The 53,712-nt window shown below is 73.2% G+C and carries 61 protein-coding genes and 2 pseudogenes (1 of these 63 running past the window's edge); 31 read left to right on the top strand and 32 right to left on the bottom strand.

The genetic code is table 11. From position 1 onward, the window contains the following. Both PV364_RS13840 and PV364_RS13835 read right to left on the bottom strand, forming a co-directional pair. Positions 1–327, bottom strand: the 5' portion of a protein-coding gene (locus tag PV364_RS13840) for a SigE family RNA polymerase sigma factor (RefSeq protein ID WP_319660394.1). It extends 189 nt beyond the left edge of the window; the window shows 327 of its 516 coding nt (coding positions 1–327); the start codon lies at positions 325–327; its stop codon lies beyond the left edge, outside the window. Between the two features lie 102 nt (positions 328–429). Further along, a complete protein-coding gene (locus tag PV364_RS13835) occupies positions 430–807 on the bottom strand; it encodes a helix-turn-helix domain-containing protein (RefSeq protein WP_319660212.1) in 378 nt (125 codons plus the stop codon). A 105-nt stretch (positions 808–912) separates the two neighbouring features. Here PV364_RS13835 and PV364_RS13830 point away from each other — a divergent pair, with 105 nt between their 5' ends. The 6 genes from PV364_RS13830 to PV364_RS13805 all read left to right on the top strand — a co-directional run bounded on the left by PV364_RS13830 (position 913) and on the right by PV364_RS13805 (position 3,385). Then, on the top strand, positions 913–1,278 hold the full coding sequence (locus tag PV364_RS13830) for a DoxX family protein (protein ID WP_319660211.1): 366 nt from the start codon (positions 913–915) through the stop codon (positions 1,276–1,278). Positions 1,279–1,349: 71 nt separating this feature from the next. Continuing rightward, positions 1,350–1,595: a hypothetical protein gene (locus PV364_RS13825; RefSeq protein WP_319660210.1), complete on the top strand. Its 246-nt coding sequence runs from the start codon at positions 1,350–1,352 to the stop codon at positions 1,593–1,595. Positions 1,596–1,798: 203 nt separating this feature from the next. Continuing rightward, entirely contained in the window at positions 1,799–2,356 is a 558-nt protein-coding gene (locus tag PV364_RS13820) for a DUF5994 family protein (RefSeq protein WP_319660209.1), read from the top strand. A 4-nt stretch (positions 2,357–2,360) separates the two neighbouring features. Then, positions 2,361–2,582, top strand: a complete 222-nt coding sequence (locus tag PV364_RS13815) for a hypothetical protein (RefSeq protein ID WP_319660208.1) — start codon at positions 2,361–2,363, stop codon at positions 2,580–2,582. A 241-nt stretch (positions 2,583–2,823) separates the two neighbouring features. Next, a complete protein-coding gene (locus PV364_RS13810; RefSeq protein ID WP_319660207.1) occupies positions 2,824–3,180 on the top strand; it encodes a PRC-barrel domain-containing protein in 357 nt (118 codons plus the stop codon). Between the two features lie 34 nt (positions 3,181–3,214). Continuing rightward, entirely contained in the window at positions 3,215–3,385 is a 171-nt protein-coding gene (locus PV364_RS13805; protein ID WP_319660206.1) for a hypothetical protein, read from the top strand. Between the two features lie 222 nt (positions 3,386–3,607). On the opposite strand, the gene PV364_RS13800 is transcribed toward PV364_RS13805, so the two are convergent. Next, entirely contained in the window at positions 3,608–3,832 is a 225-nt protein-coding gene (locus tag PV364_RS13800; RefSeq protein ID WP_319660205.1) for a hypothetical protein, read from the bottom strand. 542 nt (positions 3,833–4,374) lie between these two features. Between PV364_RS13800 and PV364_RS13795 the strand changes: the two genes are divergently transcribed. The 4 genes from PV364_RS13795 (at position 4,375) to PV364_RS13780 (ending at position 7,388) form a co-directional block, all read left to right on the top strand. Then, a complete protein-coding gene (locus tag PV364_RS13795) occupies positions 4,375–4,578 on the top strand; it encodes a cold-shock protein (RefSeq protein ID WP_272118185.1) in 204 nt (67 codons plus the stop codon). Between the two features lie 376 nt (positions 4,579–4,954). After that, on the top strand, positions 4,955–6,493 hold the full coding sequence (locus PV364_RS13790) for a DEAD/DEAH box helicase (RefSeq protein WP_319660204.1): 1,539 nt from the start codon (positions 4,955–4,957) through the stop codon (positions 6,491–6,493). Positions 6,494–6,548: 55 nt separating this feature from the next. Further along, the gene (locus PV364_RS13785) at positions 6,549–6,860 is read left to right on the top strand and encodes an SCO5918 family protein (RefSeq protein ID WP_319660203.1); all 312 of its coding nucleotides are present in this window, start codon (positions 6,549–6,551) and stop codon (positions 6,858–6,860) included. Between the two features lie 180 nt (positions 6,861–7,040). Next, positions 7,041–7,388, top strand: coding sequence for a MerR family transcriptional regulator (locus PV364_RS13780; protein ID WP_319660202.1), 348 nt, complete (start codon positions 7,041–7,043; stop codon positions 7,386–7,388). A 25-nt stretch (positions 7,389–7,413) separates the two neighbouring features. Here PV364_RS13780 and PV364_RS13775 read toward each other — a convergent pair whose 3' ends face one another. Genes PV364_RS13775 through PV364_RS13760 form a run of 4 tightly spaced genes read right to left on the bottom strand, consistent with a single transcriptional unit; the run spans position 7,414 to position 11,856 of the window. Further along, entirely contained in the window at positions 7,414–8,676 is a 1,263-nt protein-coding gene (locus tag PV364_RS13775) for an ABC transporter permease (protein ID WP_319660201.1), read from the bottom strand. Next, a complete protein-coding gene (locus tag PV364_RS13770; RefSeq protein ID WP_415924548.1) occupies positions 8,673–9,428 on the bottom strand; it encodes an ABC transporter ATP-binding protein in 756 nt (251 codons plus the stop codon). Before PV364_RS13770 ends, PV364_RS13775 begins: the two co-directional genes overlap by 4 nt. Then, on the bottom strand, positions 9,425–10,906 hold the full coding sequence (locus PV364_RS13765) for a peptidoglycan-binding domain-containing protein (protein WP_319660199.1): 1,482 nt from the start codon (positions 10,904–10,906) through the stop codon (positions 9,425–9,427). Before PV364_RS13765 ends, PV364_RS13770 begins: the two co-directional genes overlap by 4 nt. Next, positions 10,903–11,856, bottom strand: coding sequence for a hypothetical protein (locus PV364_RS13760; RefSeq protein WP_319660198.1), 954 nt, complete (start codon positions 11,854–11,856; stop codon positions 10,903–10,905). Before PV364_RS13760 ends, PV364_RS13765 begins: the two co-directional genes overlap by 4 nt. A 269-nt stretch (positions 11,857–12,125) precedes the next feature. Here PV364_RS13760 and PV364_RS13755 point away from each other — a divergent pair, with 269 nt between their 5' ends. Continuing rightward, positions 12,126–12,920: a hypothetical protein gene (locus PV364_RS13755; protein WP_319660197.1), complete on the top strand. Its 795-nt coding sequence runs from the start codon at positions 12,126–12,128 to the stop codon at positions 12,918–12,920. An 11-nt stretch (positions 12,921–12,931) separates the two neighbouring features. On the opposite strand, the gene PV364_RS13750 is transcribed toward PV364_RS13755, so the two are convergent. The 5 genes from PV364_RS13750 to PV364_RS13730 form a co-directional block, all read right to left on the bottom strand. Beyond that, positions 12,932–13,345 carry a VOC family protein gene (locus PV364_RS13750; RefSeq protein ID WP_319660196.1) on the bottom strand — a complete coding sequence of 138 codons (414 nt, stop codon included), beginning with the start codon at positions 13,343–13,345 and terminating at the stop codon, positions 12,932–12,934. A 50-nt stretch (positions 13,346–13,395) separates the two neighbouring features. Then, positions 13,396–14,133: a carbonic anhydrase gene (locus PV364_RS13745; protein WP_319660195.1), complete on the bottom strand. Its 738-nt coding sequence runs from the start codon at positions 14,131–14,133 to the stop codon at positions 13,396–13,398. 155 nt (positions 14,134–14,288) lie between these two features. Next, positions 14,289–15,539, bottom strand: a complete 1,251-nt coding sequence (fmdA, locus tag PV364_RS13740; protein WP_319660194.1) for a formamidase — start codon at positions 15,537–15,539, stop codon at positions 14,289–14,291. Between the two features lie 68 nt (positions 15,540–15,607). Continuing rightward, positions 15,608–16,228, bottom strand: coding sequence for an AmiS/UreI family transporter (locus tag PV364_RS13735; protein WP_319660193.1), 621 nt, complete (start codon positions 16,226–16,228; stop codon positions 15,608–15,610). 45 nt (positions 16,229–16,273) lie between these two features. Continuing rightward, the gene (locus PV364_RS13730; protein ID WP_319660192.1) at positions 16,274–16,558 is read right to left on the bottom strand and encodes a zinc ribbon domain-containing protein; all 285 of its coding nucleotides are present in this window, start codon (positions 16,556–16,558) and stop codon (positions 16,274–16,276) included. A gap of 421 nt (positions 16,559–16,979) precedes the next feature. Here PV364_RS13730 and PV364_RS13725 point away from each other — a divergent pair, with 421 nt between their 5' ends. The 4 genes from PV364_RS13725 (at position 16,980) to PV364_RS13710 (ending at position 19,430) form a co-directional block, all read left to right on the top strand. Beyond that, the gene (locus tag PV364_RS13725; protein WP_319660392.1) at positions 16,980–17,411 is read left to right on the top strand and encodes a hypothetical protein; all 432 of its coding nucleotides are present in this window, start codon (positions 16,980–16,982) and stop codon (positions 17,409–17,411) included. 186 nt (positions 17,412–17,597) lie between these two features. Beyond that, complete coding sequence (locus PV364_RS13720; RefSeq protein ID WP_319660191.1) at positions 17,598–18,149, top strand: SigE family RNA polymerase sigma factor; 552 nt, start codon at positions 17,598–17,600, stop codon at positions 18,147–18,149. After that, entirely contained in the window at positions 18,142–18,717 is a 576-nt protein-coding gene (locus tag PV364_RS13715) for a hypothetical protein (protein ID WP_319660189.1), read from the top strand. Before PV364_RS13720 ends, PV364_RS13715 begins: the two co-directional genes overlap by 8 nt. Before the next feature lie 101 nt (positions 18,718–18,818). Then, positions 18,819–19,430 (top strand): hypothetical protein, encoded by a 612-nt coding sequence (locus PV364_RS13710; protein WP_319660188.1) that lies wholly within the window; start codon positions 18,819–18,821, stop codon positions 19,428–19,430. Between the two features lie 16 nt (positions 19,431–19,446). On the opposite strand, the gene PV364_RS13705 is transcribed toward PV364_RS13710, so the two are convergent. Together PV364_RS13705 and PV364_RS13700 are read right to left on the bottom strand one after the other, a co-directional pair. Then, positions 19,447–20,361 (bottom strand): DUF4232 domain-containing protein, encoded by a 915-nt coding sequence (locus tag PV364_RS13705; protein ID WP_319660187.1) that lies wholly within the window; start codon positions 20,359–20,361, stop codon positions 19,447–19,449. A 106-nt stretch (positions 20,362–20,467) separates the two neighbouring features. Next, positions 20,468–20,683, bottom strand: a complete 216-nt coding sequence (locus tag PV364_RS13700) for a hypothetical protein (RefSeq protein WP_319660186.1) — start codon at positions 20,681–20,683, stop codon at positions 20,468–20,470. A 587-nt stretch (positions 20,684–21,270) separates the two neighbouring features. On the opposite strand from PV364_RS13700, the gene PV364_RS13695 reads away from it, so the two are divergent. The 5 genes from PV364_RS13695 (at position 21,271) to PV364_RS13675 (ending at position 26,191) form a co-directional block, all read left to right on the top strand. After that, on the top strand, positions 21,271–21,627 hold the full coding sequence (locus PV364_RS13695; RefSeq protein ID WP_319660185.1) for a hypothetical protein: 357 nt from the start codon (positions 21,271–21,273) through the stop codon (positions 21,625–21,627). Between the two features lie 64 nt (positions 21,628–21,691). Beyond that, a complete protein-coding gene (locus PV364_RS13690) occupies positions 21,692–23,296 on the top strand; it encodes a peptidoglycan-binding protein (RefSeq protein WP_319660184.1) in 1,605 nt (534 codons plus the stop codon). Between the two features lie 19 nt (positions 23,297–23,315). Then, positions 23,316–23,741, top strand: coding sequence for a hypothetical protein (locus PV364_RS13685; protein WP_319660183.1), 426 nt, complete (start codon positions 23,316–23,318; stop codon positions 23,739–23,741). Between the two features lie 3 nt (positions 23,742–23,744). After that, positions 23,745–24,164: a hypothetical protein gene (locus tag PV364_RS13680; RefSeq protein ID WP_319660182.1), complete on the top strand. Its 420-nt coding sequence runs from the start codon at positions 23,745–23,747 to the stop codon at positions 24,162–24,164. Positions 24,165–24,265: 101 nt separating this feature from the next. Beyond that, a complete protein-coding gene (locus PV364_RS13675; protein ID WP_319660181.1) occupies positions 24,266–26,191 on the top strand; it encodes a sulfatase in 1,926 nt (641 codons plus the stop codon). Positions 26,192–26,226: 35 nt separating this feature from the next. Here the strand turns inward: PV364_RS13675 and PV364_RS13670 are convergent, their stop codons facing one another. Next, entirely contained in the window at positions 26,227–26,544 is a 318-nt protein-coding gene (locus tag PV364_RS13670) for a hypothetical protein (RefSeq protein WP_319660180.1), read from the bottom strand. A 98-nt stretch (positions 26,545–26,642) separates the two neighbouring features. Then, positions 26,643–27,029, bottom strand: a complete 387-nt coding sequence (locus PV364_RS13665; RefSeq protein WP_319660179.1) for a hypothetical protein — start codon at positions 27,027–27,029, stop codon at positions 26,643–26,645. 227 nt (positions 27,030–27,256) lie between these two features. Here PV364_RS13665 and PV364_RS13660 point away from each other — a divergent pair, with 227 nt between their 5' ends. Continuing rightward, complete coding sequence (locus tag PV364_RS13660; protein ID WP_319660178.1) at positions 27,257–28,222, top strand: DUF1152 domain-containing protein; 966 nt, start codon at positions 27,257–27,259, stop codon at positions 28,220–28,222. Here PV364_RS13660 and PV364_RS13655 read toward each other — a convergent pair. After that, a complete protein-coding gene (locus PV364_RS13655; RefSeq protein WP_319660177.1) occupies positions 28,152–30,014 on the bottom strand; it encodes a HAMP domain-containing sensor histidine kinase in 1,863 nt (620 codons plus the stop codon). The two genes, PV364_RS13660 and PV364_RS13655, sit on opposite strands and share 71 nt — an antisense overlap. Next, positions 30,011–30,709, bottom strand: a complete 699-nt coding sequence (locus PV364_RS13650; RefSeq protein ID WP_319660176.1) for a response regulator transcription factor — start codon at positions 30,707–30,709, stop codon at positions 30,011–30,013. Before PV364_RS13650 ends, PV364_RS13655 begins: the two co-directional genes overlap by 4 nt. A gap of 123 nt (positions 30,710–30,832) precedes the next feature. Between PV364_RS13650 and PV364_RS13645 the strand changes: the two genes are divergently transcribed. From PV364_RS13645 to PV364_RS13625, 5 genes are all read left to right on the top strand, one after another. Then, positions 30,833–31,471, top strand: coding sequence for a hypothetical protein (locus PV364_RS13645; protein ID WP_319660175.1), 639 nt, complete (start codon positions 30,833–30,835; stop codon positions 31,469–31,471). Then, a complete protein-coding gene (locus PV364_RS13640) occupies positions 31,464–32,591 on the top strand; it encodes a hypothetical protein (protein WP_319660174.1) in 1,128 nt (375 codons plus the stop codon). The genes PV364_RS13645 and PV364_RS13640 overlap by 8 nt, the downstream gene beginning before the upstream one ends. After that, a complete protein-coding gene (locus PV364_RS13635) occupies positions 32,588–33,298 on the top strand; it encodes an ABC transporter ATP-binding protein (RefSeq protein WP_319660173.1) in 711 nt (236 codons plus the stop codon). The genes PV364_RS13640 and PV364_RS13635 overlap by 4 nt, the downstream gene beginning before the upstream one ends. Continuing rightward, positions 33,295–34,491 carry an ABC transporter permease gene (locus PV364_RS13630; protein ID WP_319660172.1) on the top strand — a complete coding sequence of 399 codons (1,197 nt, stop codon included), beginning with the start codon at positions 33,295–33,297 and terminating at the stop codon, positions 34,489–34,491. Before PV364_RS13635 ends, PV364_RS13630 begins: the two co-directional genes overlap by 4 nt. Before the next feature lie 84 nt (positions 34,492–34,575). Then, entirely contained in the window at positions 34,576–34,974 is a 399-nt protein-coding gene (locus tag PV364_RS13625) for a helix-turn-helix transcriptional regulator (RefSeq protein ID WP_319660171.1), read from the top strand. 27 nt (positions 34,975–35,001) lie between these two features. Here PV364_RS13625 and PV364_RS13620 read toward each other — a convergent pair whose 3' ends face one another. Continuing rightward, a complete protein-coding gene (locus PV364_RS13620) occupies positions 35,002–36,180 on the bottom strand; it encodes an NAD-dependent formate dehydrogenase (protein WP_319660170.1) in 1,179 nt (392 codons plus the stop codon). 115 nt (positions 36,181–36,295) lie between these two features. After that, entirely contained in the window at positions 36,296–37,243 is a 948-nt protein-coding gene (locus PV364_RS13615) for a LysR family transcriptional regulator (protein WP_319660169.1), read from the bottom strand. Positions 37,244–37,813: 570 nt separating this feature from the next. Here PV364_RS13615 and PV364_RS13610 point away from each other — a divergent pair. Then, positions 37,814–38,671, top strand: coding sequence for a class II glutamine amidotransferase (locus PV364_RS13610; protein WP_319660168.1), 858 nt, complete (start codon positions 37,814–37,816; stop codon positions 38,669–38,671). A gap of 69 nt (positions 38,672–38,740) precedes the next feature. Here PV364_RS13610 and tsaA read toward each other — a convergent pair whose 3' ends face one another. Beyond that, complete coding sequence (tsaA, locus tag PV364_RS13605) at positions 38,741–39,157, bottom strand: tRNA (N6-threonylcarbamoyladenosine(37)-N6)-methyltransferase TrmO (protein ID WP_319660167.1); 417 nt, start codon at positions 39,155–39,157, stop codon at positions 38,741–38,743. 9 nt (positions 39,158–39,166) lie between these two features. Then, positions 39,167–39,877 (bottom strand): Clp protease N-terminal domain-containing protein, encoded by a 711-nt coding sequence (locus PV364_RS13600; RefSeq protein ID WP_319660166.1) that lies wholly within the window; start codon positions 39,875–39,877, stop codon positions 39,167–39,169. Between the two features lie 111 nt (positions 39,878–39,988). Here PV364_RS13600 and PV364_RS13595 point away from each other — a divergent pair, with 111 nt between their 5' ends. Further along, the gene (locus PV364_RS13595) at positions 39,989–40,891 is read left to right on the top strand and encodes an aminoglycoside phosphotransferase family protein (RefSeq protein ID WP_319660165.1); all 903 of its coding nucleotides are present in this window, start codon (positions 39,989–39,991) and stop codon (positions 40,889–40,891) included. A gap of 37 nt (positions 40,892–40,928) precedes the next feature. On the opposite strand, the gene PV364_RS13590 is transcribed toward PV364_RS13595, so the two are convergent. From PV364_RS13590 to PV364_RS13545, 10 genes and pseudogenes are all read right to left on the bottom strand, one after another. Further along, complete coding sequence (locus tag PV364_RS13590) at positions 40,929–41,867, bottom strand: aldo/keto reductase (RefSeq protein WP_319660164.1); 939 nt, start codon at positions 41,865–41,867, stop codon at positions 40,929–40,931. Beyond that, positions 41,864–42,379, bottom strand: coding sequence for a GNAT family N-acetyltransferase (locus tag PV364_RS13585; protein WP_319660163.1), 516 nt, complete (start codon positions 42,377–42,379; stop codon positions 41,864–41,866). The genes PV364_RS13590 and PV364_RS13585 overlap by 4 nt, the downstream gene beginning before the upstream one ends. 140 nt (positions 42,380–42,519) lie before the next feature. Continuing rightward, positions 42,520–43,311: a maleylpyruvate isomerase family mycothiol-dependent enzyme gene (locus tag PV364_RS13580; RefSeq protein ID WP_319660162.1), complete on the bottom strand. Its 792-nt coding sequence runs from the start codon at positions 43,309–43,311 to the stop codon at positions 42,520–42,522. A gap of 107 nt (positions 43,312–43,418) precedes the next feature. Continuing rightward, complete coding sequence (locus tag PV364_RS13575) at positions 43,419–44,423, bottom strand: ABC transporter permease subunit (RefSeq protein ID WP_319660161.1); 1,005 nt, start codon at positions 44,421–44,423, stop codon at positions 43,419–43,421. Then, positions 44,420–45,343, bottom strand: coding sequence for an ABC transporter ATP-binding protein (locus PV364_RS13570; RefSeq protein ID WP_319660160.1), 924 nt, complete (start codon positions 45,341–45,343; stop codon positions 44,420–44,422). The genes PV364_RS13575 and PV364_RS13570 overlap by 4 nt, the downstream gene beginning before the upstream one ends. A gap of 8 nt (positions 45,344–45,351) precedes the next feature. Beyond that, positions 45,352–45,792, bottom strand: a complete 441-nt coding sequence (locus PV364_RS13565) for a GntR family transcriptional regulator (RefSeq protein WP_319660159.1) — start codon at positions 45,790–45,792, stop codon at positions 45,352–45,354. A 178-nt stretch (positions 45,793–45,970) separates the two neighbouring features. Then, a pseudogene (locus PV364_RS13560) lies at positions 45,971–46,273 on the bottom strand (transglycosylase SLT domain-containing protein); the annotation flags it as partial. Positions 46,274–47,179: 906 nt separating this feature from the next. Further along, the gene (locus PV364_RS13555; protein ID WP_319660158.1) at positions 47,180–47,995 is read right to left on the bottom strand and encodes a putative protein N(5)-glutamine methyltransferase; all 816 of its coding nucleotides are present in this window, start codon (positions 47,993–47,995) and stop codon (positions 47,180–47,182) included. A gap of 105 nt (positions 47,996–48,100) precedes the next feature. Then, positions 48,101–48,976, bottom strand: coding sequence for a hypothetical protein (locus PV364_RS13550; protein ID WP_319660157.1), 876 nt, complete (start codon positions 48,974–48,976; stop codon positions 48,101–48,103). After that, entirely contained in the window at positions 48,973–49,776 is an 804-nt protein-coding gene (locus PV364_RS13545; protein WP_319660156.1) for a MerR family transcriptional regulator, read from the bottom strand. The genes PV364_RS13550 and PV364_RS13545 overlap by 4 nt, the downstream gene beginning before the upstream one ends. A gap of 383 nt (positions 49,777–50,159) precedes the next feature. Here PV364_RS13545 and PV364_RS13540 point away from each other — a divergent pair, with 383 nt between their 5' ends. From PV364_RS13540 to PV364_RS13530, 3 genes and pseudogenes are all read left to right on the top strand, one after another. Then, positions 50,160–52,229 carry a putative Ig domain-containing protein gene (locus tag PV364_RS13540; protein ID WP_319660155.1) on the top strand — a complete coding sequence of 690 codons (2,070 nt, stop codon included), beginning with the start codon at positions 50,160–50,162 and terminating at the stop codon, positions 52,227–52,229. A gap of 93 nt (positions 52,230–52,322) precedes the next feature. After that, complete coding sequence (locus tag PV364_RS13535) at positions 52,323–52,793, top strand: hypothetical protein (protein ID WP_319660154.1); 471 nt, start codon at positions 52,323–52,325, stop codon at positions 52,791–52,793. Between the two features lie 257 nt (positions 52,794–53,050). Beyond that, a pseudogene (locus PV364_RS13530) lies at positions 53,051–53,712 on the top strand (hypothetical protein); the annotation flags it as partial.

Raw genomic sequence — 53,712 nt, 5'->3', positions numbered from 1 at the left:
GTCGACCAGGGTCAGCCGCAGGAGCGGGTCCGGGCCGGCGCTCCGCGGGTCCGGGAGGTCCGGGAAGACGTCCGTGGCCCGTTCCTTGCTGCTGCGGCGCCGCTGGTGGCTGAGGAAGACACGGGTGAGGGTGGTCTGGGCGTACCCCGCGGGATTGCCGACGCGGGAGACCCGTCGCCAGCTGACGTACAGCCGGCCGAGCGTCTCCTGGACCAGGTCCTCGGCGAGGTGGGTGTCACCACCGGTGAGCAGACAGGCGGACCGGTACAGGTGCCCCGCCCGCGCCTCGGCGAACTCGGCGTAGTCCTTCGCCCGTCCCTGCCCCATCATGCCCCCGTGGTCGTTGACACCAGCCTCACACCTCACTGATGCGGTGGGGCCGCCGAAATGTTTCAGCATTTCTGGCGGCCGGTCACGGCGACGGCCGGTTCAGTCGGCCCGGGGGCCGTACGCGGCCCTGCTGGCCTGGATCTCCGCGTTGTGCTCCATGGCCCAGCCCGCGAGGGCCAGTGCGGGAGGGATGAGGCTCTTCCCCATGGCGGTCAGCGCGTACTCGACGCGGGGCGGGACCTCCGCGTAGGCGGTGCGGGAGACGAGGCCGTCCCGCTCCAGGTTGCGCAGGGTCAGGGTCAGCATCCGCTGCGATATGCCGGGGATGTGCTGGTGGAGTTCGGTGAAGCGCATGCGTGCGTCGTCGAGCGTGGCCACCACGAGCAGCGTCCACTTGTCGCAGATCCGGTCCAGTACGGCGCGGATGGTCCGGCCGCCGTCCCCGCGGATCATGCACGTGTGCTCGTACTGCGACATGACAACTCCTTGTGCGTTGCTCACATCCGTGTGCCTTTTGTACGGCGCCGGGCGCCGGCCCATGATGTGGCCACTCGCGTTCGAGACCATCGTGTGGGAGCCATCATGCACGTCGCGTACTGGATCGTCGCCGGGCTCCTCGCCCTGTTCTACGTCTATGCGGGGGGCAAGAAGCTCCTTCAGACACGGGAGCGACTGCAGCCCATGATGGGCTGGGTGGAACGCGTGCCGATGCCGCTGGTCAGGGTCATCGGTGGGCTGGAGGTGCTCGGCGCGCTGGGACTCGTCCTCCCGCCCCTGACGGGGGTGGCGCCCGGGCTCGCGATCGCGGCGGCGGTCGGCCTGGCGCTGATACAGATCGGCGGGACGGTCCTGCACCTGTCCCGGGGCGAGGTGCGGGTGATCGGGCTCAACATCGCCCTGCTGGTCGCCGCCGCGGCGGCGGTGTGGCTGGGGACGGTCCGGCTCTGAGGCCCGCCCGGTCCGACCTGCCCGTCCGCGCCGTGGCGCCGGGGGCGGCGCGCGAGGAGGACACTGATCTCATGTCCCTACCCAAAACGCATAACTGCTCCTCCTGCTCGAACGGTGCCGGGCAGGGGGAGGTCCTCCACGAAGACCTCGTCGTCGGAGCACCGCTGTCCATGGAGGATCTCACCGAGGCGCAGCGCCTCGACCGGTTCGCCCGCAAGTACGCCCACGACGGTTGCCAGGTCAGAGAGGTCCGGCGGGTCCCGCACGACGGCCTGAGCGGCTACGCCTGGTCGGTCCGCTTCGTCGAGGGTTCCTGACGGGGACGCGGCGCGACCGTGAAGCCGGCGCCACCGCCGCGTAGGCGGCGCCGGGCCCTGTCCGCACATGCTTTTCGGCCCATGGGGCAGGAGTACGCTGAAAGCACCGGGAGCATTTCGCACACCGGCTTCCACGCGGGTGTCGTTTCTGGCGATCAACACCGCCGGGCTGCTGCGAGGCAGCCCGGGGACGGGTCCGCGTCATGACCATGCTCGTCGAACGCACCCCCCACCACGTCGCAGCGGGCCTCTCCGCCCGCCTGTCCCTCACTCCGCACACCGCGCTCCCGGGACAACTGGACGGGGCCTGGTGGCCCCGGTCCCGTGACCTCGCCGTCGAACTCCCCGCGCTGTGCGCCACGCTGGACAGTGCCTGGGGGCGGATCACCAACATCACGGTGAACCCCGCCCGTTGGCCTCTCATCCCGCGCAAGGTGCCCGTCACCGGGCACACCGTGCACGTGGGCTGGTTCAGCGAGCAGGATCCGGACAAGGTGATCCTGCTGTCCCGGTCGATGGGCCGGTGGGACCTTCTGGTGATCCCACCCGAGACACCACCGGCCGCGGCAGCCCGGCTGATGACCGCCGCCGCGCTTCCGGGGAGCGTCCTGACCGCCGGCGCGCTGATGGCGGCCGAGGCCGTCACGGGCAGCACGCGGGACGTCCGCGGCGGGGAGGACGACTGGGAGACCGAGGGCGGGGCGTGCATGTCCCCCTTCGGGCCGTCGGCCGGTCCCCTGCCCGCGGGGTCGGGGGGGTGAGCCGATGGAGACCGTCGTCCTCGTCGCCGTGATCCTCGTCATGACCGGCGTCGGCATGTGGCTCATCCACCTGCTGAACGTCCAGCACGCGGAACGCATCGCCGGCCACCGATTCGGCGACACCCTGCCCGGCGTCGGCCGGCGACACCGCGGACGGGCGTCCGTGCGTGGCGGGCGGCCCGGGCCGCCGCGAGAGACCCGGGCGACCGCACGGACCTTCCGCTGACCGGTGGGGCAACGGGTGGGGTGCTCAGGCGCCCCACCCGGCGACCTGCCGCCTCGACCGGAGGGGACCGCACCGCCGTGAGACCACTGAGGAGAACATCCCCTATGTCTGGAATGTCTGCCTGGCCTACCATGAAGACAGGTCGGGGCACTCTCACGTGCGACCGACCCGGAAGGGCGGCCCCGGTGTGTACACGCCGGGGCCGTTGCGGCACCGCCGAAGCGCCCACAGGGAGCAGGGCATGATCCATTCCACTGACGTGCGCGAATGGCGCGACCACGATGTCGTCGACCCAAAAGGGCACAAGATCGGCTCGCTGGAAGCGATCTACGTGGACACCTCCACCGACGAACCAGCCATGGCCACCGTCCGCACCGGGCTGCTGAGCCGGCAGCGGCTGGTCTTCGTCCCTCTCGACGAGGCGATCCTGGGGCCGGGCTACGTCAAGGTCGCACACGCCAAGGCGCTGGTGAAGAAGGCCCCTGCCATCGGCACGGACGACGTCCTGCCCGTCGAGCAGGAAGAAGCGATCTTCAAGCACTACGACCTGGCCTACCGGCCGGGCGCCAACGGCGAACGGCAGCTGGCGCGCCGCTGACGCGCACGCCCACAGCAGAGGGGACGCACGCCGCATGGCGATCTTCTTGTTCCTGGTTCTTCTGGCCGTCGTCCTCGGAATCATCGGCGTGACGGCCGGAAGCCTGTCCTACCTCTTGTTCGTCGGCATCGTGGTACTGGTGGCCGACATCGTCTTCTTCGGCGTACGGTCCTTCCGGCGTGCGCGCCGCCACCCGCTCCGATGACGTCCCGCGATGCTCCGCGCCTCGGGCGGGACGGTGCGCGAGGGGCGCTGCGCGAGTGCCCGGCCAGGGGTTCGTACGATCCCGGACAGCACTGCGACCGCCGCCGCGGCACGGCCGGGCGCCGGCCGGAGAAGGGCATGCCGGAGCGTCAGGGGCGCTCCGGCCTGGCACGCGAAGGGGTGGCCCGACGGTAGTCGAGGCCACCGGTGAGGGGTCGCGCGGTCAGAGCTTGTGCATGCCGTAGTAGGGGCTGACGATGCGGGTCAGCTGGGAACCGAAGTCGACGAGCAGTGCCCCGCCCGCGGCCTCCTCGGCCATGACTTTTCCGAGGCCGTGCTGGTCGTGGGAGACACGGTCCCCCACGGCGAACTGCTTGAGGACCGGTTCGGCGGGCGCCTTGAAGGGGCTCGTGGGCAAGTGGCGCGGGGGCGCGGATCTTTTCGTCATTGCAGCCAGTATGCGTGGTGGGATGCCCGGCGCATAGGCTCGAACATGCGCCCGAATGATGGACAGGCAGCCGTACGGCACCCCGCCCCCCGCGCTGACCTGCTGCAACGGCCTCGCCGGCACCCGCGGGCGGCCTCCGCGGTGCGCGAACTCGTCCGCCTGCCGACGGCACCCGCGGGGTGTGCTCCGAGCGTGTCGCGGGGGCGTGGCGGGGCGGGCGGGGACCCGGGGGGCGGGGCGGAAAACCGTGTCCGGGCGGGTCAATATCTGTTGTGACGAAGAGAGAAATTCACGCGACGCGCGGTGAGGCTTTCTGGCACAACAGGCGGAGCGTAATTATCCACCGCGCACGGTCGATCGCTCCGTGCTACTGTCGAAGCAGTTGCAGTTGTGATACCCAAGAACTTCCAGTGCCTTCACCGGCCGCCATGCCGATGGAAGCACTGCGCATTTCCGGTCATTTCCCGGGCGGGGTCATCATCACAGCGACGCGGAGTCCGCACAGTGCGGATTCCGGGCACTGCCCGAAGGAGATTTGACACATGACGACTGGCACCGTGAAGTGGTTCAACGCGGAAAAGGGTTTCGGCTTCATCGAGCAGGACGGCGGCGGGCCTGACGTGTTCGCCCACTACTCGAACATCGCCGCCCAGGGCTTCCGCGAGCTGCTGGAAGGCCAGAAGGTGAGCTTCGACATCGCGCAGGGCCAGAAGGGCCCGACGGCCGAGAACATCGTTCCCGCCTGATCACCGCACGCGCAGTTCGCCGCTGGGGCCCGCACCAAGGGGTGCGGGCCCCGGCGTGTTGCCCTTCCGGGCGTGACCCCCGCGTCGCGCCGCGACAACCATCGGGGCAGCGGCATTCCGGCGGGCCGGTGAACCCGCCCCATGACGGATGTTTCCCTCGGCATCGCGCAGCGACGGCCAACGGGACGTACCGCACACTGCCCGCCCCGCATTCTCCCACCAGGATCGCGCCGACCCTTTCGGCGCCTCGACCCGTGAGCGTCCCCCGCCGGGTCGGATCCGATTTCGCTTCTTTTCCGGCCCGTTCTTGCGATTCTCTGTGCTGTTCATTGCCACAGAAATTCCTTGATGCGTGCCGCCTCGAGGAAGGTTCTTCATGAACCGCACACGTACGAACGACCGTTACACCCGCACCCGCTCCGGCGGTTCCGGCGGCACCGGCGGCAGCCGCTCGGGCGGCAAGACCTACAGCTCCAACCGCTCCGGCGCGCCGAGCCGTTCGGGCGGTCAGCGGCGCCGACCGACCGCGCCGCAGGGCGAGTTCGCCCTGCCGGTGACGACCACCCCGGCGCTCCCGGCCGTCGAGGCGTTCGCCGATCTCGACATGCCGAAGCAGTTGCTGGCCGCACTGGTCAGCGAGGGCGTGACCGTGCCGTTCCCGATCCAGGGGGCGACGCTGCCGAACTCGCTCGCGGGCCGCGACGTGCTCGGCCGCGGACGCACCGGATCCGGCAAGACCCTCGCCTTCGGCCTGGCGCTGCTGGCGCGTACGGCCGGCCGCCGGGCCGAGCCCCGGCAGCCGCTGGCCCTGGTGCTGGTGCCGACCCGGGAGCTGGCGCAGCAGGTCACCGACGCACTCACCCCCTACGCCCGCTCGGTGCAGCTGCGGCTCACCACCGTGGTCGGCGGCATGTCGATCGGCCGCCAGGCCGGTGCGCTGCGAGGCGGCGCCGAGGTCGTCGTCGCGACGCCGGGCCGGCTGAAGGACCTCATCGCACGCGGCGACTGCCGCCTGGACCAGGTCGGCATCACCGTCCTGGACGAGGCCGACCAGATGGCCGACATGGGCTTCATGCCGCAGGTCACGGAGCTGCTCGACCAGGTGCGCCCGGACGGGCAGCGGATGCTGTTCTCGGCCACCCTGGACCGCAACGTGGACCTGCTGGTCCGCCGCTACCTGTCCGACCCGGTGGTGCACTCCGTCGACCCGTCCGCGGGCGCGGTCACCACGATGGAGCACCACGTGCTCCATGTGCACAGCGCGGACAAGCACCGGGCGACAACAGAGATCGCGGCGCGCGAGGGCCGCGTGATCATGTTCCTGGACACCAAGCGCGCCGTCGACCGGCTCACCACGCACCTGCTGAACAGCGGTGTACGGGCGGCCGCGCTGCACGGCGGCAAGTCGCAGCCCCAACGCACCCGGACGCTGGCGCAGTTCAAGACCGGGCACGTCACGGTGCTGGTGGCGACCAACGTCGCGGCACGCGGCATCCACGTCGACAACCTCGACCTGGTGGTCAACGTGGACCCGCCGACCGACCACAAGGACTACCTGCACCGCGGCGGCCGCACCGCCCGCGCCGGGGAGTCCGGCCTGGTCGTCACCCTGGTCACGCCCGACCAGCGCCGCGACATGGACCGTCTCATGGTGCACGCCGGAATCCGCCCCCTGACCACCCAGGTCCGCTCCGGTGAGGCCGAACTGAGCCGGATCACCGGCGCGCGGACCCCGTCCGGCGTCCCGGTCGTCATCACCGCACCGGTGGCCGAGCGCCCGGGGCGCGGCGTCCCCGGCCCCCGCGGCCGGCGCGGCCGCGGCACGGAGAACCACGGCGCCACCGAGAACCGCGGGACCGGCCGGCCGGTGCGCCGCTCGACCCGGCGGTCCACCTTCGACGCGGCAGCAGCCTAGGCAACCGCCCTGCCGCCCGGTCCCGGTCACGTTCCCTCCCCACCTGTGAGGCACCATGCGCTGCGTCATCGCCCGTTTCGCGTTCGACCTGACCAAGAACGGAGTGCTGGCGTCGATGAAGGGCGTCAAGCCCGAACCGATCACGGGTGAGTCCGTGATCATCGGCCGCCGCCAGTACCCCGTGAAGCAGGTCGGCGAGGTCATCACCCGGCAGGACCGCCGCGACTTCACGGCCGCGGAGGTCACCCGGGCCATGACGCGTCTCGGTTTCACCTGCCGGGCCGCCGCCCCGGAGGCCTCGGCCGCACCCGCCCTCAGCCCGATCGAGGAGGCGTCGGCGCTGCTCGGCCTCCCCTCGCCGGTGTGACCGACGAGCTGAGCACAGGGCCCGACCGGCGCATGCCGGTCGGGCCCTCGCCGTGTCAGGGGTCCGTTCGAGCGGAAGGTCGCCACCGCTCGGGGACCGGAAAATGGTGTTGAATTTCCTCCGGGGCCCCGGCGCCGTGAGGCACCGGGGCCTCACGACGCGTCGCACAACGAGGTGAGAATGACCGAGGACACTCCGCTCAGTGATCGTCTCGACGACGACGACTACCCCGCGTACACCATGGGACGGGCCGCCGAGATGCTCGGCACCACCCCGGGTTTTCTCCGTTCCATCGGCGAGGCCCGCCTCATCACCCCGCTCCGCTCGGAGGGCGGACACCGCCGGTACTCCCGCTACCAGCTGCGCATCGCCGCCCGCGCCCGCGAGCTCGTCGACCAGGGCATGCCGGTCGAGGCCGCCTGCCGCATCATCATCCTCGAGGACCAACTCGAGGAAGCCCAGCGGATCAACGCGGAGTTCCGCCGCGCCGCCGCCGAGGAGCGGGGCGCCTCCGGCACCACCGGATGACCTCGGCGACGGCCGGGGAAACCGCTCAGGAGGGCGCGCGCAGGGCGTCCACGGGTTCCATCCCGGCTGCCCGGAGCGAGGGGTAGAGGCCCGCGAGGAGCCCGACGAGGGCCCCGGCGACCGGGGCGCCGAGGGCCAGGCGGAGGTCCAGCACGGGCGTCCAGTGCTTCACGCCCGCCACGCCGACCACGACGACCACGCCCAGGGCCGCGCCGACGACACCGCCGAGGAGCCCGATGGTGGTCGACTCCGCCAGGAACTGCCCGGCCACCTGCCGCCGGGAGGCGCCGAGGGCGCGGCGCAGGCCGATCTCGCCGACCCGCTCCATCACCGTGACGAGGGTGACGTTGGCGATGCCGATGGCGCCGACGATCAGGGACACCAGCCCGAGTACCAGGAACAGTCCGTTGACGTCGCCCTGGACTCCCTTGCGGGCCTTGGACAGATCCGGCGGGGCGACCACGGTCAGGGCGTCCTGGTGGCCGGGCGAGAGGGCGACCGGTGCCTGCTGGGCGACCTGCTGTGCGGCGCCGAGCGAGGTGTTGACCAGGACGCGGGTCACGTCCTCGAGACCGATACGGTCGGCCGCCGTGGTGGGCGGAAGGATCACCGAGGCGGACAGCCGCTGCTCGCGCCGGAAGCCGCCGAGGACGCCGATCACGGTGAACGACTGCCCCTCGAAGAAGACGGCCGGAGCCTCCCGGACGTCGTCGACGCCCAGGAGCCGGGCCGCCTGGTCGCCGAGGACCGCCACCCGCTCGTGCCGGGCGATGTCCCCGGCGTCGTAGAACCGGCCGGCGGCCATCGTGCCGCGGACCGCCGCGGGCAGCGACGGGCCGGCGGCGACCACGGCGAGGGTCTGCCCGCTCAATTCACCGGGTGCGACCACGTCGTTCGCCCGTACCTGGACGTTCGCGGTGTCCTGGGAGTCCGACAGCGCGGCGGCCGACTCCACTCCGGCGAGGCGTTCCACCGCGTCGACGCCGGACCACCCGACCAGCGCGGGGTCGGTCGAGCCCGGCTCCGGGGCGGGCACGACGACGCTCACCGAGGTGGCGGTGAGGGCGTCGAAGCGGCCGACGATCTGGTTCGCGGCCGTCGACGCCACGCCGACCGTGATCACCAGCGTGCCGATGCCGAGCACCGTGCCCAGTGTGGTGAGGGCGGAGCGGACCGGGCGGGCGAGGACGCCGGCCAGCGACTCCGACCACAGGTCCCGCGGGTCGATGAAGGGGCGCTCGGGCCGTTCCCGGCGCCCGCGGCGATGCCCGCCGCGGCCGGTCGTCATGCGCTCTCCTGACTCAGCCGGCCGTCACGGATCCGCACCCGCCGGCCGGCCCGCCGGCTCACGGACTCGTCGTGCGTGATCACGAGCAACGTCATGCCCTGTGCCTGGAGTTCACCGAAGAGCTCCAGCACCGACTCGGTGTTCTCGCTGTCGAGGTTGCCCGTCGGCTCGTCGCACAGCAGCAGGGCGGGCTCGCCCATCAGGGCGCGGGCGATGGCCACCCGTTGCCGTTCGCCGCCGGACAGCCGCCCGGGCAGGAAGCCGAAGCGGTGCCCGAGACCGACCCGCGCCAGGGCCTGCCGGGCGCGGTCGGCCCGGGTGCGGCGCTCGCGGCCCGGCCGGGGGGCCCGGTAGGTCTCGGCGAGCATGACGTTCTCGTCCACCGTCCGGTAGGGCAGCAGGTGGAAGGACTGGAAGACGAACCCGATGCGGCTGCCGCGCAGCGCGGTCCGCTCCCGGTCGCCCAGGGCGCCGGTGAGCACGCCGTCGAGCCAGTAGTTCCCCGACGTCGGACGGTCCAGCAGGCCCAGGGTGTTGAGCAGCGTGGACTTTCCGGACCCGGAGGGGCCGACGATCGACAGGTGCTCACCGCGGCGGACCGTCAGGTCCACCTCGCGCAGGGCGTGCACGGGCGGTTCGGAGTCGAAGACCCGGCTGAGCGAGTCCAGCCGGATCACGGTGTCCGCGTCCGGTGCGTCGAGTGCGTCCGGCACGTCCTCCCGGGCGGCGGCCGGTACGGGCCGGCCCCTCACGTGCCGACCACCACGTGGTCGCCCTCGGCGAGCGAGCCGGCGTCCTCAGGGGTCACCGCGACCAGCCCGGCGGCGGAGAGCCCCACGGTGACGCGCACGTCCACGACCTTGCCGGCGCGCGCCACCGCGACCCGGGCCTGCCCGTCGGCGGACGTCCGGACCGCGACCACGGGCACGACGAGCACCGCCCCCTTGGAGGCGCCCACGTCGACGGTCACCTTGGCCGAGAGGCCCGACTGGTTCCTCAGCGGTCCGGGATCGGGGATCGAGATCACCACCGGGACCGGGGCGGAGGAGTCGGCGGGGACGTCCGGGGCGCCCGATCCCCCGTCGCCGCCATCGGCTTCACCGCCCTCGCCGGCCTCGTCCTTGCTCCCGTCCGCCGGTACGCCGGAACCGCCGAGCTGCGAGACGACGCCGTTCACGTGCGTGCCGTCGCCGGTCTCGATCCGTGCCGCCATGCCCTCGCGCAGCACGGCCCCGTCCGTTCCCGGTACGACCGCCTGCACCACCACGTCGGCGCTGGTCACGGTGGCGACCTCGCCGTCCGGGGCGGCCCCGAGACGCGCCTTGACCTTGTCGACCCGCACCGGCAGGTCCGGCAGGAAGACGACCTCGCCCGCCGGGACCTTGGTGCCGTAACCGGCGTCGAAGGCGCTGAGCGCCGCGTTCGCCCGGTTCAGCTGCTGCTGTGCGGACCGCAGTTCCAGGGCGTGGGCCGCGTCGTCGGACCCGGACCCGGAGCCGGAACCGGCACCGGAGGCCGTCCCGGTGGCGCCGCCCCCGTCATCGCCGCCCCCGGCCGTCGCGCCGCCGTTCCGCGCCGACAGCAGGGCCAGTTGCGCCTGCGACACCGCCGCCTGGAGGTCGCCGAGTTGCGACGCGTCGGCGGCGCTGGGCTTGCGGGGCGTGTAACCCGCGCTCTCGTACCAGTGGTCGACCGCGGTCGCCGTGCCCTGCCGGTAGTTGCCGCTGACGGCTCCCGGGTCGTGGCCGAGCCGGCGCAGGGCGCTCTGCAACTGGCGGACGTCGTCGCCCGACATGCCCGGGCCCAGGGTGCGGTACATCGGCACCGGCCCGCGCAGCACGAACACCGGACGACCGCTGACCTGCATCAGCACACTGCCCTCGCGCAGCGTGGCGCCCTCCGTCGGCAGTTTGGTGACCAGTTGGGCCGTGGCCTGTCCGTCCCCGGAGTCGTCGGGGGAACCGACCGGCCCGGAGAGCGACACCGCGTGCGGAGCGCCGAACTCCACGCTGCCCTGCGTCACCACACGGGCGGTCAGCTTCTGGCGCACCACGGCGACGGTGACCGGACCGGCTTTCGGCGCCTGGTGTGCGGCGGCCGCGTCGGCGGGCGACTGCATCTGCGAACCCGCGAACCAGCCGCCCGCGCCCACGAGCGTCACCACCCCGACGATCAGCCCCACCGACCTGCCGCGGTTCGCCGGTCCCCCGCGTCCGCGCAGCGGGCTCATCCGGTGACCCCGGACAGGGGGTGCTCGGCGAGGGCGGGGAAGTACGCGGCCCGGAAGTCCTTGCCGCAGGCCAGGTCCTTCTTGGCGAGGCCGATCTCACGGGTGAGTTTCGTCAGGGCGGTGCTCTTGTCCAGGCTCAGCACGCCGTCCATCGGCATCTGCGCGCTCACCTGGAACTTCACCATGTCCCCGATGGAGGTGGGCTGCGTCGTCGTGACCGGGATGCCCTCACCGCGCAGACAGGACGCGAACTCCTGCGCCAGGGACACCAGCTTCGGGTCGCCGTCGAGCGCCTGGTGCGCCTCGCGGTCCTGCTCCTGGTCCGCGGCGGTCTGCCGGTCGATCTCGGCCTGCGACTTCTCCGGCCCGTAGGCCTTGGTGTACGCGTCCTTGGAGCACCCCGGGCCCATCTCCTTCTTGCCGCCCGCCACGCGCGCGCCGCCCATCGCCTGGTCGTAGGCCTTGCGTTGCGTCGGGGTGAGTGCGTTCAGATAGGCGTCGTCCGGGCCTGTCTCCTGCTTGGCGGTGTACGCCGCACTGCCCCACACGTTCGGGTCGTCCCGGTAGACGGCACCGGCGTAGATGCCGAAGCCGTACTTCTCCCGGAAGGTCTTCGCCCGTGCGTAGTCCTGGCCGTCGACCGCGTTGATGCCGTCGGCCCCGTAGTCCGTCACGTGCGGGGTGTAGGTGAATCCCTTCGCCCGCATGCAGGCGGCGGTGGCGTTCTCCATGATGTACGCCCGCCTGGTCTCCTCGTCCGCGTTCGCGGGAATCTCCAACTGGCCGCCGGACGCGGCCGTGGACGCGGCGGACGGCGCGGCTGCCGAGGACGGCGCCGCTCCGTCGGAGGAGGCGGCCGAGTCGCCGCCCTGGGAGCACCCGGACAGCCCCAGCACGGCGGCCGCGGCCACCGTCGGCCATACGCCGCGGGTCCTGAGAATGAGAGCCATGTCGTTCCATCACTTCGTTCGGAGACGCTCGAACGGGGAGGTCCACCCGTCGCTCTCCTGAACCCGGTGGACCGCCGGGCAGGGCGTATCCCCCGTTCGCGATGTGGCGCACATCACAGTGGCCGCGGGCATGGACGTGCCGGAGGAACCGCGCGCCGCCGGGCAACCGAAAGGGGGCTCCGCCCGGTTGAGGCGAGCGTGGGCACTGAGCCTGCCGCCGCGTACGGAACGCGCGGCGACGTCCCGGCCGGCGAAGGGGAGTGAGGCGCATGCGCACCACGGCCGACGGGCGGTGGAGCGAGGCGGAGCGGGCCGTACGGCTCCTCCTGAGGGACGCCGTGCCGCGACCGGCCACGCCCGCCGACCGGCTGGTCCGGATCGCGCTGCGAGTCCGGCGGCGCGAACGGCGGCGCCGGGTGGCGATCGGTACGGCCGTCTCGCTCGCCGCCGTCGTGGCCGTGGCCGTCGTCGTACCGGGGCCGCGGTCGTCGCGGGCCGGAACGGACCGGGGCGTGACACCCGCCGCGCCGTCCTCCCATGCGGGCACGGGCACAGCCACACCAACGGCCTCGGCGACCGTCGACGCCGGGCTCACGACCCTTCGCCTGCCCGGACTCGGTGGACTGTCGCTGCAGGTGCCGCTCGGCTGGCACGCCCTGGAGGTCACCGACCCGCAGGGCAGTGTGGTCGGCTACGTCTCCTCGCAGCCGCTGAACGCCCCGGCCCACACCCTGTGCACCGGCTCCCCCGACGAACTGCTCACCACCTGCCGGCCCTTGGCGTCACTGCACCAGGGCGGCGTCCTGATCTCGTTCCGCAGCGATGTGACGGGCAAGGCGAGCGACGCTGTGCCGCTCGCGATGAGCGGCACCACCGCCGCCGGGAAGGGCTGCCGCACGCTGCTGGGCAGCGTGGGGACCACCGGCTGGGGCCACGGCCGGACGGCTCCTTCAGGCAAGCCCTTCGAGCTGCGGATCTCCGTCTGCGTGCGCGGCCCGGCGGACGGCACGCTCGCCATGGTCACCAAGGCCCTGGAGACGGCGTTCCCGCGCCCCGGCAGGTGACCCGGGCGCCCTCAGGAGCCGTCCTGCACGACGACGCCGGCCTCGTCCGCCTCCTTGCACAGGCAGAACGGGTGGCCGGCCGGATCGAGGAGGACGCGGACGTTCTCCTGGGGCTGATGACCGGCCGGCGAGGCGCCGAGGGCGATCGCGTCGGCGACGGCGGAGTCGAGGTCGCCGACCTGGAAGTCGAAGTGCATCATCGGACGCTGCTGCCCCTCGGCGGGCGGCCAGACCGGGGGCCGGTAGCCGTCCGCCTGCTGGAACACCAGGTAGACGGGGCCCCCGGGCGCGACGACGACGGCCGTGCCCGGTTCCTCGTGCCCGATGGGCCAGCCGAGCAGCTCCGAGTAGAACCTCGCCAAGGCGCCGGGGTCCGGGGCCTCGATCGCGGTTCCCCACCACATGCCTTCGGTCCGGGATCGCACGGGCGCAGTCTGCCCCGGAACGGCGGCCCTGTCCATGGATGGGCGCCGGGTCAGGCAGGTGCGCCGGTGAGCACCTGCACCTTCCCGGTGTCGAGCGAGTAGTAGGCGCCGACCACGGCGAGGCCGCCCTTCTTCACCAGGGGGGCGAGGTCCCGGTTGCCCCGCAGTTGATCGGCCGTGATCTTGATCTGTGCGCGGGTCATCGTCTCGACGGGGTCGGAGCCGCCCTTCTCGACCGCCTGTTCGTAGGCCGGGCGCAGGGCCCGGGAGATCGCCTCCAGGTTGCCGGGCAGCGCCGTGCCCCCGTGCATCGCCTTGTACGCCGCCTCGATGGCACCGCACCGCTGGTGGCCGAGGACGACGACCAGAGGGGTGCCGCCGGTCATCGGCCCGTACTCGACGGAACCGGTGACGACGGGGCCGAGCGCCTGCCCGCCGGTGCGCATCACGTACAGGTCGCCGAGGCCGGTGTCGAAGAGCAGCTCGGGCGGGACGCGGGAGTCGATGCAGGACAGGACCGCCCCGAAGGGCTCCTGCTTCATGGCGACGAACTCCCGGCGGTCGGGGTCCCGGTCGGGGTGCTGGAGGTTCCCGTTCACCCAGCGCTCGTTGCCGTCCATCAGCCGGTCGAAGGCCTCGGACGGCGTGCGCGGCCTCGACTGCCCCGGCGCGGACGTCATCGCGCTCGGCACGACGGTCTTCGACGAGCACGCCGAGAGGGCGCCGGCGGCCACCACGAGGCCGCCGGCGAGCAGCGCCCTGCGCCGCGGGAGTCCTGCGCTGTCCATCGGTTGTTCCCCTCACTGCCGTCGGAGCCGTCCGTACGTCTCGGCCACGGCGAATCCTCGGCCCGGTACGGCCGATCCGGCGGCAGGCACCGGTGGACGCGCGCACCGTTAACACCGACGGCCCACGCACGGCGGCGGTGGGGGCAGGAGTGGGGTCAGGTGCTGGTGAGGGCGGCCCGGCCGCGGTCGGCGCGCAGGGGGCCGGCGCCGGACGGGCGGACGTCGAAGTCGAACATCGCGGTCGGCAGGTAGAGGGAGCAGCAGGCGTTGGGGATGTCGACGATGCCGCTGATGCGGCCCTCGATGGGGGCGGAGCCGAGCAGGAGGTAGGCCTGCTCGCCGCTGTAGCCGAAGCGCTTGAGGTACTCGACGGCGTTGAGGCAGGCGCGGCGGTAGGCCATCGTCGCGTCGAGGTAGTAGTTGGTGTCGGTGTCCTGGTCGACGGAGATCCCGACGAAGGACAGGAAGTCCGAGTAGCGCGGTTCGACGTTGCCGGGCATGAAGACGGGGTTGGTGGAGATGCCGTACGTCTCCATGCCGCCCTTGATCAGGTCGACGTGGAAGTCGATGAAGCCGCCCATCTCGATGGCACCGCAGAAGGTGATCTCCCCGTCGCCCTGGCTGAAGTGCAGGTCGCCGCCGGAGAGCTTGGCGTCCTTCACGTGCACGGGATAGAAGACCCGCGAGCCGCGCGTGAAGTTCTTGATGTCGTGGTTGCCGCCGTTCTCGCGGGCCGGGACCGTGCGGGCGCCCTCCGCCGCGATGCGCGCGGCGAGGCTGCCGGTGGCCGTGCCGGCGAGGGCGTTGGCGGCGTCCGGGGGGTTGGCGAGCGGCGGGACACGCTGCGGGTCGGTGTCGATCAGCGACTGCTCGCGGGCGTTCCACCGGGCGAGCAGTTCGGCGGAGGGCGCGGTGCCGAAGAGCCCGGGGTGGGTGATGCCGGTGAAGCGGATGCCGGGAAGGTGCCGGGAGACCGCCTGCTGGCCGTGGAAGTCCCACACGGCCTTGTACGCGTCGGGGAAGTAGTCGGTCAGGAAACCGCCGCCGTTGGCCTTGGCGAAGATGCCGGTGTAGCCCCAGCCCTGGCCGGCCGCGTCCCCGGTCTGCTGGGGGACGGGGCCGAGGTCGAGGATGTCGACGACGAGCAGGTCGCCGGGTTCCGCGCCCTCGACGCCGATCGGGCCGCTGAGCATGTGCGGAACGGTCAGGTCGATGTCGCGGACGTCGTTGGCGGAGTCGTTGTTGCCGATCTGGCAGTCGGTCCAGTCACGGCACTCCATCCGGAACTCGGACCCGGGTTTCACCATGGCGACGTTCGGGACGTCGGGATGCCACCTGTTGTGTCCTGGCGTGGCCTGCTCCCGCATCGACTTGGTCTGGTCGATGCTGAAAACTACGTCGGGCATGACAGCCTCTCCTCGTCTTTCTTCGGATCCGTTGGGGTCCGGGTGGGGGTGGGTCGGGGTGGGTCGGGTCAGGTCGCCTCTCCGGCGATCCGGGCCGCCTGCCGCGATTTCCGGGTCAGCGGCCACAGCACGCCGAACACCACGACGGCGAACGCGCCCAGGGCGATGGCGATCTCCGTGGTGTGCTTCCAGTAGCCGGACAGCAGCAGCGCCGCGGGAATCACTCCGGTGACCCAGCCCTCGATGGCCGTGACCCAGCCCACGTAAACGGTGAGTTCCGTCCGCCGGAGACCGAACAGCAGGAAGAACAGGCCCCACAGGAACGACCAGTACAGCCAGATCACGCCGAAGGGGTAGTCCTTCAGGAGGTGGAAGTTGGCGAACGAATACCCCAGGGCCACCACCGCGACGAACAGCGAGTAATAGCCGACGCAGATGTTGTCCATGCCGGCGAGCAGGACGATGCCCACGTAGAGGTAGGTGAATCCGAACAGATAGATGCCGGACGCCGAGAGAATCTTGTCCGGGTCATTGCCGGACGTGAAGATGAGATAGGTCGGGGTGAGGACCTGCAGTGCGCCGATGAAGAGGTTGAACACCGCCGCGGACCTGGGGTCGGCTTTTCCCAACAGCAGCAGGCCGTTCATGAACAGGACCGCACCGACGAAGAGCAGTCCCACGTTGGCCACGGGGACGCACCTCCTGGGTACGCGGAAGGACGGGACTTCGCCCGGTCAGGGCCGGGGCAGCCGCGAGAGCGCGGGATGCGGGGCCGGCTCGGGCCGGCGGCGCAGGCGGGACGGCACGGCGGACACGACGTCCGGGGCCTCGCGGGACCGCTCCTCCCGCTCCCTGAGGGAGGCGGCCGACGGCGGCGTCATGGCGAGCGAGGGGGCGGAGAAGACCCGCCGCGCCGGGCCCGCGCACGCGGGGCAGCCGTGACCGCCGGGAGCGGTGCCGATCGCGAGCTTGACCTCGAAGGAACCGCAGTGGTCGCAGAAGTATTCATAGGTCGCCATGCAGTTGCCTCCGTGAAACGGCGCACTTCGGCCGACCTCGGCGTCCGCGCCCATTTCCGCGGCGCCCGCCGGGGAACGATCCCTTATTCCAGGAGACGCCAAGGCAACACCGTTGTCAAGGTGACTCAGGGGGATTGTGGGAACGACTGGAGTCCCCATTTCCCGGGACTTTCGGCCCTGTTCGCGACCGGGCGCCGTGGCTCCGGGTGACCGGCCCCGCACATTCCGCCGCCCCTCGCGCCGGGCACGGCGCGCCGATGCCGCGCACCTTGTGAGGCGATTCACTGTCCTTTTCCTGGACGCCCACCACCGGCGGATTTAGCGTCGGTGTCCGGCCGCCTTTCCCGAGAAATGCGGCGGCAACGGCGTGCAGAACACCGGAGAACGCCGGAGAGCACTGGAAGGGCGGAGAGACGTGACGATGGACGCCGTGTGGGTACGGGGTGTGACGGGCATTCAGCTGCACCACGTGACCGACCTCCAGGACGCCGGCCGGTTCCTCGGCAACGCCGCCATGGCGCTGCGGGCCGCCCACGTACGGACCGGGGCCGACCACTACGCCGGAATCGCCGCCGAGCTCAAGGCGCTCGTGACGCGGGTACGGGAGCTGGAGGAGGACGCCCGCTCCGCCATGCGGGAGCTGCACGCCACCGACCCGGAGCGGTTCGCCCGCTGCCGTGAGGGGCACGAGCCGTGGCCCGGCGAGATCGAGGCGGGCTTCATCCCCCGCCACACGTGCCGGGACGAGTGCCTGTACCACGACCACGGGGTGCTGGCGGCGATCACCCAGTGCACCTGCGGCCGGCCGCCCTGCCAGGCCTGCGAAATCGGCGGGCAGCCCGCCGCGAACTGATCCCGCGCGGGACCGACCCCGTGCTGACCGGCGCCGACGGCGTGCCGAGGGCCCCGGCCGTGAAGCGGTCGGGGCCTTCGCCGTACCCTGGGCCGCTTGAAGCCGTGCGGGCCCGGTCGGCACCATGGGCGCCGCATCGTCGATCATGCGGGGGCGCGGGCCGCGGCATGGGACCGGGAAAGAGGCATGCGACTGCCCGAGAACCTGCCGGAACGCGGTACGGAGGAGGCCGACTTCGACGCCTTCTACAGCGCGAGCGTGGGCCGTCTCATCGGCCAGTTGTACGCGATGACGGGCGACCTCGCGGAGGCGCAGGACGTCGTGCAGGAGGCCTTCGCCCGTGCGTGGGAGCGGCGGGCCGAGCTGGACCTGGACGGCGCGCCCGAGGCGTGGGTGCGGACCGTGGCGTGGCGGCTGGCCGTCAGCCGGTGGCGGCGGATGAGAAGCGCGCTGGCCCTCGCCCGCCGGCAGGGTCCCCCGGCCGCGGTGCCGCCGCCCGAGCCGCACCACGTGGTGCTGGTCGAGGCGCTGCGGCGGATTCCCGAGGCGCAGCGACGGGCGGTGGTGCTGCACCACCTGTGCGATCTGTCGGTGGAGCAGGTGGCGGCCGAGACCGGGACGCCGGTCGGTACCGTCAAGGTGCATCTGAGCCGGGGGCGGGCGGCCCTCGCGCGCCTGCTGGAACACACGGACCTGGATCCCCGGGCCGACCGGTTGCCGGAGGGGAAACGTGGCTGACGAGACCGAACTGGGCAGACGCCTCGCCGGGCTGGCCGAGTCGGGGCAGGGCCTCGCCGTGCCGCTCGCCGCGCACCAGGTGCGGGCGCGCGGTGAGCGGCGGCTGCGCCGCAGGCGGACGGCCGCGGCGGGCGGCGTCGCCCTGCTCGCGTGCGCACTGGTCGCGGGCGGCGTGACGCTGGCCGGGTCCGTCCCCGGGCCCCGGCCCGCCGCCGTCACCCCGGCGCCGGCTCCCCCGCCCTTCACCACTCCCTCGCCCGCCCCGGACGAGGAGTACGCCGCCGAACTGGGCCGCGTCTACGACGCGGTGGCCCAGGGCGACTCGGTGCGCGTCACGGTCGAGCAGCTCCGGGCGGGCCCGGGCGGCACGACGCCCACCGGGGCCGTCCACACCCTCACGCTGCCCGGCGCGACCCTGGTCGAGGCGCGCCTGCTCTCCGGTGGTCACCGTTCGGACCTGCGCCTGTCCGAACTGGTCGGCCGGCTGGCCGGCGGCCCGCGGTGGACGTTCGCGATCGACTACGACACCGAGGGCCGGGTCGTGTCGCTGCGCGAGGCGGAGGAGTGACGGCCCGCCGGGGCGGCTTTACGACGTCGTGACCTCCGGGGTGTAACCGCCGCGGCGGGCCCGTGCGTAGAGGCCGTGTACGTATCCCGATCACCGAACCGATGGGACACCGCACGATGTTCACCTCACACCGCCGGAGCGCCGCCTGGGCCGGCACCCTGGCCGCCCTCACCTGCCTTGCGCTCAGCGCCTGTTCCGGTGCCGGCTCCGGCTCCGGTGCCGCCGACAGGCAGGGCGTCGCCGGCGACCCGTCAGGCACCTCCGCGCCGGCCGCGCCCTCCGCCGTGGCGTCGACCCCGGGGGTCCCGCAGGCGTCGGAACCGGTCTCCCCGGTGGCGTCCGTCCCCCCGGCCGACGCGGCGCGCTGGGCCGGCACCAAGCAGTTCGTGCAGATGCAGAACGCATGGACCACCGGCGGGCGGACCTACCTGTCCGTGCGGTCCGCCCGTAAGGCGATCTCCACCGAGCCGACCGAGGCCATGGGGATCATTCCGAGCCGAGGGCCCTACGTCACCGTCCCTCTGGCCCCGGACGGCCGCGTCCTGCTGTCGGTCCCCCTGGGGGACGACTCCGTTCCCGCCTCCTACTCGGCGGCCGAGTTCGTCAAGCGGCTGACGGCCCGGTCGCCGTCCTTCCGGGAGGGGCTCGGCTACGACCTCAGCTTCGACGCGCAGGGCCGCGTCGTCAGACTGCAGTCGCTCTACACCCCGTGACAGCGCGACCCCGCGCTCAACGCCACGCGTCGATCGCGGACTTCTGCCACGCGCTCACGCCGAGCTTCCCGGTCGTGCCGAGGTCGAGTTCCGGCGTCACCATCACGGGGCTCGCGCCGGGCTCGGCGAAGACCCGGACGTAGGGAGCGTTGACGGGGTCGCCGAAGGTGACGGTGTTGCGCCAGATCAGCCCGGCGGAGGCGGTCTCGCCGGGCTGGAGGGTCACAGGGCGGGGCGGGTCGTCGAAGCCGGTGGTCACGGAGCGGGTCTCGCTGCCGTGGAGGATCCTGATGCCGGTGACGGGCCGGTGGGCCGCGTCGAGGAGCTGCAGTCGCGGGTAGCCCTCGACGCGGTGGGGGGCCTGCGAGCAGTTCTCCAGGTGCAGCCCCACGACCCGCAGTCCCATGGCGGCGTCGCCCCGGTCGGCGGTGACGCGCACGCCGGAGGACGGGCAGGATCCGGCCGGCGCGGGCGCCTCGTCCGTCGGGACGCTGCGGACCTGGAGGACCTTGACGTACAGGGGGAGGTCCGCACTCCGTACGCCGCCGGCGGCGAGGTCCACCGGCCGCCTGACGGTGCGGCCGGGAGCGACCGCCGCGACGGTCTGCTCGGTACTGTCCATCGCCGCTCCGGAGGCGGTCGAGAAGGAGAGGGTGACGGTGTAGGTGAAGGGTTCCGACCCGTGGTTGGTGACCTGGAGCGCCGGACCGCAGGACGGCGACGCCACGTCCGAGCCCACGATGCCGACGCCTTCCGTCCCGTCCTCCCCGGTGGCACCGGTGGCACCGGCGGTCGCCGGTGCGGGCCGGCACGACGGCCCGGCCGCCCGCGGGACGCCGCCGCCGGGGATACCGGCCGACCGCGTTCCGCAGGCCGTGAGGACCAGGACGCCCGCCAGCACGGCAGACACGGTGAGGGGAAGGGTGCGCATCCGCCCACCCCATCAGGGCGGCGCCGTACCGACCGTGGTGGAGGCCACAGTTCCGGTAACGCCCTCGTCACAGAGCGGGCCGGACGGCCTGAGCCGCCGCGCCGCGTCAGCGGGCGGCGGCGCTGTCGATCCAGGCGACGACGGCGCCGACCGTGGCGTCGTCGAGACTCCGGGCGAGAACACGGACGGCGGTGCTGTCGCCGGGGAGCGGAGGGACGCCCGCAGCGATGAGGGCGGCGTGGAGGTCGACCCAGCGGGCGTCGACGGCGGAGAGGGCAGGGGTGATGTCGTGCGACCGCAGCGGAGCATCGAGAAGGCTCATGGTGTTTCCCCTCGGATCTCGGACGGAATCGACCGGACTTGCCCTGCAGGACTGCCGCCGGGGAAGCGCCGGTTGCGTTCCGGGACCCGGCTTCACCCGTCCGGCCCAGGAACCGCGGTCAGCGGGCGGATTCCTCGTACCGCAGGAGCCGGCGCCCGTGCCGACCGCGGCGTCGAGGGCGGAGCGGTACGGCAGGGAGCCGGTGCTGACGCGGCGGATGCCCGGAGCCGAGCTCGGCCAGGGAAAGGCCGGGCACGACGGGACGTTGACGGGGACCGGGATCTGCGCGGCCGTCGCCGCGGCTCCCCGGGATCGGTCGCGCCGGGTACGAGGACGCCGTCGGCGCCCGCCTCGGCCCTTTCCGCGGACCGGTCGCGTGGACCGCGGAGCTGAGCCGGACCCCGCAGGGGGGGTCACCTTCGAGATCAACCGCCGGGCGCGGGGGCGCATCCGACGACCACCGGCGACCGCTGACGCCGGGCCGGGCCGGGCCGGGCCGGGCCGGGCCGGGCCGGGTAAAGGAGGGGTATTGCTATAGTCGCCGGCGGTCAAGTGACCGGCCAGTACGCGTGATTCGGGGGATGCGCATGAGCGGCTCGGGTGGGTACGAGGTCCAGCGCGGCGGCATGGGCGACCAGGCGGGCCGCCTCGACCGCGCCGGGGACGACACCGGCGGCATCGGAGAGATCCTCGCCCGGCAGCCGTGCCGGACCGCCGACGCGCTCGGCGGCTCCGACTCCGGCCCGGCGTACGACCGGTTCGCCGCCGCCTGGCAGGCCGAGGCCCGGCTGCTGGAGGAGGCACTGCACGAACTCGCGGGCAGGGTACGCCTGTCCGCCCGTGCCTACGGGACCGCCGAGCACGAGGCCGGGAACGGGATCCGGCGCGCGGCGACCACAACCGTCCCGGCGGAACCCGCGGGCCCGCGCTCGGTCTTCGGATAGCCGCGACGCCGGCATCCACCGCCACCTGCCCACCGCCGTACGACACCACGGGGACCCATCAGCCATGCCCGACACGGGGGAATCCACCACCGACCGCCGCGAGCGCCTGAGCGCCGCACGGGACGACATCGCCGGCGCCGACAGCAAGAACAGCCTCATCGGGGCGATCAGGAAGGCCCTGGAGGTGTCGGCCCCGGTGGGCGACCCCGACATCCTGGAGACCCTGGGCACCACCTACCGCAAGCAGGCCGACCAGGCGGAGAAGGTCCACGACGAGGTGGAGTCCGTGGCCCGGTCAGGACTGCCGGAGGTGTGGGTGGGCGACACCGGCGCGCGCGCCGCGGACGTCGTGGCCGCCGCCTTCCGCGACGCGGAGCAGATGGCCGTCGCCTTCCGCGCGGTGGGCGGCGCGCTGATGACGCTCTCCACGGCCGTGGAGTCCGCGCGGGCCGAGGACCGCGGCGGGCGCGAGCAGTTGCGCGAGGCGCTGACGATCCTGGGCGACGAGGACGGCTTCTTCGACGACTTGGTCGAGAAGGACGCGGAGGAGGCCGAGCGCCGCCGCGCCCAGTCCGTCGCCGGCGCCGGGGCCGAGCGCCTGCACGCCGCCGCCGTCACCGCCGACGACGCCGCGCGCGCCGCCGCCCGTGAGCTCGACAAGTACGCCGCCGAGGCCCGCGCCGCCCGCATGGACACCGGCGAACTGTCCGCCGCCGACCGCCTCGCCCTCGCCGACACGGGCGTGGCCGGTGGGGACCGCGAGCACAACGAGATCCTCACCGCGACCGACCTGGACCGCGCCGGACAGCGCATGGACCGGATGTCGCCGGCCGACCGTGCGCGCTTCGAGGGGATGCTCGCCGACGCCTCCACCCCGGAGGAACGCGCCTACCTCACCAAGGCCATGGCCGCGGGATACGACGTGGACGAGGTCGCGGCCTTCCGCGACAAGATCCACGGCAGGGACCCGGTCTGGCTGCAGCGGCACCTGACGCCGTATGTCACGCGCGACGACAGCCTCGCCGACGAGGGCCGCAACCCCGACGGCTCCAACGTCAACTCCGACCAGGCCGACTTCAACGGCGAGCGCTGGTCCCAGGAGGGCCCCACCTGCGTGCCCTCGTCGGTGGTCACCGGCCGGGCGATGGTCGACCCGGTCTACGCCCTGGAGCTGACCGGCGGCCCGAGCGGGCAGGAGGAGGACACCGGCGCCTTCCGCGAACGGCTCCGCGACGAGCAGTCACGGCTGTACGAGGAGGGCGACGGCGGCTACGCGTACGACTTCCCCTTCGGCCGCGAGCGCACCGGCATGGACCTGGAGGGGCAGACCGAGATCGCCGACAAGGAGATCAGCCCGCACACCGGCAGCGAGTACCACCAGCAGGACGTCCGCAGCGCCGACGCCCGCCGCGACGTGCTGCCGGACATCGAGCGTTCCGTCGCCGAGGGCAAGCCGGTGCCGGTCAACATCGAGGGGAAGGACGAGCACGGCGACCGCGTCGGTCACGCCGTGATGATCGTCGGCCAGGAGGGCGACATGCTCCAGGTCTACAACCCCTGGGGCCACACCACCTGGATCAGCGAGGACGACTTCGTGGACGGCCGCATGGACCGGACCGCCGACAACCGCATGCCCGACGCCTATTCCGTCCACCTGCCCGCCGAGTGAACCCGCCCGAGGACCGCCGATGAACACCAGATCGCTCCCGGCCGCCGCGGCCACGACGGCCGCCGCGCTCCTCGGCCTGACCGGCTGCTCGCCGGGCACCGCGGAGTACGGCACCGGCACGCGCGCCATCGAGGCGGCGCCCGGCGAGGAGTTCCGCATCTCCGTGCCCTACGACCCCGGGCAGGGGGAGTGGTGGTACCGCGTCGACCCGGCCCCGGACAGCGCGGTGCTGCGCGCGGGCGCCGAGGACGGGGACGACGGCGCGAAGACCTTCGCCTTCGAGGCCGTCGGCACGGGCCGCACGCAGGTCCGGCTGCTGCACTGCCCGGCCCGCACATGCGTGGGCGCGGGCCCCACGGCCTCGCCCTCGCCGGGCGTCACCGCCCAGCACACCGCCACCGATTCCGTGCCCCGCTACTACACGTACACCGTCACCGTGAGGTAACCCATGGCCCCGTCCCCCGCTCCCCTCACCGAAGCCGAGCTGGCCGACCGTGCCGAACAGGACCTGCCGGTGCTGCTCCGCCACGGCCTGAGCCGTCCGGGGCCGCAGCGCACCGCGCTCTTCGGCGACGGGGCCGTCGGCGCGGCCGTCCTGCTGGCCCGGCTGGACGTCCGCCCGCGCGCGGTCGCCGCACTGGCCGGGCTGGTCCGCGCGGGCGGTACGCAGGCCGCGGCCGCGCTGGCCGAGCCGCTGCCGGGCCCGCGGGCGACCGCCCTCGCACAGCGCTGGCTCATCGCGGCGGACGTCTCCGGTGCCGGCGTCGACATCGACACCGACGAGACCACCGCGCGCTGGCTGACCGCCGTCGCGGACATCATGGGTCTGCGTGTGGCAATGGGGAGGCAAAACCCGCCGGGGCGTTGAACCTGGCGCACCGTGAGGTCGTACAGCACCGTAGAAAGCGGCGGTCCAGCACTCCGGCCCGCCACGCCGTCAGCGGGGCCTCGTACGGAAGGACCTTCGGGTTGTCGCTCTTCACGCGTTCTCAACAGCCGCCGGGCACGGACAAGGACGTGCCGCCCGACGAGACCGGCGTCCCCGAGGACGCCGCGGCCCAGCAGGGCCCGGCCGAACCGGCCGACACCGCGACGGAGTCCACCGAGGCCACGGAAGCCGCCGACGCCCCCGAACCGGCCGAGCCCGGCGACCCCGACCCCGACACGGCGGCTCAGGCCGCAGAGCCCGAGACTGCCGGGGGGAACCCGGCCGAGGTCGTCGGCGCGCCCGCCCGGGACGAGACCCCGCGCGGATGGCGCGGGCGGTATCCGAGGGCGGCACGAGGGGTGGCGACGGCGACGACCGTGCTGGCCGCGGTGCTCGTGCTGGGTGCCGTGCTGCTGCCGGACACGCTGGACAGGCTGACGGTCGCGCAGTTCACGCGGATCCCGGCGGAGGCCCTGCTCGGTGTGGGGCTGGCGCTGCTGCTCCCGCCGCGGCCGCGGCGGATCGCCGCCATCGTGCTCGGCATCGTGCTCGGTCTGCTGACCCTCCTGAAGTTCCTCGACATGGGCTTCTGGTCGGTGCTCTACCGCCCCTTCGACCCCGTGCTGGACTGGACCCTGATCAGCGACGGCGAGGAGTACCTGAAGGAGACCTCCGGCCAGGCCTTCGCCGTCGCCGCCGTCATCGGGGCGATCCTGCTGGTCGTGGCCCTGCTCGTGCTCATGACGCTGGCCCTCGTGCGGATGAGCGACGTCGTCGCCCGGCACAGTGCCGTGGCGACCCGCGGCACGCTGGTGCTCGGGACGCTGTGGGTGGCGCTGGCGGCCTTCGGGGTGCGGATCGCCGGTGATCCGCTGGCCGCGAAGACCACGGTGGAACAGGCCACGAACCACGTCCACATGGCGCAGGTCAGCCTGGCGGACTCGAAGGAATTCGCCAAGGAGGCGGCCGTCGACCCGTTCGCCGACGTGCCGCCGGACCAGTTGCTGAGCGGGCTGCGCGGCAAGGACGTGATCTTCGCCTTCGTGGAGAGCTACGGCCGCAGCGCGGTCGAGTCGCCGGAGATGGCGCCCCAGGTGGACGCGATGCTGGCGGACGGGACGCGCCGGCTGAAGGCGGCCGGCTTCTCCTCGCGGAGCGCGTTCCTCACCTCGCCGACGTTCGGCGGCGGGAGCTGGCTGGCGCACTCGACGTTCCTGTCGGGGCTGTGGATCGACAACCAGCAGCGCTACCGCACCGTCACCTCCAGCGACCGGCTCACCCTCACCGGCGCCTTCCAACGGGCGGACGCCTGGCGCACGGTGGGCATCATGCCGGGTGTCATCCGGTCCTGGCCGGAGGGCAAGTTCTACGGGCTGGACCACGTCTACGACTCCCAGCACCTCGGCTACAAGGGCCCCAACTTCAGCTGGTCGCCGGTGCCGGACCAGTACAGCCTGGAGGCCTTCCAGCGCATGGAGCACGGCCAGAAGCACGACAAGCCGCTGATGAGCGAGATCATCCTGGTCTCCAGCCACCGCCCCTGGGCGCCGATCCCGCGCACGGTGGGCTGGGACGAGCTCGGCGACGGCTCGGTCTTCAACGCCATCAACAAGGAGGGCAAGAACCCCGACGACGTCTGGAAGAGCGCGCACTCGGTGCGCCAGGAGTACGCCAAGTCCATCGAGTACACGGTGAGCAACCTGGTGTCGTGGGTGGAGCGGTACGGCAACGACAACACCGTGCTGGTCTTCCTGGGCGACCACCAGCCGACCACCATGGTCAGCGGGAAGAACCCGAGCCACGACGTGCCGATCGCGATCGTCGCCCACGACAAGGACGTGCTCGACCGCATGTCGGGCTGGGGCTGGCAGGACGGCCTCCGGCCGCACCCGGACGCGCCGGTGTGGCGGATGGACACCTTCCGCAACCGCTTCCTGACCACCTACGGGGCGAAGACCGCGCCGTAGCGCGGCCTTCGCGGGACGGACCGGCGCGAACCGCGTCAGCCGCCGATGGCCCGGGTGAGCTGCTGGATGTTGTTCCAGCTGTTGTCGCCCGAGCCGTCGTAGGTGTTGGAACTGTTCGGAGAGGCGATGGCGATGATGGGGTTGCCGCTGTTGTTCGCGGTCCCGTTGATCGTGACGTTCTGGCTGTTGTTGAGGTTTCCGCTGTCCACCGGGCCGTTGGCGCAGACCCGGGTGTTCGGCGTGCAGCGGGCGCGGACGTCGGCCGGCCCGGCTGCGAGCGCCGGCGCGGTGCCGGCCAGCAGCAGGGTCCCCGCGCCGGCGGTCATGAGGGCGTATCGCACGGCTCGTGTCATCGCAGACCTCTCGATCCTCACGCCCCCCGTGGGCGGAATCAGCACATGCGCCACCATTGTCCGCCGGGCTCCCCTGCCCGACCACTCGACGCCCCCGGCTAGCGTCCCCGGCCGCCCTGTCCCCGGATGACCTGGGTGGAGTTGGCGCTGTCCACGGCGTCGCCGTTGACCGCGTTGTTGGAACCGGTGGAGCCGTTGGAGCTCGACAGGTTGCCGCTGTTGTTGGGGTTGCCGCGGTTGACGAAATTCCCGCTGTTGCGGCTGTTGCCGCTGCGGATCGGGCCGTTCACGCAGGTCACGGGACCGTGGTAGGTGAAGCCGATCAGCGGCCCGCAGACCACGTTGGGCCCCGCCTGGAGCACCGTGCCGACGTCCGCGCCCGCGACCGCGTGCAGCAGCGACGGCTCCGGGCCCGGTACCTGGGCGGCGGCCTCCCCCGGCACGGTGGCCAGGGCACCCAGGGCTCCCGCGACGACGACTCCCACTCGGGCGATCCTCTTCACCGTTCCCCGTATCCCTCGACCCCGCGGCCCCTGAGCCGGCGACCCCGCCGCACGACCCCGACACCGCGGTTATACACCGCTTGTCCCAGCTCGTCCGGCGGTCCGCCGCCCGCTCCCCGGTCGCCACGCGCGTCCCGCCGGGGTTTTCCCCCGAACGGCCCAACGCCTCCCCGGGCGGCGGTCCCGCGAGGGGCTGTTACCGTCCCCCGGTGCTCTCCCTTGACGAGCCGGCCCTCTTCACGCGGCTGCGGGACGCCCGGCGGGTGCTCGTGGCCGGAGCGGGCGGCGGATTCGACGTGTACGCCGGGCTTCCCCTGGCGCTGGCGCTGCGCACGGCCGGCAAGGAGGTGGCGTTGGCCAACCTGTCGTTCGCGGATCTGTACGGCCTGGACACGGACGTGTGGCTGGAGCCGGGCGTCGCCGCGATCCGCCCGGACACCGTGGCGCGCGGCACGTACTTCCCGGAACGCAGCCTCGCCCGGTGGCTGGAGGGGCGGGGGATGCCGTCCACGGTGTACGCGCTGGAGCGCACGGGCGTGGAGCCGCTGCGCGCGGCCTACCGGGCGCTGATCGCGCACCTGGGCGGGGTCGACGCGATCGTGCTGGCCGACGGGGGCACCGACATCCTGATGCGGGGTGACGAGCACGGTCTCGGCACCCCGGAGGAGGACATGGCGAGCCTCGGCGCCGTCCACGGGCTGACCGACGTGGCCGAGCGCCTCGTGGTGTGCCTCGGATTCGGGGTGGACGCGTACCACGGCGTCAACCACACACTGGTGCTGGAGAACCTGGCCGCGCTGGAACGGGACGGCGCGTACCTCGGCGCGTTCTCCCTGCCGCGCGACAGCCGCGAGGGAGCGCTCTACCTGGACGCGGTCGCCGACGCGCAGGCCGCGACGCCCGACCACCCGAGCATCGTCAACGGCTCGGTGGCGGCCGCCGTGCGCGGCGAGTTCGGGAACGCGCAGTTCACCGAGCGCACCCGGCACAGCGAATTGTTCGTCAATCCGCTGATGGCGCTGTACTTCTGCGTGGACGCCGTGGGCCTGGCCCGCCGCAACCTGTACCTCGACCGGCTGGAGGGCACGCAGCTCACCCGGCAGATCAGCTCGATCGTCGAGGAGTTCCGCGACGGGCTTCCGCGTCAGCGGCCGCCCCGGACGTTTCCCCACTGAACGGCAGCCGCAGGGTGAAGACCGAGCCGGCGCCCAGGGTGCTCTCGGCGCCGACCGTACCGCCGTGGGCCTGCGTGAGGTTGCGGACGATGGCGAGGCCCAGACCGCTGCCGCCGGTGCTGCGGCTGCGGGACTTCTCGGCGCGCCAGAAGCGGTCGAAGACGTGCGGCAGGTCCTCGGCCGCGATGCCGGTGCCGGTGTCGGCGACCGCGACGAGGGCGGTGTCGCCGGCGCGCCGGCCGCGCAGGGTGACGGTGCCGCCGGCCGGGGTGTGACGGAGGGCGTTGGAGACCAGGTTGCCGACTGCCTGACGCAGCCGGACCGGGTCGCCGTGCAGGCCGCCGAGGTCGTCGGCGGTGTCCACGGCGAGGACGACCCCGGCCTTGTCGGCGCGGCCGCGGTGCGCGCCGGCGACCTGGCGCAGCAGGTCCGCGAGATCCACCGGGCCCTTGTGGAGCCGTAGTTCGCCGGCGTCGGCGGCGGCGAGGTCCTGCAGGTCGTCCACGACGTGCTGGAGCAGCAGCGCCTCCTCCAGCAGCGAGGAGATCAGGGCCCGGTCGGCGGGGACGATGCCGTCCTCGGCGGCCTCCAGCCAGCCGCGGATGGTGCTGAGCGGGGTCCGCAGCTCGTGGGCCACGTCGCCGACCATGGCGGTGCGCAGCCGCTCCAGTTCGGCCCGGCGCCGGGACATGTCGTTGAAGACCTCCGCGAGCCGGCTGATCTCGTCGCGGCCGGTGACCGCCACCCGCGCGGAGACGTCGCCGTCCTTGAACCGCCGGGCCGCCCCGGTCAGCGCGCGCAGCGGCCGTACCAGCCGCAGGCCCAGGACGACGGTGACGGCCACGGTGAGCAGCAGCACACCCCCGACAACCCCGGCGATCCGCACCCGGTTGGGGGCGGACAGGTCGAAGGGGGAGGAGGGGACGGCCGCCTCCGGGTCGGGAGCGCCCACGAAGAGCAGCGCGGGCGGGGCGACGTACGGGGTGAGTTGCTCACGGCGGGCGGTGGCCAGGCACTGCGCCTGCGTGCGCCGGGCCGCCGGGCTCCGGGACCCGGTGGTCGTCCAGGTCAGGTCGAGGGCGAGCTGCACGGGCGGGGCGTCGCGGCGGGCGAGGCAGGTGTCGGCCAGGGTGTTGAGCCGGGCGAGCGCGCGGGCCTCGGTGGCCGTGGGCTCGCCCAGGTCGACCGCCTCGCAGCGGGAGCCGGGGGGCGGCTGCACGAGGTAGGTCTGCAGCCGCGGCCGCCCGCTGGGCGTCGTGGTGACGGTGGTGTCGATGCCGAAGACGTCGTGCAGGCAGGCAGCCTTCCGCTGGGCCAGTTCCCTCAGGTGGTCGCGTTCGGTGGGCGGCAGCCGGAACGGGCCGACCGCCCGCGGGTCGATGCGGTCGGAGTCGACCGCGCCGGGCACGAAGACCGAGTCGACCGCAAGGGGGTCCACGGTCGCCGACGCCCGGTCGGGCAACGGCGTGGAACGGGCGCCGGAGGAACCGGCGGAGTCGGCGAACGGCCGGCGGTTCTGGTCGGTGAGGGCGATCCGGTGCCCGGTCTTCCGCGCCAGCCGGTCGACCAGCGGCTGCGCGCCGTGCCAGTCGTCCTGGCCCGCCGCGAGGCCCAGCAGCGCGTCGTAGATCCGTGCGTCGTCGGCGAAGGCCTGGCCCTGCTCCTGGTGGATCGCCCGCGCGGTGGTGCGGACGGCGAGCCAGGCGGTCGCGCCGATCGAGCAGACGGATATCAGCACGGACAGGACGAGCAACCGCAGCACCAGGCTGCCGCGCAGGCCCGGCCGGGTCACACGTCCCCCGCGAGCTTGTAGCCCACGCCGTAGACGGTGAGCAGGCGGATCGGGCGGGCCGGGTCGGGCTCGATCTTGCGGCGCAGGTTCATCACGTGGGTGTCCACCGTCCGCACGGTGAAGTACCGCCCGGTCCCGTGCAGTTGGGCGAGTATCTGCTCACGGGTGAAGACCCGTCCTGGCTGCTCCGCGAGGGTCTCCAGCAGCCGGAACTCCCCCGGTGTGCAGTCGATCGGCTCGCCGTCGCAGCTCACCTCGTGGCGTACCGGGTCGACGGCGAGGCCGCCCGCGGTCAGAACGGGGTCCGGGCGGGGGGCGGCGGCCGGCGCGGGGCGGGCCCGCCGCAGCAGGGTCCGCACCCGGGCGACCAGCTCCCGCGGGCTGTAGGGCTTGGCCATGTAGTCGTCGGCGCCCAGGTCCAGGCCGAGCAGCAGGTCGTCCTCGGTACAGCGGGCGGTCAGCATCAGCACCGGCAGGTCGGACTCGCGGCGCAGGATGCGGCAGACGTCGAGGCCGTCGACCTTGGGCATCATCACGTCCAGGACGAGCAGGTGCGGCGGATCGCGGCGCAGTTCCTCCAGCGCGGCCCGGCCGTCGTGCACGACGGTCACCGTGTGGCCCTCGTGCTCCAGGTAGAGGCGGACCAGCTGGGCCTGCTTGGTGTCGTCCTCGGCGACCAGGATGCGTGCGCTCATGCCGGGAGTATAGGTATGACAAATGACGCGATTCCCTGGTCGCGGGCGCTTCCGGGACGGGACCAAGGGACCGCGAACGCTTCCTGACAGCTTCCCCACATTCGCCGCCCACGATGGGGCGGCATGACCCGCTCACGCATCCCCCGCCGCGTCCCGCGCTCCTTGGGGGCCGCCGCCGTCCCCGCCACCGTCCTCGCCTCCGCCCTGCTGCTGGCCGGCTGCGGCGGCTCCTCCTCCCCGGCCGGCGACACCGCCGCCGGCAAGGACGACGTCGCCTCGCTGCAGACCGCGTCCGCCCCGCCCGCCGGGGACACCTCCCCCACCGCCGCGGCCCCTTCCCCTTCCACGGCCGCCGACCAGGGCCGGCCGCAACTGCGCCTGGACATGACCGACGCCGAGACGCAGGTCTACTGGGAGGGCTACTGGAAGTGCCTGAAGGAGCACGGGCACAAGATGAACCTCCAGCGCGGCCCCTACTCCGTCGACCAGAACGACAACAGCCCCACCGCCAAGGCCGCCGAGAAGGCCTGCGCCGGGAAGCTGCCCCTCCAGCCGCCCGAGACCGAGCGCGAGACCAACCCCGACTTCGACGAGGACTACCGCGACTACATCGCCTGCCTCAACGACGGGGGCCTGCACGTCACGGCGCTGCCGGGCAACACCGGCTGGACCTACACCGGCACGAACACCCTGAGCCCCGAGAAGTCGGCGGACCTCGACCTGAGCTGCAAGGTCAAGTCCTTCGGCGGCAAGCATGGCTGAGCACCGCCTCCACGTGCGCCGCCGGCACCGGTTCACGGTGACCCTGGCCGTCCTGCTGTCCGCCGGGACGGCCGGGGCGGGCACCTTCGCCTGGAACGCGCGGGCCGGCAGTCACGAGACCGCGCCCGAGCAGCCGGTCCACCTCCACACCGCCAAGGTGGCCAGGACCGACCTCTCGACCCGCCGCACGATGCCCGGCACCCTCGGCTACGGCCGGCCGCTGCCGCTGCGCGGCAAGGGCGCGGGCACGGTCACCCGGCTGCCGTCCCCCGGCGCGCGGGCCGCCCGCGGCAAGCCCCTGTACTGGGTGAACGACCAGCCCGTCACCGTCTTCTTCGGCGACACCCCGTTCTTCCGCCCGCTGGACAAGCCGGGGCTGCACGGCCGGGACGTCACGGTGCTGGCCGACAACCTCAGGGCCCTGGGGTACGACACCGGGGACACCGGGTGGTCGTCGCGCGGCACGGCCGGGGCGGACGGCGCGTCCGGCGGGGACGAGTTCACCCCCGCCCTGAGCGCCGCGCTCAAGCGGTGGCAGCAGCACACCGGCCAGCAGGCGACCGGCACCCTCGCACTCGGCCGGGCCGTGGTCCTGCCGGGGCCGGTGCGGGTGAACACCGTCGGAGCCGTCCTGGGGGACCCCGCGGAGGGGGACCTGCTGACGTACACCTCGACGGCCAAGTCGGTGGCGCTCACCCTGGACGCCACCGACGTGGGCGGCGTCCGCACCGGGCAGGCAGTCACCGTCACGCTGCCCGACAACCGGGAGGTCCCGGCCACCGTCACCGTGGTCGCCCGCGCCGTCCAGGGCGGCTCCTCGGACGAGGAGCAGGCACAGGCCGGCCCGCCCACGGTCGCCGTCACCGTCACCCCGCGGCGGGCCGCGGACGTCGAGGCGCTGGACTCCGCCTCCGTACAGGTCCTGTTCACCAGCACCGAGCGCAAGGGCGTCCTCACCGTCCCCGTCACCGCGCTCGTCGCACTCCGGGAGGGCGGGTACGCGGTGCAGCGGCCCGGGGGCGCCCTGGTCGCGGTGAAGACCGGGATGTTCTCCGACGGCCTGGTGGAGATCAGCGGACCGGGCGTCAGCGAGGGCATGACCGTGGTGACGGCCTCATGAGCAGGCCGCCCGCCGCGCCCGTCCTCGTCGTGGACGAGGTGAGCAAGACCTACCCCGGCGGCGTCACGGCCCTGGACCGGGTGTCGCTCACCGTCGGGGAGGGCGAACTGCTGGCCATCCTGGGGCCGTCCGGGTCCGGCAAGTCCACGCTGCTGCACATCATGGGCACCCTGGACCGGCCGACCTCCGGCACCGTCGAGATCGCCGGGCACGCCGTCTCAGGACTGGACGACGGCCGGCTGTCCGCGCTGCGCGCCCGGCTGCTCGGCTTCGTCTTCCAGCACTTCCACCTCACCGACGGCCTCGACGCGGCGGAGAACGTCGCCACCGGCCTGCTGTACGCGGGCGTGCCGCGCCGGCTGCGGCGCCCGCGCGCCGAGGAGGCACTGGCCCGGGTGGGCCTGGCGCACCGCACCCGCCATCTGCCGCACCAATTGTCGGGCGGCGAACGGCAGCGGGTCGCCATCGCCCGCGCACTGGTCAACGAGCCCGCGCTGGTGCTCGCCGACGAACCGACCGGGGCCCTGGACAGCACCAACGGGCAGGCCGTGCTGGACCTGCTGACCGCGCTCAACCGGGAGGGCACCACCATCGCGGTCATCACCCACGACCGGGACGTCGCCGCCCGGCTGCCGCGCCGGGTGGAACTGCGCGACGGCCGGATCTCCTCCGACACCACCCGCACCCCCGCCGGGAGTCCCGTATGAACCAGCGCATCAGACTCGCCCCCCTGGACGTCCTGCGGCTCGGCCTGCTGGGCCTGCGCACCCGCAGGACCCGGGCCGCGCTGTCCGCGCTGGGCATCGCCATCGGCATCGCGACGCTCGTCGTGGTCACCGGCATCCCCGCCTCCAGCCAGCGGGCGCTGATGGACGAACTGTCCGCGCTGGGCACCAACATGCTGCGTGCCCAGCCGCCGCCGTCCGGCAGCGGGCCGGAAGCCCTGCTCCCCGAGGCCGCCGACGCCATGGCCGCCCGCATCGGCCCCGTCACCAGCGCGAGCGCGGTCGCCAACACCCATGCGACGGTGCGGCGTTCCGATCTGGCCGATCCCAACGACTCGATCGGGATGACCGTCCTGGCCGCCAGGACCAACCTGCTGGACACGATCGGCGGCGGTATGGGGTCGGGGCGGTTCCTCACCCCCGCCACCGAGCACTTCCCGACCGCCGTCCTGGGCCCCCGCGCCGCGTCCCGACTGGGCTTCGACCGGATCGTCCCGGGCAGCGAGCCGCTGGTGTCCATCGACGGCCACGCGTTCACCGTGATCGGCGTGCTCCGGCCGATGCCGCTCACCCCCGAACTGGAGACCTCCGTCCTGGTCGGCTGGGACGCGGCCCGCCACACGCTGGGCTTCGACGGCCACCCCACGGTAATCTACGTCAAGGCGGTCGAGTCGCGGATCGAGGCGGTGCGCGACGTGCTGCCCGCCACCGTCAACCCCGAACTGCCCGGCCTGGTGCAGGTCAGCCGCCCCTCGGACGCGCTGGCCGCCAAGCGCGCCACACAGCACACCTTCTCGGCCCTCTTCCTGGGCCTGGCCGGGGTCGCCCTGCTGGTCGGCGGGATCGGCGTGGCCAACACCATGGTGGTCTCGGTGCTGGAGCGGCGCCGGGAGATCGGCCTGCGCCGGGCCCTGGGCGCCAACCGCCGCCAGATCCGGGGGCAGTTCCTCGCGGAGTCCGTCGCCCTGTCCGTCCTGGGCGGGCTCACCGGAACCGTCCTGGGCGCGGCGGCGACGGCCGGCTACGCGCTCTCCCGGTCGTGGCCGCCGGTCCTGCCGCCGCTCGCGCTCGCCGCGGGTGTGCTCGGCGCGCTCGTCGTGGGCGCGGCCGCGGGTGTCTACCCGGCGGTCCGTGCCTCGCGGCTGCCCCCGACGGAGGCGCTGGCGGCGGTGTGACGCGGCCCCGGGGGCAGGCAGCGGTACCCCGCCCCCCGGGGCGGGGGGCGGGATATCGTCGGGCCGAGGCGAGAGGAATCCGACATGCCCTCCTACACCATCGGCCAGGCAGCCCGGCTGCTCGGCGTCAGCCCGGACACCGCGCGCCGGTGGGCCGACGCCGGCCGGGTCGCCACGCACCGCGACGAGGGCGGCCGCCGGCTCATCGACGGCCGCGACCTCGCCGCGTTCTCGGTGGAGCTCGCCCGCACCGGGGGAGGCGCCGAGGACGACGTGCCGCACACCTCGGTCCGCAACGCCTTCCCCGGCATCGTCATCGCCGTGAAGCTCGGCGACGTCGCGGCCCAGGTGGAGATCCAGGCCGGCCCGCACCGGCTGGTGTCCCTGCTCACCCGTGAGGCCGTGGAGGAACTCGGCCTGGAGGTCGGCATGGAGGCCACCGCCCGCGTGAAGTCCACCAACGTGCACATCGACACGGTCTGACGGCCCCGCCGGCCCCTGCCCGCCCCGTCAGGAGGCGCCGCCCGCCGACGCGGAGGTCGAGTAGGAGTGCGCGCCCGTCCCGGCCAGCGCCCCGCCGTCGACGATCAGGTACTCGTCGCGGATCGGCTTGCCGTCCAGCCAGGACTCCAGGATCTCCCGGGTGCCGGCGGCGTAGCGCGCCTGCGCCGACAGCGAGGAGCCGGAGATGTGCGGGGTCATGCCGTGGTGCGGCATGGTCCGCCAGGGGTGGTCGGCCGGTGCGGGCTGGGGGTACCAGACGTCGCCCGCGTAGCCGGCCAGCTGACCGCTGCGCAGCGCCCGGTCGATGGCGTCCCGGTCGGCGATCCGGGCCCGCGCGGTGTTGATCAGGTACGCGCCGCGCTTCATCGTGCCGAGCAGCTCGTCCCCGAACAGGCCCTCGGTCTCCGGGTGCAGCGGCGCGTTGATGGTGACCACATCGCAGTGCGGCACCATCGAGGCGGTGTCGGCGTGCCAGGTCAGGCCCAGCTCGCGCTCGGTCTCCTCCGGGAGCCGGTGCCGGTCGGTGTAGTGCAGCTTGACGTCGAAGGGCGCCAGCCGGCGCAGCACCGCGAGCCCGATCCGGCCGGCCGCGACCGTGCCGACGTGCATGCCCTCCAGGTCGTAGCTGCGGGCCACGCAGTCGGCGATGTTCCAGCCGCCGTCCAGCACCACCTTGTGGGAGGGCAGGTAGTTGCGCACCAGGGACAGCGTCATCATCACCACGTGCTCGGCGACGCTGATGCTGTTGCAGTAGGTGACCTCGGCGACGGTGACCCCGCGCGCGATCGCCGCGTCCAGGTCGACGTGGTCCGAGCCGATGCCCGCGGTGACGGCCAGCTTGAGGTTCTTGGCGGCGGCGATGCGCTCGGGGGTGAGGTACGCGGGCCAGAAGGGCTGGGAGATCACGACGTCGGCGTCCGGCAGTTCCCGGTCGAAGACCGACCCGTCGCCGTCCTTGTCGGAGGTGACCACCAGCGTGTGGCCGCGGCTCTCCAGGAAGCGGCGCAGGCCCAGTTCGCCGGTGACGCTGCCGAGCAGGTGACCGGGGGTGAAGTCGGTGTCCTGCGGGGTGGGCGTGGTCTGACCGCCGGGGTAGTGGTCGATGCGGGGCAGGTCGTCACGGGCGTACGTGGTCGGGTACCCGTCGGTCGGGTCGTCGTACAGGACACAGAGAACCTTGGCCATGATCGCGGCTCCTCAACACCGTTGCCGGAAGGTGCCTTTCACCATCCTCGCCGGAGATTCCGCAGGTCAAAGCGATTGTCGCTATCTCGGGATAGCCGACGGCTATCACCTGCGGTCAGCGGCGTCCCAGGTAGCTGTGGAGCAGTTCGTCCAGCGCGTCCCGCACACCCGCCTCGCGCGCGACCTCCAGCAGCGCCCCGCCGAGCACCGACCCCGGCTCGTGGTCCGCGACGACCAGGCCCACCCGCGGCCCCCGCGCCGGGCCGCGCAGCGGCACCACCCGCATGCCGTCCGGCACCCCGAACATGTGCAGCCACGCGTGCGAGATGACGCTCGACCAGCGGCCGCCCACCAGATGCGCGTACAGGCCGGCCACCGTGTCGGACTCCACCGCCGGGTCGGCCGTCACCCCCTCGGCGGCGAAGCACCCGTCGATGATCCGCCGGTTGCGCATCCGCGGCGACAGCAGGCACAGCGGCAGCGCCGCGACCTCCGCCCAGCTCACCTTCTCCGCCGGGCCGGGGCCGGCGCCGGGGCCCGGGGCGCCGTCCGCGGGCGTCAGCAGGACGTAACGCTCCTCGTACAGCGGGAACTTCCGGACGTGGACGAGCGTGTCGTCGTCCAGGTACGTCATCGCCACGTCGAGCTCGAAGTCGGCCAGCCGGCGCGTGATGTCCCCCGAGGACAGCGACTCCAGGCTCACCCGGGCCCGCGGGTGCCGGGCGCAGAAGGGCGTGGTCAGCAGCGAAGCGGCGGTCAGCGCGGTGGGGATCGCGCCCATCCGCAGCGTGCCGCTCAACCCGCCGCGCATCTCCGACAGTTCCTGCCGCAACGCGTCCCGCTCCGCCAGGATGCGGTGCCCCCAGGCCAGCACCCGTTCGCCCTCCGGCGTCAGGCCCTCGAAGCGGCGGCCGCGCATCACGATCGGCACCCCGAGCTCGTGCTCCAGTTTCCGTATCGCCGCGGACAGCGAGGGCTGGGAGACGTAGCAGGCCTCCGCGGCGCGTGCGAAGTGCCGTTCGCGGGCGAGCGCGACCAGGTACTCCAGTTGACGAAGCAGCATGCCGCGGAGCCTACGGACCGGGCGGCCCGAAGGCTGCCCCCGCGGGGATCCCGGGCCGGTGACCTGGCATCCGCCGCATGGGGAGAACGCGGATCACGCTGGTCGGCGGCGCGGCGGGGGCGGCACTGGCCGCGGGCGGTGACGTCCCGGGGGCGTCCGAGGAGCGTCGCCGAGGAGCGCACGGCGTCCTGCGCCGACGCGCGGCAGGCGGTCACCGACGCTCACCGGGCAGGTGCGCACGGCGCAACGCCATGCGTACGAGGACCCCGAGTGGTCCGGGACCGCGAACACCTTCGAGCAGGCCCGCGTCCGCATCCTGACCACCGCGATCACGCAGAACCCGTCGTGCTTCGACGCCGTCACGCGCGCGACGGCGGCCGTTCCACCGGACGGCCCGGGGGACGGGGCCGAGGGGGAGTGGGACGTGGCACTGTGCGCGCTCCCGGAACCAGGGACGGCGAATGCACCGTTGCCGAGTGAGGCGGGCCCCGGCCTGCGGCGGGGCACGAAGGGGGGTAAAGAAGTAGAAGGGGGAGAACGAGGGGACACCCGGGGAAGAGGGTGGTGCTGATGTGCCGGTGGCTGGCCTATACGGGCACGCCGATGCTGCTCGACAACATTCTGTACAAGCCCCAGCATTCTCTGATCGACCAGAGCCTGCACTCCCGCATGGGCGTCGAGACGACCAACGGCGACGGCTTCGGCATCGGCTGGTACTCCCCCGGGCTGGAGACCCCCGCGATCATCCGCGACACCGGGCCCGCCTGGAACAACCGCAACCTGCGGGAGATCGCGCACCACGTCACCTCGCCGACCTTCTTCGCCCATGTGCGGGCCTCCACGGGCAGCGCGATCCAGCAGACCAACTGCCATCCCTTCCGGCTGGGCCGCTGGCTGTGGATGCACAACGGCGCGATCACCGACTTCCACCGGCTGCGCCGCGACCTGTCGATGGCCATCGATCCCGTGCTGTTCTCACGTCTGGAGGGCTCCACCGACTCCGAGGTGATGTTCCTGCTCGCCCTCAGTCTCGGGCTGGACCAGGACGCGCCGAACGCCGTCGCCCACATGGTGGGCCTGGTGGAGCGGGTCGGCCACGAGCACGGGGTGGAGTTCCCGATGCAGATGACCGTGGCGGTGACCGACGGCGAACGGCTGTGGGCGTTCCGCTACTCCAGCCGGCGCAGCTCGCGCTCGCTGTTCTTCAGCAGCCGCGTGAGGTCCCTGGAGGAGCTGCACCCCGACCTGTGGTGGCTGCAGGACGTCTCCCCGGAGACCCGGCTGGTGGTCTCCGAGCCGCTGGGCGACCTGCCGGACGCCTGGCACGAGATGCCGGAGAGCACGTACAGCGTCGTGCAGCCGGGCCGCGACGAACTGCTGCCCTTCGCCCCGCTGCCGGTCGACCCGCGCGACGCCGCCCCCGTGTGACGCGACGGCCCCGGGTGCGGGACCTGGTCCCGTACCCGGGGCCGTCGCGGCGGCGCGCGGGACCCCCGGTCACCGCTCGTCGAAGCGCCCGAGCACGGGCTTGACGTCCACCACGGGCGTGCCGTCCAGCGCCTCCAGCCGGCGCACCCGTACCCGCAGGCCCTCGATCTCGGCGATCTCCACCCGGTGCAGGCCCAGCGGATTCGGCCGGTCCGGCGATCGCGTGCCGAACACCCCGGTCAGCGGCCGGTCCGGTTCGCCGCGAGGCCGCACCTCCAGCACGTCCCGGCGCGCCCGGTCCAGCCAGGTGAGCACCAGCACCTCCATGCCGGCCCGCAGCCCGCGTAGCCCCTCCGCCACCGCCGGCTCGAACACCAGCCACGCCTCGGGCGCCCCCTCGTCCGCCTGCTTCGGCGCGTCCCGCCTGCGCTTCAACGGCGACTCCACCCGCCCGACGGGCCGCAGCGCGTACTCCGGCTGCTGCATGCCGCCCGGTCACTTCCCGCCGCGGGCGGCGGCCGCGGCCGCGACCATCTCGGTGACGGCGGTCTCCGTCGTGAACTTGTCGATGCCCAGGGAGGTGAGGGGGCCGGTGCCGTCCTCGAGTTCGAGGAGGGCGAGCAGGATGTGCTCGGTGCCGATGTAGTTGTGGCCGAGGCGCAGGGCCTGGCGGAAGGTGAGTTCGAGGGCCTTGCGGGAGCGGAGGTCGTAGGGGACGATCTCCCCTTCCGCGCGGCCCTGGCCGGCGGCGGGGGGCAGGGCGGCGGTGAGGTGATCGCGGACCGCGGGGAGGGCGTGGCCCTGCGCGGTGAAGACGCGGGCGGCGATGCCCTCCGGTTCCGCGAGCAGGCCGAGGGCGAGGTGCTCGGGGGCGACCTCGGCATTGCCCGCGGTGCGGGCCTCGGCGTGGGCGGCCATGACGGTGTTGCGCGCACGGGGGGTGAAGCGGCTGAAGCCCTGGCTGGGGTCGAGGTCGGGGACGAAGCGCTTCTGGGCGGCCTGCTTGGTGACGCCCATGCTCTTGCCGATGTCGGTCCAGGAGGCGCCGGAGCGGCGGGCCTGGTCGACGAAGTGGCCGATGAGGTGGTCGGCCACCTCTCCGAGGTGCTCCGCGGCGAGGACCGCGTCGGAGAGCTGGTCGAGCGCGTCGGGGTGGGCCTTCTTGATCGCCTCGATGAGGTCGTCGAGCCGGATGGGTTGCGTCATGCGTCAACGTTAGGTTGACGCATGCGGGAACGTCAACCGGAAGTTGACGATTGTTGCCCGGCGGGGCTCCTAGGATGCGCAAGGACCGCATCGGCCGGACGAGGGGGCCCTTTGGGATCGCATGCTGTTGTCACCCCGGAGGTCCGGGACCGGCTCGCGGTCCGGTTCGGGGACGGGGTGCGTGCCTGGTGCGACGAACTGCCCGGCCTGGTGGCCGAACTCGCCGCCCGGTGGCACCTGGAGGTCGTCGGGTCCGGCGGGGGAGGCACCTCGCGGGTGTTCCGCTCGGTGCGGCGTGACACCGGTGCCCCGGTCTGGCTGAAGGTCACGCCGGAGCCCGCGATCGCCCGCGAGGAGGCCGAGGCCCTGCGCGCCTGGGAAGGGACGCCGTCGGTGGTCCCCCTGCTGGCGCGGGACCTCACGGCCGGCGCCCTGCTGCTGGGGGACGTGGAGCCGGGAGTGCCGGTGCGGCAGCTCGCCTGGCGGTTGACCGAGGCCGCGGCGCTGCTCCGGGACCTGCGGGCCGCTTCCCCCGTTCCCGGGGAGCACTCGGTGCTGCGGCCCCTGTCGGACCGGGTCGGCTTCCTCTTCGGCCTGGCCGACCGCAGGCTGTCGGCGGCCGGCATGAACGGCCTGCTCGACCCGGCGGTGCTCGGCCGGGCCAGGCAGGCGGCGCTGGAACTCGCCACCAGCGGGCCGGTGGGACTTGTGCACGGTGACCTCCATCCGTCCAACGTGCTGTCCGGGCCGGGCGCCCGCATGGTGGCGATCGACCCCCGGCCCGCGTGGGGCGACCCCGACTTCGACGCGGTGGACTGGGTTCTCGAGGGAGTCACGGACCCGGCCGCGCTGGACGCGCGGATCGAGGAGCTGGCGGCCATGGTTCCCGGCCAGTCCCCGGAGCGGGTACGGGGCTGGTGCCGGGCCCTGGCCGCCCTCAACGCGGTCCCCGGGATCTGCGCGCGACGCGACGACGCGAGGACCCGCTTCCTCATGACCCTGTCGGGCCTCTGACCGCCCCGGCGCACGGTCCGTCAGGCGCGGCCGGTGTTCACGAAGCGGCCCGCGCGGCGGCCGGGGGCCGTCCGTCGTCCTGGTGGTGGGATCCCAGGAGCGCCATGTCGTCCTCCGAGAGCCGGATCGCCCCGGCGGCGACGTTCGCGACCAGGTGGTCCGGATCACCGGTACCGGGGATGGCCAGCACGTGCGGCCCCTGGTGAAGTGTCCACGCCAGGCGGACCTGCGCCGCCGACGCGCCGTGCGCGCGGGCGACGGCGAGCACCGCCTCGCTGTCGGCGGCGCTCGCGCCCGCCTCCCGTCCGGCTCCGGCGATCGCGAAGAACGGCACGAAGGCGATGCCGAGTTCACCACAGGCCCGCAGGAACTCCCGCTCCTCGCCGGGCGCGTCGAGGCTGTAGGGATTCTGCACGCACACGACCGGCGCGATGGCCCGCGCCTCGGCCACGTGCGCGGGCGTGGCGTTGGACATGCCGAGGTGGCGTACGAGTCCGGCGTCCCGCAGCGCGGCCAGCGCCTCGAAGTGGGCGCCGATCGAGCCGTTCCTGTGACTGGGCGGGACGCGCAGGTTCACCACGTCCAGATGGTCACGGCCCAGCTGGCGCAGATTCTCCTCGACCTGGCCGCGCAGTTGCTCCGGTGCGGCCCACCACCACGCGCCCGAGGGGTCCCGGCCGGGCCAGACCTTGGTGCTGATGACCAGATCCTCCGGATAGGGCGCCAGCGCCCGGTTGATCAGCTCGTTGGCGGAGCGCTTCGAGGAGAAGTAGAAGGAGGCGGTGTCGATGTGGTTGACGCCGAGCTCGACCGCGCGCCGCAGAACGGTGATCGACCGCTCGCGGTCGCTCGGTTCGCCGAGGTCGAACGGGGCACTGCCCGTCAGGCGCATCGCGCCGAACCCGACGCGGTTGACGGTCAGGTCGCCGAGCCGCCCGGTACCCGCGTCCGCCGCGGTGTTCGTCGATGAGGTCATGACCGGCCACCCGTCGTCGTGGGAGCGCCGAACGAGATCCAGGTGTCGGGCGCCAGGTCCGGACGACCCGGTACCGGCCGGTGCTCCTCGCTCCAGCCGTCGCCGGCGACCTCGCTCGCGACACGGCGCCAGAAGCGCGCCGCGACCGTGTTGGCGTCCTGGAAGGCGACCGCCCACGGACCCGGGTGCCTGCCGAGGACGTCCCGGACCGCGCGCAGTCCGACGCCGGCCCGGCGCGCTCCGCGGACGACGAAGAAGCTGTTCAGCACACGCGTCGGGCCCGTCAGGCCGCGCACGAAGGCGAGACCGACGGGGCGCTCGCCGCTCGTCAGCAGATAGGGGGCCCAGTCGCCGCCGGCGAATGCGGCGTGGAGCCGGTCGCTCCGGAAGGTCCCGTCCGGGTTCGGCACGACGCCGCCGAACCCGGACATGTCGTGACGGAACATCAACCAGAGGCGCTCCGCCACGGGGCGGTCGTCGGCCGTCGCTCGACGTACACATGGATCCGGCATGGGTCTCCTGTCCGGGAAGGGGCCCGCTGCGGGGCGGGCCCCCGCCGGGCATGAAAAAAGCCTCCCCGGCGGATCGGGATCCGCAGCGAGAAGGCTTGAACGACGGCCGGCAGTCTATCAAGTGCCGCGTGCGCCGCGCCTCAGGGCGCGGTGAACAACGCCGGGAAGCCCGGCGCGAGCCACGGCTTGCGGCCCCAGGCGAGGATCTTGCCGCGGGCCACGGCACCGGTGGCGGTACGCCGGCCGAGTGCGATGAGCAGGAACGTCACGGGCTCGGCGACGATCGTCACATCGGCGCGGCCCGGGAGTTCGGGCGTGACCTCCGCGGCCCCGTCGGCGAAGGTGACCGCGAAGCGCGAGCCGCCGCGCACCCGCAGGTCGTAGCAGGCGGTGTGGCCGGCGGCCGCGGCACTGAGCACGCGCGGCATGGCGGTCATGACGAACGGCACGGTCGCCTCCACCGCCGCCGCGTCGATCATGTGCGGGCGGCGCAGCGCGGCGGCGATGTCCCAGCCGTGGCCGAGCATGTGCGCCACCAGGTACGACCCGAGGGTGGCCAGGTCCATCGGGCCGAGCGGGGTGCGGACGGGCCGCTCCGCCGGGCGGCCGGACGCCGCCTCGGTGAACGCCCGGGCGTGGCGCACGACGCCCTCGGCCAGCACGGCCGGGTCGCGCTCCGGGTACGCCTCCAGCGAGGCCGCGTTGGCGGCGGCGAGGCTGCCGGCGGTGCCGTCGCCGTAGGGCCGCTCGTCGCCCCGCGCGAGCGCCGCCATCAGCTCGTTGGCCAGCACCAGGTGCGCCGCCGCCTCGCCCACCGTCCACTGCGCACCGGGGATGCGCGCCGACGCGTCCGCGCAGCGGCGGAGCAGCTCGGCGATCCGCTCGGCGGTGGCGTGGACGGCCGCGGTGACCTGCGGCGGGACGGACGTCATGGAGGAGAAGGGTGGCCGAGGCGGGTACGTCTGTAAAGACCCGTGACGCGCCGAGGACCCGGCTCCCGCCCCTGGTGAGGGGCGGGAGCCGGGTCCGGACGCCGGACTCAGACCAGTCGCCTGCGGCCCCGCAGGACGATCACCGCGACGAGGGCGGCGGTCAGGACGAACAGGATGCCCGCGCCGAGCCACTGCATCGTCGACAGCTGCGAGACGGGCAGGTACTCGGTCGACCAGCCCACCACGTCCAGCTTGCGCAGGCAGACCTCGACGGCCTTCTCGTCCGCCTCATGGGCGCACGTGCCCCAGCCCATCAACTTGCCCGAGCCGGTGACGTAGTTGGAGTCGATCTCGAACGCGCCGGCCGGCAGTGCGGGGGACTGGCCCGGCAGACCCGCGGCGTGGTGGGTGGCCAGCGTGACCGGGGTGCCCAGGTGCAACCGGGTCAGGCTCCAGACGACCTCCGAGAAGACCGCGAAGAAGAAGGTCACCACCATCGCCGTCAGCGTGCGCCGCAGCAGCGTGCCGATGAGGACACCCGCGGCGACGAGGAACAGGGTGAGCGCCACCGGCACCGGACCGGTGGTGTCGAAGTAGGTGGACTCGGTCCAGCCGGCCTGGCTCTTCGCCGGCTCCCACCACCAGGCGTACGCGACCGAGAGCAGCATCGTGCCGATCACCAGGAGGAGCCCGGTGATGACGAGCTTGTTGGCGATCCATCGCACCCGGCTCACGGACTGCGCCGCGATCAGCTTCGCGGTGCCGTTCTCCAGGTCCGGGGCGAGCAGCGGGGCACCGACGAAGACGGCGAGGAGAATGGGGACGAAGCTGAGCGCCAGGCCGGCCTGGCTCAGCTGCTGGGAGTAGGCGGTGAAGCCCTGGACCCAGTCGTCGGACTTCAGGTGCGGCCAGCCGTACGGTGCGAGGTAGTCCGTCAGGACGGACCGCCGCCAGGCGATACCGGCCAGTCCGGCCACGGTCAGGGCGATCAGGGTCCAGTACGCGGCCCGGTGCTGCCGCCACACCAGCCAGGTCATGCCGCTCAGGTGCGGGCGGCGGGTCGCCTCGGCCGGCGCGGCGGCGGGCGTCCTCGGATCGGTCATGGTGCTCATGCCGCCACCGCCACCCGGGCCGTGGGGCTGATCAGCGCGGGAGCCCCGGGGTTGCGCAGATAGGCGAGCAGGAGTTCCTCCAGGTTCGGGGTGTCGGCCTGCCACGGGGCGCCGACCGGGCCGTCGGGGCGTATGAGGGCGGTGAACTGCCGTCCGTGCACGCGGGACTCGACGAAGGTGTGATGCCCCAGGCCGGCCGGCACGCCCGGGCCGCCCTCGGCGACACCGGTCAGCAGGGTGTGGGCGGAGAGCAGTTCGTCGACGTCGCCGGCGAGGCGGAGCCCGCCGCCGGCGATGACCATGAGGTAGTCGCAGATGGTGCCCAGCTCGGCGAGCATGTGCGAGGACATCAGGACGGTCGTGCCGTGCTCGGCGACCTCGGCCATCAGCAGGCTCATCATCTCGTGACGCACCAGCGGGTCCAGGTCGGACAGCGGCTCGTCCAGGAGCAGCAGGTCGGGGCGCTTGCCGAAGGCCACGGCGAAGGCGACGCGGGTGCGCTGGCCGCCCGACAGGGTGCCGATCCGCGCGTTCAGCGGGACATTGCCGGAGCGCACGATCCCCTCGGCGGCGGCCTGGTCCCAGCCGGGGTTCAGCTCGCGGCCCATGCGCAGCGTCTCGGCCACGGTGAAGCGCTTGTACAGCGGCTTCTCCTGAGCGAGGAAGGCGACCCGGCGGCCGGCCTCCGCGGACTCGGGGGCCGCGCCGAACACGCGCAGCGTGCCGGCGGTCGGCTCCAGGAGATTGGCGGCGATGCTCATCAGCGTCGTCTTGCCCGCTCCGTTGGGCCCCACGAGACCGCAGATCCGGCCGGCCGGCAGCCGGAAGGAGCAGTCCTGCAGCGCCCAGCCGCGCCGGTACTTCTTCCCGACGCCGTAGGCCTCGATCGCCGACTCCTCCGGTGGTCCCGGAAGGTCCATGCCCTCACTCATCCGTGCTTCCCGCTTTCCGTGTTCCCGTGCGTTTCCGTGCCCGCGGCGGACACCAGGGGACCGGCGTACCGCTCTTCCAGTACCGACGTGACCAGGGCGATCACGTCGTCCCGCTCCAGGCCCGCGGCACGGGCCCGGAGCACCCACTCGTCCAGCTCGCCGCGCAGCGGCGAGTCCGGCCCGGCCTGCGGGCGGGCCAGCGACCGGCGGACGAACGTCCCCAGGCCCGGCCGGGGCTCGACCAGCCCCTCCCGCTCCAGCTCGCGGTAGGCCTTCAGCGTCGTATTGGGGTTGACCGCGCTGCTCTCGGCGACCTCCTTGGCCGTCGGCAGCCGGTCGCCCGGTACCAGCACGCCCAGCCGCAGTGCCTGCTTGGTCTGCTGGACGATCTGCTGGTAGGCCGCGACGCCGCTCCGGCGGTCGATGCGGAACTCCACGTTCCCAGCACCACCATTCCACTACTTGATTAGTGGAACGATGATGCGTCGGGTCCGCGGCGGGTGTCAAGCACGGACCCGGGAACCGGTCCGGGAGCACAAAAAAGAGCGCCCCCCGGCAGTGGCACTGCCGGGGGCACTCTTCACGGGCACACGCGTGGCGCTGTCGCGCCCGGCCTCAGTAGGCCGAGTTGACGTTGTCGATCGAACCGTAGCGGTGGGCCGCGTAGTTGCAGGCCGCGGTGATGTTGGCGACCGGGTCGTAGATGTTGTACGAGGTTCCGGGCACGTGGTACGTCTTGAACGTCGGGTCGATGACCTGCATGAGGCCCTTCGACGGGATGCCCTTGGCGGCGTTGCTGTCCCAGTTGTTGATCGCCGACGGGTTGCCCGAGGACTCGCGCATCAGGTTCTTGTAGATGCCGTTGTACGTGCCCGGGATGCCGTTCTTGTGCATGATCTCCAGGCTCTGGTTGATCCAGGCGTTGACGGAGCCGGAGTGCGTCGTAGCGGCGGAAGCGGTGGGGGCCATCGCCACACCACCGGCGACGACGGCGGCGCTGGCAGCGACGACGCCGAGGGAGATCTTCTTGGCCTTGGCGGCGGAGGCGAACTTCGTCATGGAGGAGATCTGCATTCGTTTCTTTCCTTTTCCGTGGGGTACGCCATGAATTGTTGGCCGAATTCCTGGCGGGGGTCAATGCCCCCCATTACGACCGCGATTAGTAGTGCCCCCAGGGTCCAAAGTCCCGCCGCCCAGTCACCGGACGGGAATTGAGGACCGCGGACTACTAAGAGGGCCGGATTGTGGCGCGCGCCATATCTGCCACGTCACACGCAAACCCCCACAAATCGCCCCTTGCGTGACCGGCGCCACGTGGTCCCGGTCACGAATTCGCCGCCGTTCTCGCTCCCCGCGCCCACCCGATGACACTGCGTGTCCCACTCCGGGCGACGGTGGCGCCGGGCGCGACCGGCGCCCTGCGGGCACGGACTCCGCAGGGGTGCAGCCCCCCGCCGACGTGGGCGAACATGCCAAGGGGCCGCCGCACCGGCACATCGGTACCGGGGCGGCGGCCCCTGCGCGGCGGGCCGCCGCCGGCACCGCGGCCCGCGCGGACACCCCCCTTACGCGCGCCCGCGCGCCCGCGCGGGCGCGGCACGAAGGGGAAGCCCGGGAGGCGGACGAAAACGCGGGGGATTCCGCTTCACGCGGGCGGGCGACTTCCCCTTCCGGGTGCCAGGACTTTCCCCTCCGAGCGCCGGGACTTTCTCCCTCCCCTGCTTTCCCGCATTCTTACTTTCCGCCTTTCGACGGCCGGGCCTTTCGATAGCGAGGCGGCGGGACCTTGGTCCCGTTCCGGCGGGGACTTTTCTCCGCGAACCCTTATACGGACCGGGCCGCCGCGGTGCCGACGATCACGGTGGCGTGCCATTCCTCGGAAACAGCGACGCGCACGCGAAGGCCGGCCCGAGTGACGGCCTCGACCGCCGCCGGGGCCTGCCGCTCCCCGGTCTCGAAGAGGAGGTGGCCGCCCGGGGCCAGCCAGTCGGGGGCGCGGGCGACGACCCTGCGGAGGATGTCGAGGCCGTCCGGGCCGCCGTCGAGGGCCGTGAGCGGTTCGTGGTCACGGGCCTCGGGGGGCAGAAGACCGACGGCGTCGGTGGGGACGTACGGGGCGTTGGCGACCAGGATGTCGACGCGGCCTCGCAGCCGGGCGGGCAACGGCTCGTAGAGGTCGCCCTGGTGGACCTCACCGCCCGCGGCGGCCAGGTTCCGGCGGGCGCAGGCGACCGCGGCGGGATCGATGTCGGCGGCGTACAGCCGGGGCCGCTCCACCTCGGCGGCCAGCGCGGCGCCCACCGCCCCGGAACCGCAGCACAGGTCGACGACGACCGCGCCGGGGCGGGCCAGCCGGGCGGCCTCGCCGGCGAGGAACTCGGTACGACGCCGGGGCACGAAGACCCCGGGGTCCACGGCGATCCGCAGACCGCGGAACTCGGCCCAGCCGACGACCTGTTCGAGGGGGAAACCAGCGGTACGGCGCTCGACCATGACGGCGAGCTCGGCCGGGGTCCCCGCGGCGGCGAGGAGCAGTCGCGCCTCGTCCTCGGCGAAGACGCAGCCGGCGGCGCGCAGCGCGGCGACGACGGCCCGGTGATCGACCGGGGTGGGCGGCACGGAAGGAGGCAATGCGGGCATGAAGGCCTTTCGGGATGCCGAAGGGCGCTCTCGCGGTCTCCTACGCCGGGGTGGCAGCGGAGCCGTACGGGGGGAGCACCCAACCTGACATGGCGGTAATGGGTCTCACCTCCTCGGTCCGTCCACTGCGGGCGACGCCACGTTACCCGAGCCCCCGCGGCCCGCCCACCCCAGGGCGGCCACGACGGCGCGCGGGTCGTCGGCGTGGAAGCGCAGCACGCGCGCCCGGGCGGGGGCGCCCAGCGGGCGCAGGAAGGCGACCGGCTCGGACAGCTCGACGGTCACGGTGGTCTGCCCGCCGACGACCAGGTCGGCCGTGCCGTCGTCGGTGAGCGTCACCAGCCGTCCACCCGGGAAGCGCCGGTCGACGCGGGCGGCCGCTATCCGCCCGGCGGGCACCCGGATGTCGACGAGCGCGCCGTACCGCACCCGCAGCGAGCCGTCCGCCTCCACGACGTGAGGGCGGACCACGCACGCCGCGTGCAAGGCCAGGACGAAGAAGCAGCCCCACAGGTCGAGGACGAGCGTGACGGCGTGCACGGCCGGCCAGGGGATGACCAGCGCCAGCAGCACGGTCTCGACCACGCAGACGAAGAGCAGCCCGTAGACGGTGGCCGTCTGCGCCCCGCTGTACGGGACCGGGACAGCGCCCTTGCCCACGCCGTGCCGCGGCCGCCGCGCGGTCCATAGCAACAGGCTCGCCGCCAGGGCGAGTTCGTGACGCACCAGCCGCCGCACGGCCACCGGCACCATGGCGCGCACGGCCGTCCGCAGCGCGGCCCGCCGCGACTGACCCCGGCGCCGCGCCTCGCGGTGGACCCGCACCAGGCGCGGCAGCCGCCACGCGGCCGCGGCGGCAAGGCAGAGTTCCGTGCCCCGGAGCACCGGCGGCGGCACCGGCACCCCGGCCGACAGGCACCCGGCCAGCACGGCCTCCGCGCAGAGCAGCAGGCCCAGTGCCCAGCCGCGCGCGCTCCTCATCGGGCACGCTCCGACAGCAGCCGGATCGCCTGCCGCACGGCCTCGGCCTGGGCGGGGGCGTGGTCGTCGAGGAACGCGGCGACGAAGCCGCCCTGTCCGGCGGCCGCCACCACGTCGTCCTCAGCGGTGTCGGCCATCGCGGCGACGATCTCGTCCGGGACGGCGTCGGCGATGGCCCGCGCAGCCTCGCCGACCCGGGGGTCGTCGAGCGGGGCGCCGGCCAGTTCGTCCATGAGCGCGTAGACCGCGTACGCGCGGCGCATCGCGTCCGGGCCGGTGTCCATGGAGCGCAGCAGGCCGGTCAGCCAGCCCCGGGTCTGCGGGGTGGCCGCCGTTTCCAGGAGGGCGAGCAGTTCGCGTTCCCTGGCCGCCATCGCGGGCTCGGGTCCCGGCAGGTCCGCGGTGACGCGGGCCATGTCGGCGAAGAGCTCGGCGAGTTCGGGGGAGACGGGTCCCTCCGCGGGGAGCCCGCCGGTCCCGGCCTGGCGCAGCAGTTCCGCCAGCCGGGCGCGGCGGCCGCGGATGGCCTCCTCCTGGCGGGCGAGGTCGGCGTCGAGTTCGGCGAGGACTTCCGCCAGGTCCTTGCCGGCGTCGTCGGCGAGTACGTCCCTGATCTCCTCCAGGCCGAGGCCGAGTTCCGCCAGCCGCCGGACGCGGGCGAGCCCGACGGCGTCGCGCAGCCCGTAGTCGCGGTAGCCGTTGACGCGGCGCGCGGGCTCGGGCAGCATCCCGATGCGGTGGTAGTGCCGGACCGTGCGGGTGCTGACCCCGGCGAGGGCGGCGAGTTCTCCGATGCGCATGGGGCCAGTAGAGACCTTGACGCTGCGACAAGGTCAAGGACGGCGCGGCCACAGCGGGGCGTACAGGGAAAACCCTAGGGAAATCGGGCCGGCCGCCGCCGGGCCGAGGGCTCCCGCCTCGGTCCGGGCAAACGCCCCTCAAGCGGCGGTAAAGATCTTCCTCCGCCGCTGTTCGGCGGTGGCGGCCTGCAATAGCTTCGGCGCGTCAACCGTCATCACCCGTACGCAGCCGCAGCACAGGGGTGGTCTACGCGTGTCGAAATGACATGTACATGCTTACAGGCAAATGACCTGCACCCCGCGGCCGCCCAGGATCCGCGCCGCCCGCGCCACCCGCACCGCGCCGTGACACCCCCACTCCCGGCACTCGACGGAGGCACCTCGTGCACCTCTCCACGCACCGACTGAGACGATCGGTCGCCGCGGCCCTGCCCGCGCTCGCCCTGGCCGTCAGCGGCCTGCTGGCCGCCGGTCCCACGGCCCAGGCCGCCGCACCCCCCACCCCCCACACCCTCTCGGCCCGCGACACCCAGAACGCCCGGGCCCTGCAGTCGCCGCAGGCCCAGGCGGTGCACTCGACCGGCACGGCCGGTGCCCACGTCCCGACGGAGCACCTGTGCGGCGCGCCCGTCGCCGGCCGGTTCAGCTGCCTCGCCCAGCGGCGCACCGACATCGCGATGCGCCGCGACAACACGCTCTCGCCCGAGGCCACCCCGTCCGGTCTGGGGCCGGCCAACCTGCACAGCGCCTACAACCTGCCGTCCACCGGCGGCTCCGGCCTCACCGTGGCCATCGTCGACGCCTACGACGACCCCAACGCCGCCACCGATCTGTCCACCTACCGCTCCCAGTACGGGCTGTCGGCCTGCACGACCGCCAACGGCTGCTTCAAGAAGGTCGGTCAGACCGGCAGCACCACCAACCTGCCGAGCCCCGACAGCGGTTGGGCCGGTGAGATCGCACTCGACCTCGACATGGTCAGCGCCGCCTGCCCGAGCTGCAACATCCTGCTGGTCGAGGCCGACTCCGCGAGCATGGAGGACCTCGGCACGGCCGTGAACGAGGCCGTAGCGCTCGGCGCGAAGTTCGTCTCCAACAGCTACGGCGGCGACGAGGAGTCCGCCGACCCGTCGTACGACAGCGCCTACTTCAACCACCCGGGTGTCGCCATCACCGTCTCCGCCGGCGACGCGGGCTACGGCGCCGAGTACCCGGCGGCCTCCCGCTACGTGACCGCCGTCGGCGGCACCTCGCTGAACACCTCCTCCACCACCCGCGGCTGGACCGAGAAGGTCTGGGGCACCACCTCGGGCGGCGACGGCACCGGCTCGGGCTGCTCCGCGTACGACACCAAGCCCACCTGGCAGACCGACACCGGCTGCGCCCGGCGCACCGTCGCCGACGTCTCCGCGGTGGCCGACCCCGCCACCGGCGTCGCGGTGTACGACACCTACGGCGGCTCCGGCTGGGCGGTCTACGGCGGCACCAGCGCCTCCTCGCCGCTCATCGCGGGCGTGTACGCCCTGGGCGGCGCCCCGGCCGCGGGCAGCAACCCGGCGTCGTACCCCTACGCCCACACCGCCAACCTCTACGACGTGACCACCGGCGCCAACGGCAGCTGCTCCAGCTCCTACCTGTGCACCGCGAAGTCCGGCTACGACGGCCCGACCGGCCTCGGCACCCCGAACGGTGTCACCGCCTTCAAGAACGGCACCAGCAGCGGCAACACGGTCACCGTCACCAACCCGGGAAGCCAGACCGGCACCGTCGGCACCGCCCGCAGCCTGCAGATCGCGGCCACCGACAGCGCGGGCGCCGCGCTCACCTACAGCGCGAGCGGCCTGCCCGCCGGGCTCTCCGTGAACGCCTCGACCGGCCTGGTCTCCGGCACCCCGACCACCGCCGGCACCTACCAGACCACCGTCACCGCCTCCGACTCCACCGGCGCCTCCGGCTCGGCCTCCTTCGGCTGGACGATCGCGCCGGCCGGCGGCGGCACCTGCACGGCCGGCCAGCTGCTGGCCAACCCCGGCTTCGAGTCGGGCGCCACCGGCTGGACCGCCTCCAGCGGTGTCGTCACCAACGACTCCGGTGAGGCCGCGCACGGCGGCTCGTACAAGGCCTGGCTGGACGGCTACGGCTCCACGCACACCGACACGCTCTCCCAGTCGGTGACCGTCCCGGCCGGCTGCAAGGCGACCCTCACCTTCTGGCTGCACATCGACACCGCCGAGACCACCACGACCTCGGCCTACGACAAGCTCACCGTCACGGCCGGGTCCACCACCCTGGCCACGTACTCCAACCTCAACAAGGCCACGGGGTACGCCCAGAAGAGCTTCGACCTGTCCTCCTTCGCCGGTTCCACCGTCACCCTGAAGTTCAGCGGCACCGAGGACTCCTCCCTGCAGACGAGTTTCGTGGTCGACGACACCGCCCTGACCACGGGCTGAGCCCCTTCCTCCGCGTGTGGGGTCCCGGTCGCCGCGAGGCGGCCGGGACCCTTTTACGTCCGGGACACGTCACAGAGAAAAGGAGGCTCTCCCATGTACCGATCGCACCGACCGCACCGACCGCATCTGCCGCACCCCCGACCGGCAGCCGCCGTCGCGGCGGCCGTCGCGGCGCTCGTGCTCACCGCCTGCGGCGGCGGCGCCGAGCCGGGCGACAGCCCGGCCACCGGCGTGAAGCCGTGCCCCACCCGGCTCGACCTCACCGCCGCCGACAGCGGCCGCACGCTCTGCGTGGGCACCGGCGCCACGGTCCGCGTCACGCTCGACGGCAGCCCCGACCGCCCCTGGTCCCCCGTCACGCTCGAGGGCGGCGCCCTGCGGGCCGACAACGCCGGCATCGGCGCCCCCCGCGGCGACACCCTCGCCGCCTACCGCGCCACCGCCCCCGGCACGGCCCGCCTCACCGCCACCCGTCCCCTGTGCGCCCAGCCGACCTCCCCGGACGGGGTAGCCTGCCTGGGACTGCGCGAGTGGACCGTCACCGTGCGGGTCGCACAGGGCTGAACACCGGTGCCCGCGAAAAGGTTGTACGGATCCCGGCATCGATTCGGGCACGGATCGGTCAGCGTCCGACGAAGTCGTGGTAATGGATCGACTTGGGCGATCAATGCAGTAGCCCGCTGTCATAGGCATGACGTAGCGTTTCCCCTTGCCGCCGACGAAGGCGCGCCGGAGCACCTTCACGGGCGCCCGCGCCCCTCGGCGCACCCACACCTCGCCGGAAGACTTCCGGACTCCACGCCCGCCTGGGGGGAACCAGCTTGCGCACCCGCCACATCGCGAGCGGGACGGCTCTGTCCGTCCTGCTCGCCACCGCATCCCTGCTCGGTGTCACGGCCACGCCGGCCGCCGCCACCGACAGCGGGACCGCCGTCCCGCCGGTGACCTCGTTCAGCCTGGAGGACCCGGCCCTCGCCGCCACCACCCTCACGGTGAACGCCCCGGCCGGCGCCCTTCCCGGCACCGAGGTCACCATCACCGGCACCCTCGGCTCCACGGTGCCCTTCGCGGACGGCACCACGGTCTCCGTGAGCCGTACCGACTCCGCCCACACGGACGGCACGCCGCTCGGCACCGCGACGGTCGCCGCCGACGGCACCTTCGAGGTCAAGGACACCCCGTCCGCACTGGGCGACAACACCTACACGGTCACCTACGCCGGAGACGCCGAGCACGACGCCGCCACCGGCACCGGCACCGTCAGCGTCGCCCGGGCCGCGAGCCTGCTCACGGTGGACGCCCCGGCCGCCGCCATCCCGGGCGACGAGGTCACCGTCACCGGCACCCTCGGCTCCACGGTGCCCTTCGCGGACGGCACGACCGTCTCCGTGAGCCGTACCGACTCCGCCCACACGGACGGCACGCCGCTCGGCACCGCGACGGTCGCCGCCGACGGCACCTTCGAGGTCAAGGACACCCCGTC

Source organism: Streptomyces sp. MI02-7b, from assembly GCF_033793585.1.
Classification (GTDB): Bacteria; Actinomycetota; Actinomycetes; order Streptomycetales; family Streptomycetaceae; genus Actinacidiphila.
Note: the sequence above shows the minus strand (reverse complement) of the source record. Positions and strands in the feature narration are given on the sequence as shown.

Coding starts and splice junctions, on each gene's coding strand:
- PV364_RS13835 (WP_319660212.1), bottom strand. CDS start 807: ATGTCGCAGTACGAGCACACGTGCATGATCCGCGGGGACGGCGGCCGG.
- PV364_RS13830 (WP_319660211.1), top strand. CDS start 913: ATGCACGTCGCGTACTGGATCGTCGCCGGGCTCCTCGCCCTGTTCTAC.
- PV364_RS13825 (WP_319660210.1), top strand. CDS start 1,350: ATGTCCCTACCCAAAACGCATAACTGCTCCTCCTGCTCGAACGGTGCC.
- PV364_RS13820 (WP_319660209.1), top strand. CDS start 1,799: ATGACCATGCTCGTCGAACGCACCCCCCACCACGTCGCAGCGGGCCTC.
- PV364_RS13815 (WP_319660208.1), top strand. CDS start 2,361: ATGGAGACCGTCGTCCTCGTCGCCGTGATCCTCGTCATGACCGGCGTC.
- PV364_RS13810 (WP_319660207.1), top strand. CDS start 2,824: ATGATCCATTCCACTGACGTGCGCGAATGGCGCGACCACGATGTCGTC.
- PV364_RS13805 (WP_319660206.1), top strand. CDS start 3,215: ATGGCGATCTTCTTGTTCCTGGTTCTTCTGGCCGTCGTCCTCGGAATC.
- PV364_RS13800 (WP_319660205.1), bottom strand. CDS start 3,832: ATGACGAAAAGATCCGCGCCCCCGCGCCACTTGCCCACGAGCCCCTTC.
- PV364_RS13795 (WP_272118185.1), top strand. CDS start 4,375: ATGACGACTGGCACCGTGAAGTGGTTCAACGCGGAAAAGGGTTTCGGC.
- PV364_RS13790 (WP_319660204.1), top strand. CDS start 4,955: ATGAACCGCACACGTACGAACGACCGTTACACCCGCACCCGCTCCGGC.
- PV364_RS13785 (WP_319660203.1), top strand. CDS start 6,549: ATGCGCTGCGTCATCGCCCGTTTCGCGTTCGACCTGACCAAGAACGGA.
- PV364_RS13780 (WP_319660202.1), top strand. CDS start 7,041: ATGACCGAGGACACTCCGCTCAGTGATCGTCTCGACGACGACGACTAC.
- PV364_RS13775 (WP_319660201.1), bottom strand. CDS start 8,676: ATGACGACCGGCCGCGGCGGGCATCGCCGCGGGCGCCGGGAACGGCCC.
- PV364_RS13765 (WP_319660199.1), bottom strand. CDS start 10,906: ATGAGCCCGCTGCGCGGACGCGGGGGACCGGCGAACCGCGGCAGGTCG.
- PV364_RS13760 (WP_319660198.1), bottom strand. CDS start 11,856: ATGGCTCTCATTCTCAGGACCCGCGGCGTATGGCCGACGGTGGCCGCG.
- PV364_RS13755 (WP_319660197.1), top strand. CDS start 12,126: ATGCGCACCACGGCCGACGGGCGGTGGAGCGAGGCGGAGCGGGCCGTA.
- PV364_RS13745 (WP_319660195.1), bottom strand. CDS start 14,133: ATGGACAGCGCAGGACTCCCGCGGCGCAGGGCGCTGCTCGCCGGCGGC.
- fmdA (WP_319660194.1), bottom strand. CDS start 15,539: ATGCCCGACGTAGTTTTCAGCATCGACCAGACCAAGTCGATGCGGGAG.
- PV364_RS13730 (WP_319660192.1), bottom strand. CDS start 16,558: ATGGCGACCTATGAATACTTCTGCGACCACTGCGGTTCCTTCGAGGTC.
- PV364_RS13725 (WP_319660392.1), top strand. CDS start 16,980: ATGGACGCCGTGTGGGTACGGGGTGTGACGGGCATTCAGCTGCACCAC.
- PV364_RS13720 (WP_319660191.1), top strand. CDS start 17,598: ATGCGACTGCCCGAGAACCTGCCGGAACGCGGTACGGAGGAGGCCGAC.
- PV364_RS13710 (WP_319660188.1), top strand. CDS start 18,819: ATGGGACACCGCACGATGTTCACCTCACACCGCCGGAGCGCCGCCTGG.
- PV364_RS13705 (WP_319660187.1), bottom strand. CDS start 20,361: ATGCGCACCCTTCCCCTCACCGTGTCTGCCGTGCTGGCGGGCGTCCTG.
- PV364_RS13700 (WP_319660186.1), bottom strand. CDS start 20,683: ATGAGCCTTCTCGATGCTCCGCTGCGGTCGCACGACATCACCCCTGCC.
- PV364_RS13695 (WP_319660185.1), top strand. CDS start 21,271: ATGAGCGGCTCGGGTGGGTACGAGGTCCAGCGCGGCGGCATGGGCGAC.
- PV364_RS13690 (WP_319660184.1), top strand. CDS start 21,692: ATGCCCGACACGGGGGAATCCACCACCGACCGCCGCGAGCGCCTGAGC.
- PV364_RS13685 (WP_319660183.1), top strand. CDS start 23,316: ATGAACACCAGATCGCTCCCGGCCGCCGCGGCCACGACGGCCGCCGCG.
- PV364_RS13680 (WP_319660182.1), top strand. CDS start 23,745: ATGGCCCCGTCCCCCGCTCCCCTCACCGAAGCCGAGCTGGCCGACCGT.
- PV364_RS13670 (WP_319660180.1), bottom strand. CDS start 26,544: ATGACACGAGCCGTGCGATACGCCCTCATGACCGCCGGCGCGGGGACC.
- PV364_RS13650 (WP_319660176.1), bottom strand. CDS start 30,709: ATGAGCGCACGCATCCTGGTCGCCGAGGACGACACCAAGCAGGCCCAG.
- PV364_RS13645 (WP_319660175.1), top strand. CDS start 30,833: ATGACCCGCTCACGCATCCCCCGCCGCGTCCCGCGCTCCTTGGGGGCC.
- PV364_RS13640 (WP_319660174.1), top strand. CDS start 31,464: ATGGCTGAGCACCGCCTCCACGTGCGCCGCCGGCACCGGTTCACGGTG.
- PV364_RS13635 (WP_319660173.1), top strand. CDS start 32,588: ATGAGCAGGCCGCCCGCCGCGCCCGTCCTCGTCGTGGACGAGGTGAGC.
- PV364_RS13630 (WP_319660172.1), top strand. CDS start 33,295: ATGAACCAGCGCATCAGACTCGCCCCCCTGGACGTCCTGCGGCTCGGC.
- PV364_RS13625 (WP_319660171.1), top strand. CDS start 34,576: ATGCCCTCCTACACCATCGGCCAGGCAGCCCGGCTGCTCGGCGTCAGC.
- PV364_RS13620 (WP_319660170.1), bottom strand. CDS start 36,180: ATGGCCAAGGTTCTCTGTGTCCTGTACGACGACCCGACCGACGGGTAC.
- PV364_RS13615 (WP_319660169.1), bottom strand. CDS start 37,243: ATGCTGCTTCGTCAACTGGAGTACCTGGTCGCGCTCGCCCGCGAACGG.
- PV364_RS13610 (WP_319660168.1), top strand. CDS start 37,814: ATGTGCCGGTGGCTGGCCTATACGGGCACGCCGATGCTGCTCGACAAC.
- tsaA (WP_319660167.1), bottom strand. CDS start 39,157: ATGCAGCAGCCGGAGTACGCGCTGCGGCCCGTCGGGCGGGTGGAGTCG.
- PV364_RS13600 (WP_319660166.1), bottom strand. CDS start 39,877: ATGACGCAACCCATCCGGCTCGACGACCTCATCGAGGCGATCAAGAAG.
- PV364_RS13590 (WP_319660164.1), bottom strand. CDS start 41,867: ATGACCTCATCGACGAACACCGCGGCGGACGCGGGTACCGGGCGGCTC.
- PV364_RS13585 (WP_319660163.1), bottom strand. CDS start 42,379: ATGCCGGATCCATGTGTACGTCGAGCGACGGCCGACGACCGCCCCGTG.
- PV364_RS13580 (WP_319660162.1), bottom strand. CDS start 43,311: ATGACGTCCGTCCCGCCGCAGGTCACCGCGGCCGTCCACGCCACCGCC.
- PV364_RS13575 (WP_319660161.1), bottom strand. CDS start 44,423: ATGAGCACCATGACCGATCCGAGGACGCCCGCCGCCGCGCCGGCCGAG.
- PV364_RS13570 (WP_319660160.1), bottom strand. CDS start 45,343: ATGGACCTTCCGGGACCACCGGAGGAGTCGGCGATCGAGGCCTACGGC.
- PV364_RS13555 (WP_319660158.1), bottom strand. CDS start 47,995: ATGCCCGCATTGCCTCCTTCCGTGCCGCCCACCCCGGTCGATCACCGG.
- PV364_RS13550 (WP_319660157.1), bottom strand. CDS start 48,976: ATGAGGAGCGCGCGCGGCTGGGCACTGGGCCTGCTGCTCTGCGCGGAG.
- PV364_RS13545 (WP_319660156.1), bottom strand. CDS start 49,776: ATGCGCATCGGAGAACTCGCCGCCCTCGCCGGGGTCAGCACCCGCACG.
- PV364_RS13535 (WP_319660154.1), top strand. CDS start 52,323: ATGTACCGATCGCACCGACCGCACCGACCGCATCTGCCGCACCCCCGA.